The organism is Isoptericola sp. NPDC055063 (assembly GCF_053608125.1).
In genome coordinates this window covers 86,698-137,174 of record NZ_JBSGUW010000016.1, presented here as the reverse complement: position 1 = coordinate 137,174, position 50,477 = coordinate 86,698, and the positions used below count along the sequence as shown (strand labels likewise).

35 protein-coding genes are annotated in these 50,477 nt (G+C 70.3%); 18 read left to right on the top strand and 17 right to left on the bottom strand.

The features are described 5' to 3' along the window. Positions 1-1,276: M60 family metallopeptidase (locus ACWF41_RS18780; protein ID WP_380347055.1), on the bottom strand; the 1,276-nt coding region annotated here is incomplete at its 3' end. A 635-nt stretch (positions 1,277-1,911) separates the two neighbouring features. Between ACWF41_RS18780 and ACWF41_RS18775 the strand changes: the two genes are divergently transcribed. The 3 genes from ACWF41_RS18775 (at position 1,912) to ACWF41_RS18765 (ending at position 7,960) form a co-directional block, all read left to right on the top strand. Beyond that, positions 1,912-4,809, top strand: a complete 2,898-nt coding sequence (locus ACWF41_RS18775) for an MGH1-like glycoside hydrolase domain-containing protein (RefSeq protein WP_380324200.1) — start codon at positions 1,912-1,914, stop codon at positions 4,807-4,809. 343 nt (positions 4,810-5,152) lie between these two features. After that, a complete protein-coding gene (locus tag ACWF41_RS18770; RefSeq protein ID WP_380324203.1) occupies positions 5,153-6,841 on the top strand; it encodes a glycoside hydrolase family 36 protein in 1,689 nt (562 codons plus the stop codon). 51 nt (positions 6,842-6,892) lie between these two features. Beyond that, on the top strand, positions 6,893-7,960 hold the full coding sequence (locus ACWF41_RS18765; RefSeq protein WP_380347053.1) for a LacI family DNA-binding transcriptional regulator: 1,068 nt from the start codon (positions 6,893-6,895) through the stop codon (positions 7,958-7,960). A 106-nt stretch (positions 7,961-8,066) separates the two neighbouring features. On the opposite strand, the gene ACWF41_RS18760 is transcribed toward ACWF41_RS18765, so the two are convergent. The 7 genes from ACWF41_RS18760 to ACWF41_RS18730 form a co-directional block, all read right to left on the bottom strand. Then, entirely contained in the window at positions 8,067-9,533 is a 1,467-nt protein-coding gene (locus ACWF41_RS18760) for a M60 family metallopeptidase (protein ID WP_380324209.1), read from the bottom strand. 126 nt (positions 9,534-9,659) lie between these two features. Next, entirely contained in the window at positions 9,660-11,264 is a 1,605-nt protein-coding gene (locus ACWF41_RS18755) for a peptide ABC transporter substrate-binding protein (RefSeq protein ID WP_380324212.1), read from the bottom strand. Between the two features lie 70 nt (positions 11,265-11,334). Beyond that, on the bottom strand, positions 11,335-12,375 hold the full coding sequence (locus tag ACWF41_RS18750) for an ABC transporter ATP-binding protein (RefSeq protein WP_452183038.1): 1,041 nt from the start codon (positions 12,373-12,375) through the stop codon (positions 11,335-11,337). Continuing rightward, positions 12,372-13,376, bottom strand: coding sequence for an ABC transporter ATP-binding protein (locus ACWF41_RS18745; RefSeq protein ID WP_380324138.1), 1,005 nt, complete (start codon positions 13,374-13,376; stop codon positions 12,372-12,374). Before ACWF41_RS18745 ends, ACWF41_RS18750 begins: the two co-directional genes overlap by 4 nt. 5 nt (positions 13,377-13,381) lie before the next feature. Beyond that, entirely contained in the window at positions 13,382-14,281 is a 900-nt protein-coding gene (locus ACWF41_RS18740; RefSeq protein WP_380324141.1) for an ABC transporter permease, read from the bottom strand. Continuing rightward, positions 14,274-15,200 (bottom strand): ABC transporter permease, encoded by a 927-nt coding sequence (locus ACWF41_RS18735; RefSeq protein WP_380324144.1) that lies wholly within the window; start codon positions 15,198-15,200, stop codon positions 14,274-14,276. The genes ACWF41_RS18740 and ACWF41_RS18735 overlap by 8 nt, the downstream gene beginning before the upstream one ends. A gap of 8 nt (positions 15,201-15,208) precedes the next feature. Beyond that, entirely contained in the window at positions 15,209-16,639 is a 1,431-nt protein-coding gene (locus ACWF41_RS18730; protein WP_380324147.1) for a sulfatase family protein, read from the bottom strand. Between the two features lie 302 nt (positions 16,640-16,941). On the opposite strand from ACWF41_RS18730, the gene ACWF41_RS18725 reads away from it, so the two are divergent. Further along, positions 16,942-18,012: an ROK family protein gene (locus ACWF41_RS18725; protein WP_380324150.1), complete on the top strand. Its 1,071-nt coding sequence runs from the start codon at positions 16,942-16,944 to the stop codon at positions 18,010-18,012. 227 nt (positions 18,013-18,239) lie between these two features. Continuing rightward, positions 18,240-19,697 carry an arylsulfatase gene (locus ACWF41_RS18720; protein WP_380324162.1) on the top strand — a complete coding sequence of 486 codons (1,458 nt, stop codon included), beginning with the start codon at positions 18,240-18,242 and terminating at the stop codon, positions 19,695-19,697. A gap of 34 nt (positions 19,698-19,731) precedes the next feature. Here the strand turns inward: ACWF41_RS18720 and ACWF41_RS18715 are convergent, their stop codons facing one another. Beyond that, on the bottom strand, positions 19,732-20,883 hold the full coding sequence (locus ACWF41_RS18715) for an ROK family transcriptional regulator (protein ID WP_380324153.1): 1,152 nt from the start codon (positions 20,881-20,883) through the stop codon (positions 19,732-19,734). Positions 20,884-20,964: 81 nt separating this feature from the next. Between ACWF41_RS18715 and ACWF41_RS18710 the strand changes: the two genes are divergently transcribed. After that, positions 20,965-23,154: an alpha-galactosidase gene (locus ACWF41_RS18710; RefSeq protein ID WP_380324156.1), complete on the top strand. Its 2,190-nt coding sequence runs from the start codon at positions 20,965-20,967 to the stop codon at positions 23,152-23,154. 137 nt (positions 23,155-23,291) lie between these two features. On the opposite strand, the gene ACWF41_RS18705 is transcribed toward ACWF41_RS18710, so the two are convergent. From ACWF41_RS18705 to ACWF41_RS18680, 6 genes are all read right to left on the bottom strand, one after another. Continuing rightward, entirely contained in the window at positions 23,292-24,491 is a 1,200-nt protein-coding gene (locus ACWF41_RS18705; protein WP_452183034.1) for a glycine C-acetyltransferase, read from the bottom strand. Then, positions 24,491-25,573, bottom strand: a complete 1,083-nt coding sequence (gene tdh / locus ACWF41_RS18700; RefSeq protein ID WP_380319636.1) for an L-threonine 3-dehydrogenase — start codon at positions 25,571-25,573, stop codon at positions 24,491-24,493. Before tdh ends, ACWF41_RS18705 begins: the two co-directional genes overlap by 1 nt. Positions 25,574-25,746: 173 nt before the next feature. Next, a complete protein-coding gene (locus ACWF41_RS18695; protein WP_380319639.1) occupies positions 25,747-27,261 on the bottom strand; it encodes a hypothetical protein in 1,515 nt (504 codons plus the stop codon). A gap of 172 nt (positions 27,262-27,433) precedes the next feature. Next, positions 27,434-27,583: a hypothetical protein gene (locus ACWF41_RS18690; protein ID WP_380319642.1), complete on the bottom strand. Its 150-nt coding sequence runs from the start codon at positions 27,581-27,583 to the stop codon at positions 27,434-27,436. Positions 27,584-27,655: 72 nt separating this feature from the next. Beyond that, on the bottom strand, positions 27,656-28,675 hold the full coding sequence (locus ACWF41_RS18685; RefSeq protein WP_380319645.1) for a hypothetical protein: 1,020 nt from the start codon (positions 28,673-28,675) through the stop codon (positions 27,656-27,658). A 28-nt stretch (positions 28,676-28,703) separates the two neighbouring features. Further along, positions 28,704-29,564, bottom strand: coding sequence for an SUMF1/EgtB/PvdO family nonheme iron enzyme (locus ACWF41_RS18680; protein WP_380319686.1), 861 nt, complete (start codon positions 29,562-29,564; stop codon positions 28,704-28,706). A gap of 391 nt (positions 29,565-29,955) precedes the next feature. Here ACWF41_RS18680 and ACWF41_RS18675 point away from each other — a divergent pair, with 391 nt between their 5' ends. The 4 genes from ACWF41_RS18675 (at position 29,956) to ACWF41_RS18660 (ending at position 33,822) form a co-directional block, all read left to right on the top strand. Then, positions 29,956-30,507, top strand: a complete 552-nt coding sequence (locus ACWF41_RS18675) for a hypothetical protein (RefSeq protein WP_380319648.1) — start codon at positions 29,956-29,958, stop codon at positions 30,505-30,507. Next, the gene (locus tag ACWF41_RS18670) at positions 30,504-31,694 is read left to right on the top strand and encodes a PrsW family intramembrane metalloprotease (protein ID WP_380319651.1); all 1,191 of its coding nucleotides are present in this window, start codon (positions 30,504-30,506) and stop codon (positions 31,692-31,694) included. The genes ACWF41_RS18675 and ACWF41_RS18670 overlap by 4 nt, the downstream gene beginning before the upstream one ends. Positions 31,695-31,753: 59 nt before the next feature. Beyond that, the gene (locus ACWF41_RS18665; protein WP_380319654.1) at positions 31,754-32,515 is read left to right on the top strand and encodes a CPBP family intramembrane glutamic endopeptidase; all 762 of its coding nucleotides are present in this window, start codon (positions 31,754-31,756) and stop codon (positions 32,513-32,515) included. Between the two features lie 149 nt (positions 32,516-32,664). Further along, positions 32,665-33,822 carry an ROK family protein gene (locus ACWF41_RS18660; RefSeq protein ID WP_380319657.1) on the top strand — a complete coding sequence of 386 codons (1,158 nt, stop codon included), beginning with the start codon at positions 32,665-32,667 and terminating at the stop codon, positions 33,820-33,822. Between the two features lie 28 nt (positions 33,823-33,850). On the opposite strand, the gene ACWF41_RS18655 is transcribed toward ACWF41_RS18660, so the two are convergent. Together ACWF41_RS18655 and ACWF41_RS18650 are read right to left on the bottom strand one after the other, a co-directional pair. Continuing rightward, complete coding sequence (locus ACWF41_RS18655; protein WP_380319660.1) at positions 33,851-36,022, bottom strand: alpha-galactosidase; 2,172 nt, start codon at positions 36,020-36,022, stop codon at positions 33,851-33,853. 111 nt (positions 36,023-36,133) lie between these two features. After that, positions 36,134-36,877, bottom strand: a complete 744-nt coding sequence (locus ACWF41_RS18650) for a helix-turn-helix domain-containing protein (protein WP_380319688.1) — start codon at positions 36,875-36,877, stop codon at positions 36,134-36,136. 207 nt (positions 36,878-37,084) lie between these two features. On the opposite strand from ACWF41_RS18650, the gene ACWF41_RS18645 reads away from it, so the two are divergent. The 8 genes from ACWF41_RS18645 to ACWF41_RS18610 all read left to right on the top strand — a co-directional run bounded on the left by ACWF41_RS18645 (position 37,085) and on the right by ACWF41_RS18610 (position 50,282). Beyond that, positions 37,085-40,378 (top strand): DUF5107 domain-containing protein, encoded by a 3,294-nt coding sequence (locus ACWF41_RS18645; RefSeq protein ID WP_380319663.1) that lies wholly within the window; start codon positions 37,085-37,087, stop codon positions 40,376-40,378. Positions 40,379-40,383: 5 nt separating this feature from the next. Continuing rightward, the gene (locus ACWF41_RS18640) at positions 40,384-41,391 is read left to right on the top strand and encodes a hypothetical protein (protein WP_380319666.1); all 1,008 of its coding nucleotides are present in this window, start codon (positions 40,384-40,386) and stop codon (positions 41,389-41,391) included. Continuing rightward, positions 41,388-42,476, top strand: coding sequence for a mandelate racemase/muconate lactonizing enzyme family protein (locus tag ACWF41_RS18635; protein WP_380319669.1), 1,089 nt, complete (start codon positions 41,388-41,390; stop codon positions 42,474-42,476). Before ACWF41_RS18640 ends, ACWF41_RS18635 begins: the two co-directional genes overlap by 4 nt. Positions 42,477-42,564: 88 nt before the next feature. Further along, positions 42,565-42,906, top strand: coding sequence for an L-rhamnose mutarotase (locus ACWF41_RS18630; protein WP_380319672.1), 342 nt, complete (start codon positions 42,565-42,567; stop codon positions 42,904-42,906). 120 nt (positions 42,907-43,026) lie between these two features. Then, positions 43,027-44,325, top strand: coding sequence for an ABC transporter substrate-binding protein (locus tag ACWF41_RS18625; RefSeq protein WP_380319674.1), 1,299 nt, complete (start codon positions 43,027-43,029; stop codon positions 44,323-44,325). Between the two features lie 239 nt (positions 44,326-44,564). Continuing rightward, positions 44,565-45,404 carry a carbohydrate ABC transporter permease gene (locus ACWF41_RS18620; RefSeq protein WP_380319677.1) on the top strand — a complete coding sequence of 280 codons (840 nt, stop codon included), beginning with the start codon at positions 44,565-44,567 and terminating at the stop codon, positions 45,402-45,404. Beyond that, entirely contained in the window at positions 45,404-46,228 is an 825-nt protein-coding gene (locus ACWF41_RS18615; RefSeq protein WP_380319680.1) for a carbohydrate ABC transporter permease, read from the top strand. Before ACWF41_RS18620 ends, ACWF41_RS18615 begins: the two co-directional genes overlap by 1 nt. 25 nt (positions 46,229-46,253) lie before the next feature. Next, positions 46,254-50,282: a discoidin domain-containing protein gene (locus tag ACWF41_RS18610; RefSeq protein ID WP_380319683.1), complete on the top strand. Its 4,029-nt coding sequence runs from the start codon at positions 46,254-46,256 to the stop codon at positions 50,280-50,282. Positions 50,283-50,477: the final 195 nt, after the last annotated feature.

Genomic DNA, 50,477 nt, shown 5'->3' with positions numbered 1-50,477 from the left:
CGAGCAGGTCGTCCGCCTGCTGACGCACCACCTTGTGCCAGTCCGGGAAGAAATCGTCGCCGTAGGCGAGGCGCAGCTGCTCGAACGGCAGCACCCAGGTCGCCCGCGGGAGGTCGCTGTACTTGTCGACCCCCGTCTTCAGGGCCGCCATGCCGTCGTCCCAGTCCGAGGTCCCGCTGGAGTTGACCGCCCGCAGGCGCGGCACGGAGCCGTACTCGCTAAAGTCACGTTGGGCCGCCAGCGCGTACGTGTTCACGCTGGCCTCGAGCAGGTCGCTCGGAAGGACGGCCGACTGCTGGTGCTGATGGCCGATCTCGTGCCAGGGGCCGAAGCCGTAGATGCGCAGCCCGTCGACCTTGAGCAGGTTGTCCTGGATCGGCACGGGATAGACCGTGATCTCGTCCCACGCGTACGCACCCACCCCCTGGATGACCTTGGGGAAGCCGATCAGGTGGTGCACGCCGGCCGGCGGTGCGTCCGGCGCGCCGACCGGGCCGTAGCCGGCGACCTTGTTCTCGACCGTGATGATCCGGTCGAGCGCCGCCAGGAGCTGGTTGTGGTGCTCGTTGCGGTACTTCAGCAGCGCCTGCCGGGTCACCGTGATCATCGACTTCTTGCCGTATAGCTCCACGAAGGGTGCGTCCAGGCGGTCGAGCTGCCGCTGGAACGCCGCCTCCCCGGTGACGCCGCGGGTGAAGGTCGCCATCTGCTCGGCCGTGTCGCCGAACGTGAGCGTCGCGGTCGACGGCGTCGCGGTCTTGGACTGGAAGTCGATGTAGACCACACCACCGTGCACGTCCGAGACCGTGTTCTTCCCACGCGCCAGTGGCGTCAGGCGCGTGGGGATCTTCTTGTCGTTCTCGTCGATCTGGCTGTCCGGCGCGCCGATCGAGACCGACGGCACGCCGTTCGGGTCGTTCGCCTTCACGCCCGAGACCGTGATGGTCAGCTCGGTGTTCGGCGGCAGATACAGGCCCGTCGGCTGCAGGTCCGTCGTCGGGGCGTACTCCACCCCGACCCGCGCGGCCTCGGCCAGCGCCGACGGCGCACTCGCGAACTGCTGCGTCCAACCATTCTCCGTGCGGGTGGCGACCTTGGCCTGCGTCGGTTCTACGACCTCGGCCTGGAGCATGGTCCGCAGCGGGGCCTGCGCCTGGGGCGCGAACGACGGCGCGGAACTCGCCTGCGCGGCCACCGCCGGGACCAGCAGAGCGCTACAGCTGACGACACCCGCCACCAGGCCGGCGAGGGGACGACTGAGGAAACTTCGGGGCATGCGGATCTCCTTCAAGAGACGGGCATCAGTGACCGGACAAGGAGCAAGCGCTGCTCATTGAAGGCCGCGAACCATATTGATGTCAAGGGTGCGATTATTTGGGTCGTCGGAGCGGCGCGGATCGGCCCCCTGCCTCGGTCGGATGCGCTGCCCGGTCCGGGCTATGAGCTCGTACGGGGGCGGTGTGGAGTGCGCGGCGGGGCCGTGGCGCTGGCGGCGGCGTCGACGCCGTGAACCCGCCCCCCGCCTGTGGCGCGCGGTTGCGCGTCGATCCGGGCGGCAGTTCCTGCGCCACCTGGCCGCCCATGCCGGGAGCCGAAGGTTCCTTCACAGGTCTAGACAACTGTAAGTTTGTAATCCATCATTGCAGGCGCCAGGACGAACTGGCTCGGCGCGGCTCGAGGTGGAGCTGCTCGGCGGTGCCATAGGGCCGAACGGAGTCCCACGTGTCGCCGGGCCCCGGCGCCCCCACTCAGGAAGGACGACTCATGCCCATCCCACAGTCCAGGTCGGAGCGCTCTGCGGCTCGACCACGCGCCCGGCTCGGTGCCGCGGTGCTGACCGCCGGCGCGTTGGTCGTGACATGCGTGGCCCCCGCCGGAGCTGCAGCCCTCCAGGGCGTCCCGTCCACTGGCGTGTCCCAGGAGGTCGTCGCGAACGTGAAGCGTGCCGTGTCCTATCCCGACGTCATCGACCGGACCGGTACGCCGGCCAAGGCCGACATGGGCGGGGTGAACCTGCTCAGCCCGTTGTTCGACGCGGGGTCGTACCACGCCTACGGCTTGCCGGCGCCGGGTGACGTTGACACGTACGGTGGGTTCACCGGCCCGCTGGCGTACGCACAGGAGTCGCCGTGGTACCTGAGCAAGGCGCTCACGAGGCTACAGCTGCGGGACGCGAAGACGGGGGCCGAGCTCGCGCTGCCGGCTCCCACGACCCACTCCTACCCAGGCCGCATCAGCCAGACCTACGAGGTGGACGGTGTCACGCTGACCCTCGACCTGCGGTTCGTCTCGCAGCAGACGGCGCTGGTGACGGCCGAGGTCAGCTCGGCGAAGCGTCGCGCGCTGGAGGTCTCCTGGACGGGGGACCTGATGCGTCCGGAGACCGAGCCGCGTAAGTCTGCGCCTTCTCTCAGGGCGAGCAAGAACGGTGTCGAGGTGCGGTTCGAGGCGACCAAGGCTGCGCCGTACTTCTATGACGGCACCGAGGCGCTTCAGGTGCGGCACGCCGATCCGACCACCACGGTGGTGGACGGGGACAGCTACGTCACGACCCGTGACGAGCCGCTGGTCGCCACTCGCGAGGCGCAGCGCCTTGCCTGGACGGAGACGTACACGTTCACCGAGGACGAGCGGCTCGAGGCGACCGTGGCGGCCACCGAGGCGCTGCGGCGTCCGGACACGGCGATCCGCGCGACCGAGCGCCGGTGGGACGGCTACGTCAAGAACGCGGTCGAGGGTGTGGCGCCCGAGTACCGGCGAGTCGCTGTGAAGTCGGTCGAGACGCTGGTCAACAACTGGCGCGGGCCGGCCGGCCAGTTCGAGCACAGCGGCATGGTCCCCTCCACCAACCACAAGATCTACTCCGGCGGCTACTGGCCGTGGGACATGTTCAAGCAGGCCGTCGGCACCACGATCTTCTCGCCTGAGCTCGCCCGCGACATCGTGCTCGCGGAGTTCGAGAACCAGTTCACCGAAGGGCCCGACGCGGGAATGATCCCCGACGTCGTCGGGTTCCGCACCAAGGAGCAGGGCACCGCCCACTGGAACGCGCGCAACACCAAGCCGCCGCTGGCCGCATGGGCGGCCTGGGAGGTCTACGCCTCCGACCCGGACCAAGAGTTCCTGGCGGAGATCTACCCCAAGCTCAAGGCCGAGCGTGACTGGTGGTTCAGCCACCGCGACCATGACAAGAACCTCCTGCTGGAGTACGGCGCGTCGATGGACGCTGCCAACAACTCCGACGATGCCGCCCGCCTGGCCGCCGCGTGGGAGAGCGGGATGGACGACGGCCCGCGCTTCGACTTCGGCGGGGACCTCAAGGTGGTGCACAACACCGATGCTGAGGGAAACCAGATCGGGTACTCCCTGAACCAGGAGTCGGTGGATCTCAACGCGTTCATGTCGATGAACACCCGCGCCATGGCGAAGCTGGCCGACAAGCTCGGCAAGACCGAGGAGGCCGCGCAGCTGCGCGCGGACGCCGACGCCATCGACCAGGAGATCCGGGACACGATGTACGATCCGGAGTCCGGCTGGTTCTACGACAAGTGGCTCGGCGCCGACGGGCCGCGCCTGGATTACGGCAAGAGCATCGAGGGCATCATCCCGCTGATGTCGGGCACGGCGACGCGGGAGCAGGCGGACCGGGTCCGCGAGAACGCGCTCGACCCGACGCAGTTCAACACCTTCGTGCCGCTGCCTCCGATCTCCGCCGAGCAGGACACATACGACCCGGACTCCTACACGCGCGGCAGCGCCTGGCCCGACCAGGTCGGCTTCGCCGTGACCGGGTTCAACCGGTACGGGCTGTTCAACGACGCGGAGCTGCTGCGTAGCAAGCTCTTCGCGAACGCCACGGGGCTGGGTCAGGGCGACGAGCCGATCTGGGAGAAGTACGACTCGAGCAATGGTGACGGGAACAACACCCCGAACTTCAGCTGGTCCGCCGCCGGCATCCTGACGATGGTGCGCGACACGGACCAGGTCGCCCGCCGCACGACGGCCGCGCTCGGGCTGGAGGCGGACGCCGCCTACGACGGCGGGCCTGTCGCGATCGCGCCCGGCGAGCCGATCGAGGTCACCTCGACGTTCCAGGTCACCGGGAGCAGGGAAGCGTCGGACGTGTCGGTGGCACTGTCCACGCCGAAGGGCTGGTCCGCGACGCCGTCCGGCACGACCACCGCCCGCAAGATGAGCGGCGGCACCCAGCTGGTCACCCGCTGGAAGGTCACCGCCCCGGAGTCGGTCGAGACCGGGACGTACCGGGTCAAGGCGCGGGCCGAGTGGAGCGGCCGCGACCTCGAGGAGAGCACGACCAGCGCGCTGCTCCTCACCGTCGTGCCGCCGGCCCCGCAGGGCACCAACTTCGTCAGTGACCTCGAGTGGGTCTCGGCCACCAACGGCTGGGGCCCGGTCGAGCGCGACACGAGCGTCGGTGACTCGAGTCAGGGTGACGGCAACCCGATCGCCATCGGCGGCACCGAGTACGCGAAGGGGCTCGGTGCGCACGCGAACAGCGACATCGTCGTGCACACCGGCGGCCAGTGCTCCTCCCTGACGGCTGACGTCGGTATCGACGATGAGTCCGGTGACCGCGGCAGCGTCACCTTCGCCGTGCTCGCCGACGGCAAGGAGGTCGCCTCCACGGGCGTGCTGCGCGGGGGCGACCCTGCGGAGAAGGTCGACGCCGACGTCACGGGTGCCTCTTTCGTCACCCTGCGCATCGGCAACGCAGGTGACGGCAACTCCTCCGACCATGCTGACTGGGCGGCCGCGACGCTGACCTGCGACGAGGCCACGCAGCGCTGACACGTACGCGCAATCACGCCGAGAGGGCGTCTCCCCACGGGGAGTCGCCCTCTCCTCGTCTGGACGACGTGCGGCGAGACGGCGTCACCAGATCTCGACGAAGGGTGGATCTGGCCTTCGTCGCATGTAAAATTGCATGATACGGCCGCATATATGCAGCGCACCGGGGTGATGGCGTCAGGGACGAATCGGTCTGCTCGTCCGAGGGCATGACATCGACGGGTTCTCGCTGGTCGCCTGGTCCCACCCGGTACGTCCGAACGTCTCAGCTCTTCCTGCACCGCATCGCCGCAAATGTCGCAGGCACCCGCACGGGTGCGATCAAGCAACAGGAGTCCTCCACGTGCTACTCGAAGACCATCAGCTCTCGCTCGTCGACTGGTCGGAGCTCTCGCTCGGGCTCCGCCTGGGGACCGGGGGAGGGTGCCGTGTGCTCGGCGTGCACGACGAGGGGGCGGTGACCAGGATCCGGCTCAAGGTGGTCGACGGCGGTCAAGTGATCCTGCAGTCCCCCCTGGGTGATGCGTGCGGGTACTGGTACCCCGGACTCGGCGGTGACCGCGGCCTGCCCGCTGACTGGGAGGGCTCGGACCGGTTCAGCGCGATCCGGTCAGCGCCGTTGGGAGCCCTCTACGACGCCGACGGGCGGAGCCAGCTAGCGTTTGGCTGCAGCTGGACGACCGGTGAGGGCGAGCTGCAGTTCGGCGTGTCCGAGGAAGAGAAGAACTTCGTCGTACGACTGCCCGTCGACGGTCGCGTGACGGCGCGGACCGACGAGCTCGAGCTCGTGCTGCTGCGTGACTCGCGTCCGGTCGCGGTCGCCGTGCGCACGATCGTCGACGCGCTGTACGCGGGCACCCCGGTCCGCCAGCCCGCACGTGCTGCGGTCGAGCCCGTGTACTCCACCTGGTACGCCTACTCGCAGCGCATCTCCGCCGAGACCGTCGGGCGGGATCTCCCGGTCGCGGCCGACCTCGGGTTCGGGTCCGTCTTCCTGGACGACGGGTGGCAGCGCTTCGGTGATGGCCGCTGGTACACGGGATGCGGCGACTGGATGCCCGACACGGAGAAGTTCCCCGACCTGACCGCCTTCGTCGAGTCGGCGCACGGACACGGGCTCGACGTCGTGCTTTGGCTCGCGCCGCTGCTGGTGGGTGAGCAGAGCGACGCCTACGCCAGGCTCCAGCGTTTCGCCACCTCGTACTCGGCCGGGTTGCGGGCCTGGGTGCTGGACCCTAGGCACCGTGAGGTACGGGAGCACGTGGCGATCACGTGCGGGCGGCTCGTGGCCGACTACGGTCTGGACGGGCTGAAGATCGACTTCCTCAACAACGCGATGGCGTACGCCGGGACACCTAGCACGGGGGACCTGGACGACGTCGGGTTCGCGATGGTTGACCTCCTGCAGCGCGTAGCGGAAACGGTCGACGCGTCCCGGCCCGGTGCGCTCGTCGAGTTCCGGCAACCATACGTCTCGCCGGTCGTCGGGGCGTATGCGGACGTCGTACGTGCCACCGACTGCCCCGCGGACGCGGACCAGAACCGGATGTCGGTCGTGGACCTGCGGGTGCTGGGCGGGGGACAGGTCGTGCATGCGGACCCGATCATGTGGGCCCCCGAGGCGTCGGCCGAGTCCGTGAGTAGACAGCTGTTCGCAGGGTTCTTCGGGGTGCCGCAGGTGTCGATGCCGCTGGGAGAGCTCTCGGAGGAACACCGGCGCACGGTCGCGAGGGAGCTATCGCTCTGGCGCGCGCTGCGCGGCACGCTCCTCGGTGGGGACCTCGAAGTAGGGCCACCCAACCGTGGCTATCCGGTGGTGCAGGCGCGTCGCGGCGACCAACTTGTGGTGGTCGCCTACGAGGCAGCCGTTGCCGATCTGAATCTGGAAGGCGTGCGTGAACTCGTTGTCGTCAACGCGACGCCGACGCCTGGGGTGGCCTATCGGGTTGTCGCAGGCGGCGTGGACAGGCTCGCACCAGTGGGATTCCTCGAAGTGCCGCCGTGGAGCGTGGTCCGGCGCGTCGGCGCCTGACCACGGGGCTGGCGCGCCGCTAGGCGACGAGGTGTCTGCATCGGCCAGACTATGCCCATGAGCGAGCAAGGTGACGATGCGGTTGCGGCGACCGAGCGGAGCGGGCGGCGTCCGCGGTCCCCGGCTGGGACGGTCCGCCTTGCCGAGGTCGCTGCGATCGCAGGCGTGAGCGACGCGACCGTGAGTCGCGTCCTGAACCGCAAGTACGGGGTGTCCGTGTCGACGCGCAAGGCGGTCGAGAAGGCACTGAGGCAGGTCGGATATGAGCGGCCCCTCAAGGGCGAGATCGTGGTGATCCTCGTTCCCGGACTGAAGACGCCGATCTTCGCCGCCATGACCTGGGCGATCGAGCAGGAGCTGACGCCGCACGGCCTGCGTGCCTTCCTCTGTCCCATCGTCCCTGGATCGGTCATGGAGCGGGACTACATCGAGCCCATGCTCGATGCGGGCATGGTCGCTGCAGTGTTCCTCTCGGCGAGTAACACGTTGCGTAACGCCGATCCGATGGCCCGCCACCTCCTCGAGGGGAGGGGCATCCCATACATCAGCGTCAACGGTGCCTTCTCCGACGGGCAGTCTCCGGTCATCTCGACCGACGACTGGCACGCCGCCGAGCTCGCCGTCTCGCACCTGTACGACCTCGGGCACCGACGCATCGGGATGTGCGCAGGTCCCGCCGGCAACACACCGGCCGATCGGCGCATCGAGGGGTTCGTCGCTGCGATGGACGCCCGCGGGCTGAACGACGCTGCGGACTACGTGGTGCGGCATCACTTTTCGGTCGATGGGGGACGCCATGCCGCGGACGAACTACTCGCTCGCGGCGTGACTGCGATCGTGGCATCGAGCGACGACATGGCGCTCGGGGCGATCCGGGCGGCGAAGCGCAGGGGGCTCGAGGTGCCGAAGGACGTGTCGGTCGTCGGCTACGACGACTCGTACATGCTCGACTTCACAGATCCGCCCCTGACCACGGTCCGGCAGCCGGTCGAGACCCTCGCCGAGAACTGTGTTCGCACACTTGTCACGATGATCCAGAATCGCACCGTGCGGGCTACCGAGTCGTTCGTCGACCCGGAGCTGCGGCTACGAGGCTCGACCGGACCCGTGCCGCGGTAGTCCATCCTCAGTGCTGATCGCTCCGTGCTGACGGGCAACCGCGACGTGCCCATGGAGCGGGAGGTCGTCCCGCACCGTGGGCACGTCGTCGCTCTCGAGTGATGTGTCAGTCGCCCCAGATGCTGGGTTCGTCGATGTTGGTCTCGCGCAGGGTGGTCGGGTCGACGGTCGGCTGGGGGAGGTGGTCGATCTTGTTCTTCGTCTCGTCGGTCACGGTCACGCCCCAGGTGGTCCAGAAGTCGGCCAGGTCGTGGTGGGTGGCGAGGCTGGTGGCGTAGACGAGGTTCTGCCACAGCTGGAGGTCGGCCTCGGGGGAGTGGCCGTCGTCGGAGTAGAGCGTCTGGAACGTCGTGGGGTCCTGGCGCACCATGGTGTGCCAGCGGGTGATGTAGTCCTCGCCGAATGCCAGCCGCAGCTGCTCGAACGGGATCATGTCTGACCCACGGACGTCGTCGTCGTACGAGTCGATCCCGGCATCGAGGGCGGCCATGGCCTGGTCCCAGCGGCTGGTGCCGTCCTTGGTGATGGCGCGCAGGCGGGGCTGCTGGCCGTAGTCCTCGGTGAACCGACGCTGCACGGCGAGCGCGAAGACGTTGGCAACCACCTCCACCGTCCTCGCGGGGGTGGTCGAGGTGTTCTGGTGCTGGTGGCCGAGCTCGTGCGCGACGCCCCACCCTCGTTCGCGCAGGCCGTCGACGGTCAGGACGGCGTCGAGCCCGCCCTCGGAGTAGGTGGTGAACTGCAGCCATGCCTGCGCCCAGGCGCCGGGGAGATTGCCGGGGTAGCCGACCAGGTGGTGCGGTCCTTCCGGGCGTTCGCTCTCGGGTCCGGCGGAGCCGTAGCCGGCGACCTTGTCCTCGATGCGGACGATCCGGTCCAGGGTGCGCATCAGCTTCGCGTGGTTCTCGTCGCGGAAGGGGAGTACCTGGTAGCGGTAGAACGTCATCATCGAGTCGTCGCCGACGAGCTCGACGAAGGGCGCGGTGTGCTGGTCGAGCTCGCGCTGGAACTCACGCTCGGTGGTCTCGCCGAGGGTGAAGGTGGCCATCTGCTCGGCCGCCTTCCCGATGGTGACCTTCGCGGTGCTCTTGGAGTCGTTGTCGCCGTGCCAGACGAGGTAGACCGGGCCGCCGTAGGTGTCGGTGATGGTGTTCTTGCCCGGCGTCAGTGCCAGGATGCGGGTCTTGAGGCGCTTGCCGTTCTCGTCGAGCTGGGCCTCTGGCACGCCGATGGCGACCGAGGGAAGCCCGTCGTCGCCCTTGAGGTGTGCCTTGACGTTGATCGTGACCTGTTCGCCGGGCTCGAGGTAGGTGCCGGTGGGCTGCAGGTCGGTGGCGCCGGTGTAGGCCAGGCGCAGCCGGACGCCGCTGTCGTCGGCGGACTCGCGCGGGCTGACCGACACGACGGTCGGGGCGTCGGACGACCGCTCGCCCCGTGCGGCGGCGAGGGCCGGTGCCGTCGTCGTGGTGGATGCCGCGGTGGCGGCCGGCAGGGCGAGCCCCGCGCAGACGGCGGTGGTCGTGGCCAGGGCCGCGAGCCGGGTGGTGGTCAGCCTGCTTCGTCGTTGATTCATGCTGTCTTCCTCCATGCATGTCGCCGTGTAGGGACGACGAGCGGGTGACCCCAGCGGCAAGGGCCACCCGCTCGTGGTTGGTGCAGGGTGGTACGAGGAGGCCGCACGACGGCGGCCGCCGTGAGATCAGCCCACGTACTTGGCCCGGTACATCTGGATGTCGCCCTTTGCGGAGACGGTCTGCGCCTTCTCGCTCTGCAGGCCGTAGACGTTCTTCCAGTACAGCGGGGTCACGGGCAGGTCGCGCACGACCTGGTCCTCCACCAGCTGGAAATTCTTGGCGCGCTCAGCCTCGTCGGGCGCGGCGAGTGCCTTGGCCTCGAGCGCGTCGACCTCGGGGTTGCTGTAGGCGTTGGCGTCGTTCCCGTCCGCATGCGTGACGTACTGGCTGAGGAACTGGTCCTCGGAGGCGTAGGACAGGCCCCAGCCGCCGAAGTAGATCCCGTCGAAGGTGCCGCCGCTGCGCTGCTCGGCGACCTCGGGGCCCAGCCCGGGGGCGATCTCGACCTTGATGCCCAGGTTGGTTTGCAGCTGGTTGGAGATCGCCTCGACGACCTGGTCGTTGGCCGGGCTCGTCGAGTAGATGATCTTCACGCTGCCGTCGAACCCGTTCGCCTCGGCCTTCGCGAGGCTCGCCTTGGCGGCGTCGGGGTCGAAGGCGCACGCGTCGCAGACGCCCTCGCGGTAGGTCTCGAACTCGGGCGGGATGATCGCGTCGGCAGCCTGCCCGTGCCCCTTGAGCACCGAGGAGACGATCGCCTCGCGGTCGATGGCCTGGGAGATGGCCCGGCGCAGGTTGACGTCCTTGTACTTGTCGAGGTAGGCCGGGAACGCCAGGAACTGATGGTTGTGCCGGCGGTCGTCCTGGAAGAGCGCCTGCTCGCCGACGTCGGCCTTGGCGCGCTCCACCATGTTCCCGTCAGGGGCCCGGATGAGGTCGAGGTTGCCGGCGACGAAGTCGGTGTAGGCGGCCTCGATGTCGGTGTAGATCTTGAACTGGAAGGTGTCCGCGCCGCCGCCGAAGGCTGCCTCGTCGCCGGGGAAGTCGTCCCACTTCTTGAGCGTGATCTGCTCGTTGTGGTCCCAGCTCTCGAACTCGTAGGGCCCGTTGCTGATCGGGTGCTGGCCGTAGGCCTCCGGGTCCTCGTAGTACGACTCGGGCAGCGGGCAGAAGGGGTTCGAGCTGAGCAGCATCGGCAGGTCGCCGTTGGGCTCGGTGGTGGTGATCTCGATGGTCTTGTCGTCCACCGCCTTGAGGCCCGAGAGCGTCTTCGTCTTCGGCGTGCTGCCGTCGGCGGGGTTGAGGTCGGCGTAGCCCTGGATCGGCTGCATGCTGCCGTTGCCGCCGAGGGCGTTGGGTGCGTAGGCGGTGGCGTTCCACGCGTCGACGTAGGACGAAGCCGTGACGGGGGTGCCGTCCTGGAAGGTCCAGTCCTTGAGCTTGATGGTCCAGTGCTGGTTGTCGTCGGAGTCGATGCTCTCGGCGACGAGCGGCTCCAGCTCCAGGGTCTCGGCGTTCATCTCCATGAGGTTGGCGCACATCGCCATCCCGACCTGGGTGCCCGTGTCCATCTGGGGCACCAGGCTCGTCGGCTCGACGAGGAACGCGGTGAGGGTCTTGTCCCCGGTCTCGGCCGGGGACGCGCCGTCGTCCGCCGTTCCCGATCCGCAGGCCGTCAGGAGGAGCGGGACCGCGGCCAGTGCCGCGATCCGCAGGTAGGGCTTCGTCATCGGAGTTCCTTCTGTGGTGGGGAAATGCGCTGGTGAGAGAAGTTGTGATGCCGTGGTGGTCGACGACGGGTCAGCGACCGTCGTCGACCACGTCCTCACGGAAGTGGCAGCGCGAGAGCTGGTCGGTGCCTCCGACCGGCGACAGGTCGGGCGCGACCTCGGCGCACACGTCCTGTGCCATCCAGCACCGTGACCGGAACCGGCATCCCGGTTCGGTGCCGATCGGTGACGGCGGGTCGCCCTGCAGCAGGATCCGGTCCCGTCCGGGCCGATCGGCCCGGAGCTCAGGCGCTGCGGACAGGAGGGCCTTGGTGTAGGGATGGGCCGGCCGGTCATAGACGCGGGTGACCTCGCCCGTCTCGACGACCTTGCCCAGGTACATCGTGAGCAGCCGGTTCGAGACGTGGCGCACGATCTGCAGGTCGTGGGCGATGAAAAGATAGGAGAGACCGAGCTCCTCCTGCAGGTCCAGGAGCAGGTTGATCACCTGCGCGCGTACGGAGACGTCGAGCGCGGAGACCGGCTCGTCGCAGACGAGCAGCCGAGGGCTGAGCGCGATCCCGCGCGCGATACCGATCCGCTGTCGCTGACCGCCCGAGAACTCGTGCGGGTATCGGTCCACGTGGCCGGCGTTGAGGCCCACCAGCTCGAGGAGCTCCTGGACCCGGGCACGCCGCTTGTTCCGAGGTACGACGTCGTCGTGGATCTCGAAGGGTTCGCCGACGAGCTCCCCGACGGTCATGCGGGGGTCCAACGAGCTGTACGGGTCCTGGAAGACGAGCTGGACCTGACGCCGCCACTCGCGGCGGTCGACACCCCGGAGCTCGGCCACGTCATGGCCCTCGAACAGCACCTGGCCCTCGGACGGCTGCTCGAGCCCGACCACGATCCGCGCGAGCGTCGACTTCCCGCAGCCCGACTCGCCCACGACGCCGACCGACTCGCGGTGGCCGATCGTGAGGTCGACCCCGTCCACGGCCCGCACCACGGACCGGTGACCGGCGGGGAACCTCCGTCCGGTCTTGTAGTGCCGCGTCACGTCGCGCAGCTCGAGCAGGGGGGCGACCGGCTTCGCCGCGGGGTCGGCCGGTCGGACGTCAGTGACGGTCATACGTGGATCGCCTCCTCGGCGTAGTGGCAGGCAGCCTGGCGCCCCGGGTGTCCCCCCGGTACGGCAAGCAGCGACGGCCGGTCGTGTCGGCACATGTCGGTGGCGCGCGCACACCGGGGGGCGAAGGCGCACCCCGCGGGGATCGCGGCGAGGTCCGGCGGCTGTCCGGGGATCGCCGGGAGGCGGCTCCCCTTCAGCTCGGCGCTCGCCACGGAGTCGCACAGGCCGCGGCTGTACGGGTGGGCTGGGCCGGTGAGCACCTCGGCGGCCGTGCCGGACTCCACGATCCGGCCCGCGTACATGACCGCGACACGGTCCGTCACCTCGGACGCGACCGCCAGGTCGTGGGTGATGAGGACGAGTCCCATGTCGCGCTCGCGCTGCTGCTTGCCGAGCAGGTCAAGGATCTGGGCCTGCACGGTGACGTCGAGGGCGGTGGTGGGCTCGTCCGCGATCAGGACCTCGGGGTCGAGCGCGAGCGCGAGTGCGATCATGATGCGCTGGCGCATGCCGCCGGAGAACTGGTGCGGATAGTCGTCCACCCGGCGCTCTGCATCGGGGATGTTGACCAGGCGCATCATCTCGACGGCGCGGTCGCGGGCGTCGCGCCGGGACATCCCCCGGTGCACGCGGTAGAGCTCGCCGATCTGTCGTCCGACGGGATGGACCGGGTTGAGCGCGGTGAGCGCGTCCTGAAAGACCATGGAGACCGTGCTGGCCATCAGGGCGCGCCGATCCTTGGGATCCATGTCGAGCAGGTCCTCCCCGTTGAGGAGTACCTGGCCGTCCCGGACGTGCGCAGGGGGCGACTCGAGGATCCCCATGACGGCTCCGGCGGTGACCGACTTGCCGGAGCCTGACTCGCCGAGGATTCCCAGGGCTTCGCCGTGCCGGAGGCTGAAGGACACCCCGTCGACCGCGCGGACCAGGCCGCGGCGGGTGCTGAACTCGACGACGAGGTCGCGGACCTCAAGGACGGGAGGGCGTGGTTCGTGGGTCATGGGCCTCACCGGTTCTTGGGGTCGAGCGCATCCCGGACGGACTCGCCGAAGAGGACGAAGGCCAGGACCGTGACGCTGAGGAAGATGGACGGGAAGAGGAGCAGGTGGGGGTTCGTCGTGATCTCGGTCTTGGCGTCCGCAAGCTGCAGACCCCAGGAGACCGCGGGCTTCGCGAGCCCGATGCCGATGAAGGTGAGCCCCGCCTCCGCGGCGATCACACCTCCGATCCCGAGGGTCTTGAGGACGACCAGCGGCGTCAGCGAGTTGGGGATCACGTGCCGGCGCAGGATGCGGACGTTTCCCGCTCCGAGGACCTTGCTGGCCTGGACGTACTCACGGTTGCGCACCCCGAGCACGGCGGAGCGCATGAATCGCACGCCGCCGGGCCAGTAGAAGAGTGTCAGCGCGAGGCAGACGGTGGCGACGGTGCGCTGCTCGAAGAGCTGGAGCACCACGATCGCGCCGAGCATGAACGGCAGGCCGAACATGACGTCGCAGATGCGGGAGATCAGGCCGTCGACCCAGCCGCCGACGTAGCCGGCGATGCTGCCGACGACGGCGGAGATCACGAAGGACGCGATGGTGACGGCCAAGCCGATGACGATGGACGGTCGGGCGCCGTAGATCACCTTCGAGTAGTAGTCGCAGCCGAGCGTGTCGGTACCGAACCAGTGCGCGGCGCTCGGCCCGGTGATGCCGACGCCGAGATCGCAGTTCGCCGGGTCGTGGCCGTCGATGCTGGTGAACAGCCACGGGAAGGCCGCCATCACCAGGACGAGCAGGACGAGCGCGGCGGAGATGGCGAACCGGGGCTGGCGCAGCAGACGGCGCAGCGCGTGCTCGGGCTTCGGCGCGGAGCTGGTGACGGCGTCTTCGCGGGCGCCGAGCTCGGCGAGTTCAGTCATTGCGGATCCTAGGGTCGATGAGGCCGTAGCTGAGGTCGACGAGGAGGTTGAAGATCAGGTAGGCGAGGACGAGGACGGTGGCGATGCCCACCACGACCGTGCCCTCCTGCCGGGTCAGCGACTCGACCATCAGGCCGCCGATGCCGGGCAGGTTGAAGATGAACTCGATGATCACGGCGCCGCCGAGCATCCCCGCGAGACTGAGCCCGAGGTAGGTGACGACCGGGACCATCGCGTTGCGGAAGGCGTGCCCCCAGATCACGCGGCCGGGGGAGAGCCCCTTGGCGCGTGCGGTGCGCAGGTACTCGGCCCGCAGCACGTCGACCAGGCTGCTCCTGGTCAGTCGGGACAGGCCTGCCGAACCCTCGATGGCCATCACCAGCGCCGGCAGGATGAAGGCCATCGGCCAGCCCTCCTGGATGCCGACGACGGGGAACCAGCCGAGCTTCAGGCCGAACATCCACTGCGCGCCCATCGCGACGACGAAGCCGGGCAGCGCGAGGAAGAGCACGGTGAATCCGAGTGCGAAGTGGTCGGCGGCCCGGCCGCGTCGCAGGCCCGACCAGATGCCCATGACCAGCCCGATCGTCACCTTCATCACGAAGGCGGTCGCGGCGAGCTGCAGGGTCACCGGCCAACGCTGGGCCATCAGCTCGGAGACCGGACGGTTGTAGAAGTCGGTGCCGAAGTCGCCGTGGAAGATCCCGCTGACGTAGTACCAGTACTGCACGAGGAGCGGCTCGTTCAGGTGGTACTGCTCGCGGAGCGCATTGACCGTCGACGGGGGGAGCGGCCGGTCGGGGCTCATCGCCGCGATCGGGTCGCCCGGCAGGGCGAACACCAGGGCGAAGATGAGGAAGGTCGTACCGAGGAGGATCGGCACCATCTGGAGCAGGCGTCGCAGGGAGTATCCGAGCATGTCGTGACTCAGCTCCCCACGGTCGCGGGGACGTCCGGCGCTGCACCGCTCGGCTCGAGGAGCGCGGCCACGCTGGCACGGTGCAACGGGCCGGTCACCGCGCCCTCGAGCAGGGGGTCGTCGGTCTCGCGCATCCAGTCGACCAACGCTGCGAGGAGGACGGTCCGCACCTCGGCGTAGCGGGGATCGTCGGCGACGTCGTCGAGCATGAGGGGGTCCTTCCGGAGGTCATAGAGCTCGACGCTGGGGTGCGGGTCGGTCCAGTCGTGCGCGTATCCATCGACGGGACGGCAACGGCGGTTCCAGGACTGGGACGGGTCCATGAACCCGGGCGCAGCCGAGAAGTTGACGATGAGGCGGTGGGTCGCCGTGCGGACGGTGCGACGAGGGTCGTAGTAGTCGTGGAACGTCATCTCGCCGAACGCGTGCTCCGCAGCGGCGTACTCCTCTCCGTCGAGCAGCGGCAGGAACGAACGCCCGTGGGGCTGTGGGTCGTCGGCAGGGAGCCCGAGCACGTCGATGAGCGTGGGGACGAGATCGAGATTCGTGAGCAGCGCGTCCTCGCGGCGGCCGCCGGTCCATCCGCGACCCGGCCAGCGCAGCATGAACGCGACCTCGAGACCGGGGTCGTACAGGGAGCACTTGGCGCGGGGGAGCGCCAGCCCGTGGTCCGTGGTGAAGATGACAAGCGTGTTCGTCGCCAGCTCCAGAGCGTCCAGCTCGTCCAGGATGCGCCCGACGGCGCGATCCATGTGCCGGATCGCTCCCTGGAGCTCGGCAACCTCCTCGCGAGCCGACGCCGTGTCCTCGAGGTAGCCCGGGACCGCCACCCCCCTTTCCCGGTCGGGGTGGACGTGGTCACCGAGGAACCCCATCGTGCCGGGCTCGTCGCCCGGTCCAGGGCGCCGGTGCGGCTCGAAGAACCCGACCTGGAGGAAGAACGGCCCGTCCTCGCGAGCCTTTCGGCGCAGTGCGTCGACGGTCCGCTCGGCCACGCTCTCTGCGGTCCCCCCGACGCTGGCCCGGTCGAAACCGAGCCTGGCAGCGATCTGCTCGTTCGAGGTGAACCGTGCCTCGTGCTGCACGCCGATGAGCTCGGTCGTGTAGCCGGCATCGTGGAGGCGCGTCGCCAGGTGCCGCTCGTCCTCGTTCAGGTCCCAGGCGAACGTCGCGTGCGTCAGTCCCATGACGCCGTTCGTATGCGGCCAGCGGCCGGTGAAGAGGCTGGCTCGCGACGGGCTGCACTGGGGTGCGGTCGCGAACATGCTGCTCAGCACCACGCCTTCGTCCGCGAGCCGGTCGAGACGGGGGGAGACGACGGTCTGGGCGCCGAGACAGTGCAGGTGCCGACCGAGGTCGTGACAGTGCAGCAGCAGGATGTGCGGCCGCTGCGGGCCCCCGGTCGCCGATCTCGCAGCGTCGTGGGTGGGTCGGTCCAACGGGGTCCTCCTTGCCGTCGGGGCACGCAGCAGCGCGAGCCCCGCAGGGTGTGTCGTGGCGCACAGTCTTGGCCCGGGACGCAATTACTGTCAACCCTTGGATCAACTGACTTTGACTATTTGTGGGAGACAACCTCCACCGATACGGTCGGGGGGTGACCCTCGAGAGATGGCCGGCGGCGGAGCTGATCAGCGGAACGTCGACGCCGGCGGATGCCCGCGACAGGAGCGCGTCCGCCCTGTTGGCGGCGCTGCGATCCGGTGGTCCGATGGCGCGCAAGGCATTGACCCGGGCGACTGGCGTGAGCTTCACGACGGTCACCCGCCTCACGTCGGCGATGGTCGCGGGCGGCCTGCTCGTGGAGCTGGACCCTCGGAGGACGGCGGGGCGCGTCGGCGCCGGCCGCCCGGAGACGCCCCTGGACTTCGCTCCGGGGGGTCGGTTGCTCGTTGGTGTCCACATCCGGAGGGACGCGACGACGGCGTCCGTCTTCGACCTCGGCGGTGCGCGGCTGAGCAGCACGAGGGTCGCTCATGAGCCGGGTTCCACCGCCGCCGAGGTCGTGCGGCGCGCCGTCCGGGCCGTCGCTGAGCTGATCGAGGGGGCGGGCGCGGGTCGCGTGCTGGGAGTCGGTGTGAGCACCGGGGGACGGGTGGACCATGACCGCAGGACCGTGGTCGAGTCACCGCTCCTCGGATGGGACAACGTCGACCTCGGGGCCCCGTTCGACGCCCTCGGTCTGCCGGTGCATGTCGACACCTCGGTGCGCTGCCTGGCGCTGATGGACCTCTGGGGCCGGGGCGGAGGGTCGGGCGACACGTCGCTCACCATCCTGGTCGCGGGTGTGGTGGGCGCCGCACTGATCGTGGACCGGCGACTCTTGCGGGGGCCCGGGGCGACCGGGGGAGAGGTCGAGCACTTCCCGGTCGCCGGCGGCCCTGGTGAGCGCTGTCGCTGCGGCCGGATCGACTGCCTCGGCCAGGTGGTGAGCAACCGTGGCCTGCACGCTCGCGCCGCTGCGGCGGGAGTCGCGCCGCCGGACGTCGCCTGGAACGATCTCGTGGCGGCCGATTCGCCGGCCGTCGCGGCCATGCGGCAGGACAGGGCGCGGTGGCTCGGTGAGTCGACCGGCGCCCTGATCGAGCTCCTCAACCCCGCGACCACGACGATCACGGGCTTCCTCGGCGATCGGGCCGACGTCGACGAGACGCTGCGCGTCGCGCGGGAACGGTGCCGCGACCTCCTTGGCGGCCCCGAGAGATCGATCGTGTACCGCCCCATCGATCAGGACGTCTGGGACAGGGCGTCGGCGAGCCTGGTGCTGGACGACTTCCTCCGGCGTCCGACGGGCTACGAGCCTGCGTTGCGATGAGGCTGCGGTACCGCCGAGCCCTGTGCCCGACGCCTGGCGGGTCGCCCGCCTGTCCTTGATCCGAAAGGGGCCACACGGTGGTGATCCAGCCTGAGTTCGACCAGCCTGCGTTGCGGACTGGCGGTACATCTGGTCGAGCGGGCCGCACGGCGGGACTCTCGCCCGGCCGGCCGCTCGAGACGTCTCGGGCGGCCGGTCCGCGGCGGCGTCCGGCCGCGCGACCGAACATCATGGTCGTCTGCGTGGACCAGTGGCGCGGCGACGCGCTCTCCGCGGCGGGGCACCCGGTCGTGAAGACGCCGCACCTCGACGAGCTCGCGGGGATGGGCACTCGATTCTCTCGGGCGTACTCGGCGACGCCGACGTGCGTCCCGGCACGGGTCGCCATGTTCACGGGACAGTCGCCGGAGCGGCACGGTCGCACGGGCTACCGGGACGGGATCCCCTTCTCCGAGGCGCACCCCATCACCATGCAGGGCGTCCTGCGGGACGCCGGATATCAGACGCAGGCCATCGGCAAGATGCACGTCTACCCCGAGAGGTCGCGCTGCGGCTTCGACGACGTGCGGCTCCATGACGGGTTCCTGCACTTCGGCCGCCGTTACGGTGGGCGGCACCTGTCGGCCAACGACGACTACCTGACCTGGCTGCGCAGGCAGCCGGGCGAGGACGCGCGGGCGGACTACTTCGACGACGGAGTCGGCTGCAACTCGATGGTGGCGGTGCCGTGGAGCCGGCCGGAGCGCCTGCATCCGACCAACTGGGTGGTTCACGAGACGCTGGACTTCCTCGAGCGGAGGGACCCGACGGTCCCGTTCTTCAGCTGGGTCTCGTTCCACCGGCCGCACGCACCGTTCAACCCGCCGCAGTGGGCGTTCGACCAGTACTACCTCGGCACGCGCGTCTCGCCGCCCGTCGGGGACTGGGTCGGCGAGTTCGAGGAGTTCCGGCGCGACAACCACCATCAGACGGTCATGGGGCGCCTCGATCCGGAGGCGCACCACCGCGCGATGAGTGGGTACTACGGCAACATCAGCCACATCGACCTGCAGATCAACAGGCTGCTCGAGGGCCTCGCGGAGCTGGAGCTCCTCGCCGAGACGTCGATCGTGTTCGTCTCCGACCACGGCGAGATGATGGGCGACCACGACATGTACCGCAAGAGCGTGGGCTACGAGGGCAGCGCGCGCGTCCCGTTCCTCGTCCGGCCGGCGCCGGCGTTCTTCCCCGACGCGCGCCGCGGCCATGTCGTCGATGCCGTGTGCGAGCTGCGGGACCTCATGCCCACCGTCCTCGAGATGGCCGGCGTCACGTGCCCGGAGACGGTGGACGGGAGCTCCCTCCTGCCGTGGGCCCTGGGCGAGGAGCCCGAGTGGCGGGACGTGATCCACGGTGAGCATGTGCACTTCGACCAGTCGCTGCAGTGGGTGACCGACGGCCGACGCAAGTTCCTGTGGGCGTCCGAACGCGGGGTCGAGCAGTTCTTCGACCTCGAGGAGGACCCGCACGAGCTGCGGAACCTCGCCGGTGAGCCGGACCGCGCGGGGGAGGTCGCCGCCTGGCGGGCCGTCCTGGTGCGGTACCTCACCGGGCGGGAGGAGGGGTTCGTGCGCGACGGCGTGCTCGTGCGTGGGAGGCCCGTCCAGTCAGAGACGGCACGAGTGCGCGAGCTCGCCGTCATGTGAGGAGGGCGTGTGCCCGCCCCGCCCCCTCGCGACGTCACCGCTCCTCAGGGCCGAATCGTTGGACGGGAGCAGGGACGCCGTCGAGGCCGTAGATCTGGCTGCCGAACCGCGCGAACGCCTGGTCGAACGCGCCGACCAGAACGCCGCGGTCGACGAGCCGGGCGCCCGTGACCACCGGGTCGACGGCGGGACCGGCGACGACGAACGCCTGGACCGCGGCCCGCAGCGGCGAGGCGAGCAGGTCCGCGTAGTGGCCCAGGCGTCCGCCGAGGACGATCGCGTCGGGGGCGAGGGCAAGGGCCAGTGCGGTGACGGCCGGTGTCATGCCCTCGATCAGGTTCTCGAGGACTGTCAGCCCTTCGGCGTCGTCGGGAGCTGCCCGCAGACGCTGGAGCGCATCGTCGAACCGGGCGAGCTCCTGCCCGAAGGGCTGGCTCGAGGCGTGCACGGCCGTGTTGAAGGCCCGCACCGCGCCGATCTCGCCTGCCATCCGCTGGCGGCCGCGCGCGAGAGAGCCGTCGAGCACGACCCGGGCCGAGACGCGTGGCCAGGTCTGGACGTACACGCCTGTGGGGACCCCCCGCAGCGCGCCGTGCCTTGCCTCCGCCACGGCCGCGAGCGAGAGGTCGTTGTCGATGGTCACGGGCGCGCCCAGCAGGGCCTCGACCTCCGGCCCGAGGGCGCGTCCCTCCCATGCGGGCACGAGGGGCGACGTCGTCATGGTCCCGTCCGCCTGGGCGACACCGGAGACCCCGATCCCGACAGCCCGGAGGTCCTCGCGCGCCACGCCGGCCGCGGAGAGCGCCGACCGGAGCGCGGTCTCGAGGGGCTCGATGCCTGGTCGGGCGATGTCGGGCGCCGGGGCGTCCGTGGTGCGAAAGGTGAGCCAGCGTCCGCTGAGATCGGCCACAGCCACCTTGATCGAGGTGCCGACCAGGTCGAGGGCGGCGACCGCGCCGGCGTCGGCCCGGAACCGGGACCGACGAGCGGGGCGTCCTCCGTACTCGTGCGGCTGCACGACGTCGACCCGGTGCTCGACGAGTCCGCGTTCCGCGAGCCAGCCCAGGGCCGAGTCGAGCGTCGGGCGCGACATGCCGGCGCGTGCCGCGAGCTCGCTCACGGTCGCGTCGCCGAGGGCCCGGACGGCGTCGAGAGCGGCGATGCGCGAAGGGGTGGCGGTGACCATCCCCGCATCCTGCCGCACTACTTTCCAAAATGTCTTATGGAACCTCTTACATAACCGGCTGGATCCGCGTAGCGTTCCGCTGTGACCTCACAGACAGAACCCCCGACCACTCTGCCCGGCTCTCTGCACCTCCACGCAGCCGGGTGCTCCGTCCTCCTCGAGATTCCCGCCACCGGCCTGCCCGTGGTGCGGCACTGGGGTGCCGCGCTGGGCGACCTCGACGGCGAGCTGGCGCGCACGATCATCGACACGGCGACGCCCGGGAACAGGTCCTCGGACATCGGTGCCGACCGACCGAGCCTCGTGCCGGAACCGTGGACGGGCTGGATGGGCCGCCCCGGCCTCGTCGGCTCGCGCGCCGGCCGTTCGTGGTCGACGAAGTTCCGGCTCGACGAGATCCGCGTCGACGGCGACCGTCTCGAACAGGGTGCCCACGTCGATCTCGGGGCGGGCGTCGTCGAGCTCGACGCATTGGATCCCGAGGCCCGTCTGGCTCTGCTCATCACCATCGAGATGCTGCCGTCGGGCCTCGTGCGCACCCGCGCCCGGCTCCGCAACGACGGTGCCGCCTATGACCTGCAACGGCTCTCCGTCGTCCTGCCGGTGCCTGGGCAGGCCACCGAGCTGCTCGACTTCGGTGGCCGGTGGGGCATGGAACGCATGCCGCAGCGTCAGGATTTCGGTGTAGGCGCGCACGTGCGGGAGAACCGTCAGGGGCTTCCGGGGTGCGACGCGGCCTATGTGCTCCACGCGATGGAGAAGGGGACGGACTTCGAGCGCGGTGAGTGCTGGGGTGTGCACGTGGCGTGGAGCGGCAACACCGACCACGTCGCCGAGCACACCGGGACCGGCGTTCGCCAGCTGGGCGGTGGTGAGCTCCTGCTGCCCGGCGAGGTGCGTCTCGCCGAAGGCGAGTCCTACGAGACACCGTGGCTCTACGCGTCGTACGCCGTCGGCCTCGACCGCGTGGCCCACCGCTTCCACGACCACCTGAGGGCCCGTGCCTCGCACGTGGACTCGCGCCGGCCGGTGACGCTCAACGTGTGGGAGGCGGTGTACTTCGACCATCAACCGGAGCGGCTGATCGGCCTCGCGGAGCTCGCGGCCGAGGTCGGCGTCGAGCGCTTCGTGCTCGACGACGGCTGGTTCGGCGGGCGCCGGAACTCGAGGGCGGGGCTGGGCGACTGGCATGTGTCGTCGGACGTGTTCCCCGACGGACTGCACCCGCTGGTGGACGCCGTCACGAGCCGCGGGATGCAGTTCGGCCTGTGGTTCGAGCCGGAGATGGTGAACCTCGACTCGGATCTGGCGCGTGCCCACCCCGAGTGGATCATGGCGGCCCGCAGCGAGCTTCCGGTGGAGCAGCGCACGCAGCACGTGCTCAACCTGTCCATCCCGGAGTGCTATGACGCCGTGCTGGCCCAGGTGCTCGCCGTGCTCGACGAGTACGACATCTCCTACGTGAAGTGGGACCACAACCGTTCGCACGTGGAGGGCGGCGTCCAGCCCGCCGGCGGTGTGCCCGCAGAGCACGCGCAGACCCTGGCGCTCTACCGGATGCTTGCGGAGATCAAGGCGGCCCACCCCGACCTGGAGATCGAGTCGTGCGCGGGCGGGGGCGGGCGTATCGACCTGGGGATCCTGGAGCACACCGACCGGGTCTGGGTGTCGGACTGCAACGACCCGCTGGAGCGGCAGCGGCTGCACCGTTGGACCGGCCAGCTGCTCCCTCCGGAGCTCATGGGTGCGCACGTCGCCTCGCCGCGGTCGCACACGACGGGGCGCACCCATGACCTGTCGTTCCGAGCGGGGACGATGCTGTTCGGCCACTTCGGCATCGAGTGGGACGTCTCGTCGGCCACACCGGAGGAGCGATCCGAGCTGTCACGGTGGGTCGCGCTGTACAAGGAGGTTCGCGACGTGGTCTGCACCGGCCGGGTGTGGCGCGGGCCGGACCCGGACGAGAGCATGTGGAGCCACGGCGTGGTGTCGCTCGACGGCTCCCGGGGACTGTTCGAGGTGGCCGCACTGAGCTGGTGCGCGCCGGACGCACCGCCGCTGGCGCGACTGCGGGGGTTGGGCGCTGACCGGTTCTACCGGGTCCGTGCGCTGTCGGTGGGGGAGAAGCCCGGCTACCAGCCCGAGCCCGACTGGTGCAGCGGCGACGGCGTGGTGCTCTCGGGCGTCGCTCTGATGTCGGTGGGGCTTCAGTTGCCTGTGCTCTGGCCTGAGCACTCCACCCTTGTCGAGGTGCGCGCGATCGACGGCTGATATGTAGGCCGGTCCTGTCCAGTGACAGGGTGAAGCACCCGCCTCGGACCGTCGTCCGGGGCGGGTGCTTCTCTTGTCGCCGGGACCGATGCCGTCCGTCGCGTGCCCTGCGCGGCTGCGGGGGACCGGTCGGATCGTCAGGCCGTGGTCGTTTCCCGGACGGCGTCTCGCGACGCGACGAAGGCGTCGACGCACGCCTGGACCTGCTCGGGCGTGTGCGCGGCGGACAGCTGCACGCGGATGCGCGCCTCGCCGCGAGGGACCACGGGGAAGCTGAACGCGGTGACGTACACGCCACGCTCCCCCATCGCCTCGGCGACCTTGGCGGCGAGCACGGCGTCGCCGAACATCACGGGGACGATCGGGTGCTCGCCGGGCAGCAGGTCGAAGCCCGCCTCGGTCATGAGGCGGCGGAACAGCTCGGCGTTGCGGGTGAGGTTCTCGCGCAGGTCGCCGGCGGTCTCCACGAGGTCGAGGGCCGTGAGGGTGCCCGCCACGATCATCGGCGCCAGCGTGTTGGAGAACAGGTACGGGCGGGCGCGCTGGCGCAGCAGGTCGACGATCTCCTGGTGCGCGGCGACGTAGCCGCCGGACGCCCCGCCGAGGGCCTTGCCGAACGTGCCGGTGAGGATGTCGACGCGGTCGGCCACCCCGCACAGCTCCGGCGTCCCCCGGCCGTGCTCGCCCATGAACCCGACGGCGTGCGAGTCGTCGACCAGCACCAGCGCGGAGTAGCGGTCGGCGAGGTCGCAGATCTCCCGCAGCGGGGCGAGGTAGCCGTCCATGGAGAAGACGCCGTCGGTGACGATCACGACGTGCCGGGCGCCGCCGTCGCGCGCCGCGCGCAGCTGGTCCTCGAGGTCGGCCATGTCGCGGTTGCGGTACCGGAAGCGGGCCGCCTTCGACAGCCGGATGCCGTCGATGAGGGACGCGTGGTTGAGCGCGTCCGACACGATCGCGTCCTCCGCGCCGAACAGCGTCTCGAAGACGCCGCCGTTCGCGTCGAAGCACGACGAGAACAGGATGCTGTCGTCCGTCTCCAGGAAGCCCGCCAGCCGCTGCTCGAGCGTCCGGTGCTGGTCCTGCGTGCCGCAGATGAAGCGCACGCTGGCGAGGCCGTAGCCCCAGGTGTCCAGTGCGTCACGCGCCGACGCGAGGATGCGCGGGTCGTCCGCGAGGCCCAGGTAGTTGTTGGCGCAGAAGTTGAGCAGCTCCGCGCCGTCGGCGCTGATGCGGGCGCCCTGCGGGCCCGCGATGCCGCGCTCGCGCTTCGTCAGGCCCGCGGCCTCGATCTCGGCGAGCTCACCCGCCACGTGCTCCCGGAACGTCCCGTACATCAGTAGTCCTCCACCCCGGCGTGGCCTTGCGCCCCGTCCGCCCAGTCCGTCCAGTCCAGTACCACCTTGCCGCCGTGCGCCGAGGCCGCGGCCTCGAAGCCCTCGTGCCACCGGCTCGCGGGGAGCCGGTCCGTGACGACCGACGCGATCGCCGTGCGCAGCGTCTCGCTCGTGCGCAGCATCGCGTCCATCGCCTGCCACGTCTCGAACATCTCGCGGCCGTAGATGCCCTTGAGCGTGAGCATGTGCGTCACCACCGTGCCCCAGTCGACGGCGATCGGCCCGGCAGGGAGGCCGAGCATCGCGATCCGGCCGCCGTGGTTCATGTTCGCGATCATCTCGGGCAGCGCACTGGGCGCGCCGCTCATCTCGAAGCCGACGTCGAATCCCTCGCGCAGCCCCAGCTCGCGCTGGGCGTCGGCGACGCGCGCCGTGCGCACGTCGAGGGCCGCGTCCGCGCCCATCGCCCGCGCCATCTCCAGGCGCGCCGGGCTCACGTCGGTGCCCACCACCAGGTGCGCGCCGGCGTGCCGGGCGACGGCGATCGCCATGAGGCCGATCGGCCCGCAGCCCGAGACGAGCACGTCCTCGCCGATCACGGGGAACGCGAGCGCGGTGTGCACCGCGTTGCCCAGCGGGTCGAAGATCGCCGCGACATCGAGGTCGACGCCCGCGTGGTGCACCCACACGTTGGTCGCGGGCAGCACCACGTACTCGGCGAACGCACCGTCGCGGTGCAGGCCCAGGCCCTGGGTGCGGATGCACATCTGGCGGCGCCCGGCGCGGCAGTTGCGGCAGGTGCCGCACACGATGTGCCCCTCGCCCGAGACGATGTCGCCCACGGCGACGTCGTGCACCAGCTCGCCGACCTCCACGACCTCGCCGACGAACTCGTGCCCGGGCACGAGCGGCGCCTGGATCGTGGACGCGGCCCAGTCGTCCCACCGCTCGATGTGCAGGTCGGTGCCACAGATGCCGGTGCGCAGCACGCGGATCTTCACGTCCCCGATGCCGGCCTCCGGCTCGGGCCGGTCCACCAGCTCCAGGCCCGGGCCCGGGCCCGGCTTGAACAGCGCCTTCACTCAGCTCTCCTCGACACCCGTCGTACCGTCCCCTGACCCTTCACAGACCTCATCCGGCAACCGCCGTCGCTCGCGCCGTCACGGACTCGCCGTCCGAGGCTTCACTGCGCCGCCTGCGCACCGGGGCCGCCCGGGGGCGGCGACCCTCACGTCTCGGTGAGGGCGCGTGCCGCTCACCGCATGCTCGGGACGGCGTCGGTCAGGTCCGAGCGCTGTGCGATCGCGACCTGGTACGTGTCCGCGTCCCGCGAGGTGGGCCATGTGAGGTCGGTCCATGTCGTCGACGGCTCCGCACTGGCAGCCGGCCTCGTGAGATGGATGTCCCGAGGAGGGGTACGGACGGTGTCTGCGAGGACCGTGAGGTCCGACGCGACCACGGCCAGCGCAGAGACGCTCTGACCCGGCCGGAGCCGCAGCGTCACCCCAGTGACGGCGTGCCCGTCGTCGCGGCGATGGTGCACCTGGTGGAGGTGGCCGTCGACGCTCACCGCAGCCCATGAGCCGGCGAACTCGATGGTCGTCACGAGCGAGTTCGCCCCGGAGCGGTGCGTGACCCTGGTCGAGGCTCGCCCGTCGTGGCGCACGGTCATCACGTGGTCCCCGACCGTGACGTGATCGAGCTCGAGCCACGCGAGGCAGGCTGGCAGGTGCGAGCGCACCGTGACCGCGTCGTGGGCCGCGTCGGGCTCGATGCCGGCCACGCCGCTGACGATGCTCGTCAGGAGAGCGTGGCTCGTCGCCGGGTCTTCGCCGTTCGTGCGATTAGGCAGGACGGGGTCCGGCTCGTCCAGCTCGGAGATGACGTACTGGAGCCATGCCCAGGCGCCCTCGTCCTGGCCGTGCCGGTAGAGGGTGTCCACGAGGGCGGTGGCGGCCGCGGTACCCGGGGGGACGTCGTCGGCGTCAAGGCACGCAAGAACTTCCCTGGTGCGTGGGTCGTCCGGAGGGAGTAGCCCGGCGGACGCCAGACTGGCACCGGGTGTGCAGCCGTCTCCGGGGCGGGCAGGGAGGCTGGACCGGCGGTCGACGAGGAACGGCCAGACATCACGGGTCGCGGACCACTCTCGTGCGACGTGGCCCTGCAGGTGTCGTGCCCTCGCCGTGAGTTGCTCCGCCAGCGGCACGTCCCCCCGGGCGGACGCCAGCTCGGCGAGCGCGAGGAACGCGCGGAACGTCGAGGCGATCTCATCGGCGTGCTCGACGAGAGGCGCTCGTTGGTGGTCGGACCGCTCCATGAGGCGCTGGAGCGGGGCGGCGAGCCGGTCCCAGAGCTCCGGGTCGCCGGCGGGAGCGGGGTCGCCGGTCCAGCGGTAGAGGTGAGCCGCTCGGTCGAGGAGCGCGAGCATCGTTCCGCGGTAGCGGGCGTCCTCACCGTCGTGCGGCTCGCCGACCTCGCGGGGAGAGCGCGCGAGCGAGCGCTCGGCCTCTGCGCCCGGAGCCGGGAGAACGCCCGCGTGCAGTCGCGCCACGTCGGCGCCCTCGGGCAGGAGCGCATCGTCGGGACGGCTTCCCGCCGGAGCGCTGGAGAGTCGCCTGACCTGCCATATCGCCCAGCGGAAGGCGTCGACGAGCTCGGCCGAAGGGCTGTCGATCGTCAGGGCGCGGTGCTCGATGCCGGCGGCGGTCCATGGAGCCGAGTCCTCGGTGGGACCGGGACCTTCGCCGTCCGCGTGGGGATGACTCGTCATCGGTCTCCTCCTTGAGTCGGACCGGTCTAGGCGCAAGATTGCACCTATCGATCGTAAGATTGCAAGTGGCCACGGTGTCGTACGGAGCCCGCCCGGACCGGCGCCCTTGCGAGGTTGGCGGCGCACCCGACGCGCCCAGAGGTGGTGGTCTGCCCCGTCCCGGAGGACGTGCTCAGTTCGTGCTCGCGACCGGGACGCAGCCCGCCCGGCCCGCCGGGTCAGGCGCGGCGCCCGCGGCCTGCGGTAGCGCAGTCAGCGCGAGCGACGCGATCAGGGCGCCGCGCGTCGCGCGGGCGCGCCGGGGTCGGGTGGTGAACCTCATGGGTCGAGCGTCCCCCAGCGGCTGCTGTCCGGGGACCGGATCGTGCCACTGGCACGATCCGGTCACGTGCGGTCAGAGCCACCCGCGGCGCTGGGCCTGCAGGGCGAGCTGGAACCGGGTGGTGGCGCCCACGCGGGCGCTGAGCACCTCCAGACGGCGATAGAGCGTGCGTCGGCTCACGCCGAGGTCTGCGGCGACCTCGTCGTCGGTCAGGCCACCGGCGAGCAACGACAGCAGCCGGCGGTCCTGGTGCAGGAGCCGAGGGGAGCCGGCGGACCGGTCGTGGAAGGGCAGCGCAGTGGCCCACACGGCCTCGAACAGCGCGGTACAGGCGGTCAGCAACACCCCGGCGTGCACGACGAGCATGGTGTTGTAGACGTCGGCCTCGCCGGCGGCGGGTGAGACCAGAGCGACCCGGTCGTCCACGACGATCAGCTTGACCGGGGCCGCCGTCACCACGCGGGCCTGCTCGCCCGCCGCGATGCAGCGCTCGATGTCGTCGGCGAGCTTTCCTGGGAACGTCAATGACTCGCGGGCGTACACCATGCGGTGGCGCACCCCGCGTGCGAGCGTCTCGAGCGCCGTGTCGACGCCGTCCTCGAGGGCGAAGTACGGCGGGGAGTCGAGCTGTCGCACGCTGGTGCGCGCGCTGGACCACTCCTGCACGAGCCGGTGGCCGATGGCGGGGCCGGTGACGATCTCGACGGCCTCACCGGCAGGAGCGGAGTACCGCTCGCGTCGGAACGTCTCGAACGCCGCCGCGATCGTGACGCGCGACTCTTCGATCTCCGCCGTGCGCCGGCGGCTCATCGCTTCGACGGCCGCTTCCGGGGGCATGGGGGCGACGAGCGTGTCCGCGGTGGCGGCGACGGCAAGTCCGGACTCCACGAGACGGTCGTAGGCGCGCCCGAACGCCTGTGGGCCCAGTCCGCTCGAGGCCTCGACCTGGGACAGCGGCACCGGTGCCCGGTCGAGCAGCGTCTCGAAGACGCAGACCGCCTCGTCGTCGAGGCCCAGCCGTCGCAGGGCGGTCCCGACCTTCGTGCTCGACCTGCCCTGCGATCCTGCGGCCTTGCTCGCAGTCACGTCCATGGGCACCCCTCTGACGCTCCCACCGCTCTCAAGCTCCGACCGCGCAGCGGAAGCCGAGGTGGGAGGTGGCGGAGTCGTCGGTCTGCGCGGATCGCGCGGCCGGTCGGTAGCGTCGGCAGTACTCGGGCGCGCACAAGTGCGACCCACCCTTGGTGACGCGGCTGACGCGGGGTGACGTGGTGGGTGGGGTCACCCCCGCGAGGAGGTCGGCGCGGGAGCCGCGCTCCGGAGCGGCGCGTCCCGGGACGATGTGTCGGGGCGTGAAGACATCGGCGGTCCGCTCCCAGACGTTGCCGATCATGTCGACGAGGCCGTAGCCGTTGGCCGGGAACGCGCCGACTGGTGAAGTGCTGCCCCAGCCGTCGTTGCGGTAGGGGAAGGCGCCCTGCCAGGTGTTGGCCATGACACGCCCGCCGGGCGTGAAGTCGTCGCCCCACGTGAACTCCGCTCCGTCGAGGCCGCCGCGTGCGGCGAGCTCCCATTCCGCCTCCGTGGGCAGCCGGCGTCCCGCCCACGCGGCGTAGGCCGCTGCGTCCGCGTGCGCGACGTGGACGACGGGATGGTCGGGGCGGTCGAGCGCTGTGGAGCCCGGACCGGTGGGGTGTCGCCACGACGCGCCCGGCTGCCACCGCCACCACTGTCGCCAGTCGCTGAGGTCGACCGGCCCGGTCGTCGGGGTGAAGACCAGCGAGCCCGGGACCATGACGGCAGGATCGGCACCGGGGTATTCCGCCGGGTCGATCTCACGCTCGGCGACCGTCACGTAGTCGGTGTCGGCGACGAACGTCGCGAACTGACCGACGGTCACCGGGTGTCGCTCGATCGCGAACTCCCGGACCGTACGGTGATGTTCGGGCGCCTCCTCCTGGTAGTGGCGGTCCGAGCCCATCCTGAACGAGGCGGCCGGTACGGCGACGAGCTCGGTGAGGTCCACGCCGGTCAGCATACGGAGCCGCGTCGAGGCCGGGGCCCTCAGGATCGCGTGGGGCTCTCTTCGTCGAGCGGCTCGACCCGGATGCCGCGCATCGATGGCGCGGATGCTCAGGGCACGAACATGGACGAGCTCGGCATTGCGCGAGCACCCCCGGACCTGCCGGACCGCACCCGTCGGCCTTCGGCGCGCGTGAAGAAGGGCGCGCGGTTACCGTCGCAGCGTCGACCAGAGGAGGGTGCCCGTGCACGTCAGTGAGTCGCCCACCCCCGCCCGGCCGAAAGGATGGGTTCCCGTTGAACGGCGCCTCTGGGGTCTCGACCGGACGACCGTCGCCCCGGCTCTCACGGTGCTGGTGCTGGTGCTCGTGGCGGTGTGGGCGCTGCCGGCGCTGGACGGCGCGGTCTCGCGAGAAGATCTCGCCGAACCTGGGGACGTGATCCAGCTCGACGACGTGATCACCTTCGCCCCCGAGCCCGGCTGGAACGTCGTCTCGGGAGAACGCCAAGGCAGTCCTGGCTCGGGCGGTCGGTACGCGCCGGCGGCCGCGGTATCGAAGGACGGAGTGGTTCTGCAGATCCAGACGGATACCTACGACGGCACCGCCGATGGCCTCCTGGAGCAGCTGCGCACCACGAGCGGCGGTCTGCGGGGGGAGGCGGGTTACCGCGTGATCGGCGATCCGATCGACATCGCGACGGCCGCCGGTGACCGGGGTGTCGCGGCTCGGTTCAGTGGTTCGTCGGGCAACGGGCTGATCGGGGCGTTCGTCTTCGGTGACCACGGGGTCAGGCTCGTCGCGGTCGGTCCAGCCACCACACCGCCTGCGGTGACGGAGGAGGTGGGCGCGATGATCCGGTCTGTCGCGCCGGTCGGGACGACGTCGGAGGCTACCTCGTGAGCGCGACGGCAACTCCTGCGGAGACCGGTCCGGCCGTCGCGGCGCGGCTCGACGCGTTGCATGCGAACGGGTGGGGCAACCCGGTCGTCTGGTGGCAGCCGCGGAATGCTTGCCTGTGGATGTTCGTCGGGCTTCTGGTCTACGGGCTGTTCGAGCTGTGGCAGATCGTGGACGCGACGGTGCGGGCCTTCGGCGGGGTCATCGGCGTCGCGGGAATCCTGTTCGCGGCGTACGCGGTGGTGTTCTGGTGGTTCACCACCGTCATCGACCGGTACTCGCCCCAGCCGGTGTCGTTGCGGGTCGCGGCATTCGGCTGGGGTGGGGTCGCGGCGACGTGGGTCATCGCAGTGAGCGCGAACGACGCGCTCCACGGGCTCTACGCGAAGCTGCTCGGCCAGCAGACGGCTGACGCGTGGTGGGCCGCGATGTCTGCTCCGGTGACCGAGGAGCTCGGCAAGGGGGCGGGCGTCCTGCTCCTGCTGTTCGTCGCGCGCAACGTCGTGCGCACCGCGTACGACGGGTTCGTGCTGGGGGCGTTCGCCGGCCTGGGTTTCCAGATCTTCGAGGACGTCCTGTACGCGCTGAACTCCGCGCAGGCCGAGTTCGGGTCCGACCCGCTGGGCAACGGTCTGAACACGGTGGGACTGCGCGTGCTCACCGGGTTCACGTCCCACATCCTGTACTCCGCGATCTTCGGTGCCGGCGTGATCTACCTGGTCGGGACGGTCGCCCAACGCCGACGGGTGGGCCTCGGCCTGGGGCTGTGCGTCACGGCGGTGGGCCTGCACTTCCTGTGGGACGCCGTCGGCGCCTTCAGCGGCGGGAACGGACAGCTCTCGCTGATCCTCATCCTCGTGATCGCGTTGCTGGCGGTGGTCGCGGTGGTAGGCGTCTTCCACCTCACGGTGCAGGCTGAACGGGACACGATGCGCGCCGTCATGGCGCCGGAGGTCGACACCGGCGACCTCACCCCCGAGGAGCTCGACACCCTCGCCGGGAGCTGGCGCCAGCGGCGCTCGTACCGGCGGCACGCCGACGGCCGCGAAGACCGTCGACGACGCAGGCACCGCCTCTCCGCGGCGCGCGATCTCGCGAACGAGATCGCCGCCGCGCAGGGCACAGAGACACCCCGCGTGGACTTCGCGCGGGCCGAGCTTCGACGGCTCGACAAACGGGCGCCGCGATGAGCGGCATCGACCGGAAGGGTGGTGGCAGGGTGCGCGTACGGCCTCGTGCATGGATCGGGGTGGCGGTGCTCGTGGGGTACCTGGTGATCGTGGTGGTGGTGGCCGCGATCTCCGGGGTGCCGTTCGACGAGGTGGGGGCGAGCGCGGAGTCGATCTATCGCGTCACGGTGCCGTCGTTCGTGGTCGGTGCGGTCTACCTCGTCGCCGTCACGACCGCCCTCGGCTGGTGGCGGCCCGCGCTGCACGACCGGCATCCCAGCGCGCGCCGGTGGCCCGTCGTCGTGCCCGTCCTCATGGCGATGCTCGCGCTGGTGAGCTTCGCGCAGACCGAGTGGTCCGCGTTCGACGCCTCCTTCCTGATCGCGCTGCTGCTGCTCGGCGTCGGCGTGGGGTTCTGCGAGGAGCTGGCCGCCCGCGGCGTCCTGCTGGTCGCCCTGCGCTCGCGCTACCGGGAGGTCGGGGTGTGGCTGCTGAGCACCCTGCTGTTCGGCGCGATGCACCTGGCCAACATCGTCTCCGGCCTGGCGCCCGAGAAGGCGCTGCTCCAGGGCCTGATCGCGGCCGGGTCCGGCACGGTGTTCTACATCCTGCGGCGCGTCACCGGTTCGCTGGTGTGGTCGATGGTGCTGCACGGGCTGTGGGACGTGTCGGTGTTCACGGTGAACTTCGTCGACGACGAGACGGTGCCGGTCGCGGGCCTCGCCACCCCGCTGATCGGGTTGCTCGGGCTCGCCGTGGTCGCGTGGGTGATCCGCGGCGCCGACGAGCGCACGGCGTCCGACGCGACCCGGGCCCTCGAGGCCAAGGGCCCGCTGACATGACGGCACATGACTGCCACGCCACCACCTGCCGCGTCAGTATCCTGAGACGACCGTTGGGGATGCGGCGGTGCACCGAGGCCCACTCGCATGAAGCGGGATAGTTTGAACCCTTTCCTCGTGGTGCCGCGAGATGCTTCGTTCGGAGGATCATGACCAACCACGCCGCCCTGTCGAGCGGGGACCCCTCCGTTCTGCGACGGCTGAATCTGCAGTCCGTGCTCCGCGTCCTTCACGCGGGCGGCGTCTACACGATCACCGAGCTCTCCCGGCGGTCTCAGCTGTCGCGGCCGACGACCAAACAGGCTGTCGACGACCTCGTCGGAGCAGGCTGGGCGGCGCCGGTGAGCCCGGCCCGGTCGGGAACGGTCATCGGGCGGCCTGCGCAGGGCTTCGAGTTCCGGCCGGAGGTCGGCCACGTGCTGGCCGCGGATGTCGGGAGCTACAAGGTCGTCGTGCTGGTGGGCGACCTCGAAGGCACCGTCGTGGCTCGTGCGCGGGTCGAGCTCGAGCCGAGCTGGCCTGCAGAGCGGCGCCTCGAAGCCTTGGGGGACGCCATCGACGCAGCGTTGGCGGGCTTTCCGCCCGGTGCCGACGCGATCACGGAGGCCGTCGTCGCGACTCCGGGCACCGTCGACCGGCACGGAGTCGTGGTCTACAACACGGTGATCCCGGGGTGGCAGGGACAGAGCCCGGCGTCCTGGGTCGGTGAGCGCTACCCGTTCCGCGTCGTGGGGACGAGCGACATGCCGATGGCAGGGTTGGCCGAGCACTGGCGCGGCGCGGCGCAGGACGCGTCGGACATCGTCTACCTGCACATCGGCAGACGGATCGGGGCTGCTGCGCTGATCGGGGGACGGCCACACAACGGACACCACGGTGCGGCCAGCCAGATCGGATTGTGGCGTGCCATTCCCTGGCGCGCCGACTACGGCCCGCTTCTCCACCTCGCCGAACGACCAGGGGAGTTCGACACCCGTGCCGTCTTCTCTGCAGCCGCAGCCGGCGATCCCGACGCGCAGACTCGCGTCGACACCTTCGTCGACGAGATCGTCGCCGGACTCGTGCCGACGATCATCGCGATCGACCCGGAGCTGCTCGTGATCGGGGGTGGCGTCTCCGCAGCGGGTGATGCGATCGCCGCGCCGGTCCGCGCGCGTATCGAGGCGGAGACGCCGTTCCCGCCCGCCGTGGTGTGCTCCTCCCTCGGGGACGAGGCTGTCGCCGCAGGGGCGATGCGGCTCGCGCTCGACCGGGCCGAGGAGCGGCTCTTCGCGGAGCTCGCTCCTCGCACCCTGCTGGTCGATTAGGCCACGACACTGCGGGAGCGTGTCGCCGTCACCGGGTGCCGGAAGGGATACCCGGTACGGAGTCGAGCGTGATGATGATGACTTGCTCCGGATCCAGGACGGGAGCCTCCAACCCGACCGCGGCGAGCGTCCGTCCGGTGAGTCGGATGCCGTCGACGACCCATGGCGCGGGGGTGTACGCCCGCGAGCGAACGGCGTGAGCGGGCGTGTCGACACGCACGTCGTACCTGGTGTCGGGGTCGAGCCCGGGAAAACGGATGCGGCCGCCCGAGGGGGCGAGGCTCGAGGTGAGCTGAGCAAGCGTGAACAGCGCGCGCGACCGGTCGGGCGCCACGACTCCGCGAATCAGCACCGACGGGTCGTGGTGATCGAGCGAGACGGCCTTGCCGGAGTGAAGGAGCCCCCGATGCCGCTTGTAGGCCGCGACCCAGGCGGCGAGATCGGCGCGCTCTTGCTCGGTGGTCCGGGTGAGGTCCCACTGGATGCCCAGGTGTCCGAGGATCGCGACACCGCCGCGCAGGTCGATCCACGAGGTGCGGCCCGTCGTGTGGGACGTCGCCGCGCTGATGTCGTTGCCCGTCATCTCGAGTGGCATGAGCAGGCCGGTGTACTGCTGGACGATGGCGCGCTCCATGGGGTCGGCGCAGTCGCTCACCCAAGTCCGCTCGGTGCGTGACAGGATCTCGAGGTCGATCCGCGCGCCGCCGGAGGCGCAGTTCTCGAACTCGACGTCCGGGTGGCGGCGACGCAGCTCGTCCATGAGCCGGTAGACGGCGAGGGTGTGCTCGTGCAGGGTGGCGAACCCGGTCAGCTCGGCGCCCGGCTCCAGCACGTCGCGGTTGTGGTCCCACTTGAGGTACTGGACGTCGTGCTCACGCAACAGCCAGTCCAGTCGCTCGAAGATGTAGGCGTAGGCCTCGGGGTTCGAGAGGTCGAGCACCTGCTGCCACTTCGCGGCTGGTGGGGTCCGGCCACCCGGGCCCAGCAACCACTCGGGGTGCTTGCGGGCAAGGACGGAGTCGACGCTCACCATCTCGGGCTCGACCCAGATACCGAACGCCATGCCCAGCTCATGCACCCGGTCGATGATGGGTGCCAGTCCTTCGGGCCACACGTCCGGATCGACGTACCAGTCTCCGAGGGCGCATCTGTCGTTCCGGCGCCCCAGGAACCAGCCGTCGTCGAGCATGAAGAGCTCGGCGCCGATGGAGGCGCCGAGCTCTGCGAGCTCGCTGAGCTTGGGCAGCTCGTGGTCGAAGTACACGGCCTCCCAGACATTCATGACGACAGGTCGGGGCGCGTGCGGGTGACTCTCGCGTGCGCGGAGGAACTCGTGGAACCGGCTCGCGAGCTCGTCGAGGCCGTTCCCGTGCGACGCGTAGACCCACGGGGACGCATACTCGTGTCCCGCGGTCACGACGATCTCGCCGGGCAGCGGCAGCTCGGCCCCCGTGAGCACCGTGCCCGCGAGGATCGTGCGCTCGGCGGCGAGCTCGTGGTTGCCGCTCCAGGCGACGTGCACGGCGTAGACGGGCCCTCGCTCGAACCCGAAGCCTGGTTCGCCGGCGACGAGCAGCAGGGAGGCGTCGGCGCCCGGGCGTCCCTTCCGACTCTCACGCGCGAACCGGCCGACCCTGAGCGGATGCCTTTGCGGGATGCGTTCACGCATCCAACGTCCGGTCAGGTCGAGCAGCTCGGTCGCGGCGTCCGGGACCGGGAAGACCGCGCGGAGGGCCTGGACCGTGTAGGCGCCGTCGTCCACGTTGCGGAGCACGAGCCTCTGCCGGACGAGTCCCGATGGCAGCACGTCGAGAGTGATGTCCAGATCCAGGCCGGCGTCCGGGTCCGAGCACCGCAGCACCGCACGCATCGCTCCCGCATCCGTCGAGATGCTGTGCGAGATGCAGCGAAAGGACGGGGCGAAGGCGGCGCGGCGCCGGTGTCCCTCGAGGCCGGGAGACCCCGTCCATCCTTCGGCCTGGACGGGGACGAGGCTGACCGGTGACGGGTGGTCGATGTCTCCGACGCGCTGTTGGGGACGAATCGCGCGAACGACGGCGTCAAGCTCCGTGGCGTCGAGATCGCCGAGACTCGGGCCCCAGTAGGCGAGCGCGGGTGCGGTGCGCTCGGGGAGGTCGATGACGACGGAGGTCCCGCCGGCGTGCACGTGCAGATGCCTGTCGATGCCGGGAGCTGTCATGCCAGACCTCGCTGTGGGGTTGCAGAAGAAGCTTACGAAACAACCTTACCTTAGTAGGTCGAGGCCCGGTCAGGAGGTAGAGCCCAGAGGAACGCGGCCTTCCCCGGCGGGCTACCCCTTGGACTGGGCCCGGTAGGCGCGCGGCGTCGTGCCGTGGACGGCCCTGAAACGCCGGGAGAAGTAGTACGGGTCGTCGTAGCCGACGGCGCTGGCGATCCGGGCGACCGGTTCTCGCGTGGTGTCGAGCAGATGTCGGGCGCGTGCCATCCGTTGTTCGGTCTGGTAGCGCAGGACCGAGGTGCCGAAACGTCGTCGAAAGAGGCTGGAGAAGTAGGACGCCGAGAGGCTGGCCACGGTTGCAAGCCCGTCGACCGTGACGTGTGCTGCGGGGTTCTCGCGCAGCGCGGCCCCGGCGTCCTCGATCGCACGGTCGACGGATCCCGTCGCTGGGCGCTCCGTCGCCAGCAACGAGAACAGGTGCCATGCCGCTCCTGCCGCACCGACGAGGCTCTCCCGGGTCGTGTCTCGCTCGAGCGCGGTCACGACCTCCTCAATCAGACCCTGCACGCGGAACCGGTCGCCGGGCGTTCGAACCAGCCCGCGCGAACCCGCTGCGACGAGGTCGTCGACGTCGGTCCCGGCGGCGTGCAACCACCAGACGGTCCACGGGTCGTCGGCGTCGGCGCCGTACCGGTGCGGGCGGTCACGAGGCAGGACCACGACGTCCCCAGGGGCGACGGCGTGCCGCTCGCCCTCAGTCTCGACCCACCCGAGACCTGCCGCGCAGGCGAGAACCACTGCCTGCGGAATCCCCGCGGGGCGCTCGCGGAGGTGGAAGCCCGCGACGGGGAACATGCCGCAGTCGGTGACGGTGAGCCTCGAGGTGATGGGGTCGGCGAGTGCTCGTGCCACCCGTGGGCGGGGCAGCACGACGAGACGCTGTCCCGCGAACCCTTCGGCGATCTGCACGGTCCGATCGTGGCCCGGCGAAAGTCGTTTCGTCCATCTCCCTCGCAGGATCCTGTATTCCGGGCGCTCGTCGGGCGACCCTACGTTGACTGCATGTCGTCCCTCAGCGCGAGCACCGCGCGCATCGTCCTGCCCCCCGTCCCTGCGGCGCTGCAGGACCGCGAGGTAGCGGTCTGGAGCGAGCCGGTCGAGATCGCGACCTATCTCCCGGAGCCGCCCGACTCGTTCCCGGCCTTCCTGGATCGACGTGTGTACCAGGGGTCGAGCGGTCGGGTGTTCCCGTTGTCCTTCCACGAGCGGATCTCTCCGGAGCGCCGTCCTCGCCTGTGGCAGGCGATCCACCTCGAGAACGAGTGGCTGCGCCTGATGATCCTGCCCGAGCTGGGTGGCCGTATCCACGTCGCCTACGACAAGCGGGCGGGCTACGACATCTTCTACCGCAACAACGTCATCAAGCCGGCACTCGTCGGTCTCGCAGGGCCGTGGATCTCCGGGGGAGTGGAGTTCAACTGGCCGCAGCACCATCGTCCGGCGACGTTCTTGCCGGTCGACGTCGAGATCGAGGAGACCGACGAGACCGCGACGGTGTGGTGCTCCGACCATGATCCCTTCGCTCGGATGAAGGGCATGCACGGGGTCCGGTTGTCCGCCGACTCGTCCCGGATCGACCTCCTCGTACGCCTCTACAACCGCTCCGAGGTCCGACAGACGTTCCTCTGGTGGGCCAACGTCGCAGCTCGCGTCGACGGCGACTACCAGGCATTCTTTCCGCGCGATGTCCGCCACGTCGCCGACCATGCGCGGCGGGCCGTCACCTCCTTTCCCGCCGCCGACCGTCCGTACTACGGCGTGGACTATCCGGCGCGGGGTGCGGCCGTCGAGGGGAGCGACCGGCTCGACTGGTACCACCACATCCCCGTTCCGACCTCGTACATGGTCACGGAGTCCAGCGAGGAGTTCTTCGGCGGGTACGACCACGGTCGTGACGCGGGATTCGTGCACTGGGCGCCGCGAGAGGTGTCGCCGGGCAAGAAGATGTGGACGTGGGGGAACGCGCCCTTCGGCCAGGCCTGGGACCGCAACCTCACCGACGACGACGGCCCGTACATCGAGCTCATGGCCGGTGTCTACACCGACAACCAGCCCGACTTCGCCTGGATCGCGCCCGGTGAGGCGAAGGAGTTCGCCCAGTGCTGGTACCCGATCCGAGGGATCGGCCCGGCCACGAGCGCCAGCAGGTCGGCGTCGGCGAGTGTCCACCGCGACGGCGACCTGGTGCGGATCGGCCTCGTCGCGTCCACGCGGCTCTCCCCGGCGGTCGTTCGTGTCCTCGCGGACGGCGCACAGGTCCTCCGGGAGGACGTGGACCTCCAGCCCGACGAGCCGTGGTGGTGCACCGTGGTCTCGGCCGTCCCCGTCGAGGTCCTGCTCGACAAGGACGGCACGGTCGTCCTGACGGCGCCCGAGCTCGAGCCCGACCCCTCGCCGCCGCCGCGGGCGGCCGTCGCACCGCCGCGGCCCGCGGACGTGGCGACGATCGACGAGCTGCACCAGATCGCCGTGTACCTGCGCCAGTACCGGCACGCCACTCGCCGCCCAGAGCCGTACTGGGAGGAGATGCTCCGCCGTGACCCCGGCGAGACCAGGGCCGCGACCGCGCTCGGTGCAGCCGCGCACGCCGAGGGCCGGTACGGCGAAGCGGAGTCGCTGCTGCGGGGCGCCGTCGACCGGCTCACCGCCTGGGCACAGACACCCGCGAGCGGCGAGGCGCACTACCTCCTCGGCCTCGTGCTCCTGCGGCTCGGCCGAGACACGGAGGCGCGCACCCTTCTCGCGCGGGCCGCCTGGGACGCTGCGTGGGAGCTGCCGGCCGGCTTCGCGCTGGCCAGGTCGCTCACGTCGGTGGACCGGTCGCGCGCGATCGAGCATCTCGTCGCACTCACGCGTCGTCATCCTGACCATGCCCAGGCTTCCTGCCTGCTCGCCGCGCTTCTCGCTGATGCGGGACGTGCTCAGGAGGCACGGTCCGTCGCTTCCGGCGTGCTCGAACGAGATCCGCTCGACCAGTGGGCCCGCGACCTCCTCGGGCTTCCTCCGTCGAACGACCCCACGATCGTGCTCGACGTCGCGCTCGAGTACGCCGCCGCACGGCTCGACGGCGAGGTGCTGCGCGTGCTCGACGTCGTCGTCGCCTCGCCGGCCACCGCGCTCGGCCAGGTGAACGTGGTCCCTCTCGCGCACTACCACCGCGCGGTCGTCCTCGAGAGGCTCGGGCGCGCCGACGACGGGGCTGCCGCGCGCGCGGCAGCCCGCGCGAGCGACCCGCGCTGGTGTGCCGCGTCGCGTCTCGACGACGTGGCCGCGCTCGAGGCCGCCCGCGGCGCCGACCCCCGCGACGCCCTTGCTGCTCTGCTCCACGGGAACTGGCTGTACGACCGCGGACGACACGCCGAGGCTGTGAACGCCTGGACGGCGGTCGTGCGCGCCGGGTCGGATGCCTGGACCGCGGCGGTCGCCCACCGGAACCTGGGGATCGCGGCGTACAACGTGCAGTCGGACCGGAGCGCCGCGGAGCGGAGCTTCACCGAGGCACGCAGCCTCGCGCCGGACAGCGCGAAGCTGCTCTACGAGTGGGATCAGCTCCGGATCCGTCTCGGCCACACGCCTGACGCACGGCTCGTCGAGCTCGACGCCGAGCCGGCGCTCGTGAGCCAGCGCGACGACCTGACGGTGGCCCGCGCCGAGGCGCTGCTCGCGGTCGGACGCGTCACCGAGGCGCGGGAGTCGCTCGCAGGCCGTGAGTTCCAGCCGTGGGAGGGCGGCGAGGGCAAGGTGCTGGCGGCGTGGGACGGCGTCGCGCTCGCGACGGCTCGCGCCGCCCTGGCGCACGGTCGTCCTGCGGATGCGGTCGCGGCGATGCGATCTGCGCTGCAGCCGCCGACGACGCTCGGCGAGGCGAGGCACCCTCTGGCCAACGACTCCGAGCTGCGGGTCGTCCTCGGCGACGCGCTGGCCGCGAGCGGACGTCCGGCGGAAGCCGCGACGGAGTGGGAGCACGCTGCCGCCTTCACCGGCGACTTCGCGCGGATGAGCCCGCAGCCCTACAGCGCGAGCACGATCTGGTCGATCCTCGCGCTGCGCCGCCTGGGCAGGGTCGAGGACGCGGCACAGGTCGAGAACGCGCTGCGACGGTGGGTGGAGGAGCAGGCAGGCGTCCCCGCGACCATCGACTACTTCGCGACGTCGCTGCCCACGATGCTCCTGTTCGTCGACGACCCGCAGGTCGAACGTGATCAGGAGGTCGCCGCCATCCGATCGAAGCTGACGCTGCTCGAGGGGTCTCCGGTGCCGGGGCGTCGGGGCCCGGCCGCGGCCGGCGAAGCATGACACGGGTGGGAGCGGCCGAGCACGGGCCGGACGCCGACCCGTCGCTCGCCGTGCACCGGGTCAGGAACGACCGGTTGGACCTCGCCTTCCTCCCGGCGGTCGGCGGGCGACTGCTCTCGCTCCGGGTCGACGGCCACGAGCTTCTCTGGCAGAACCCCGACCTCTTCGACCCGTCGGCCCGCCCCCGTCTCCGGCGGGCGCAGTGGCCGGTCCCCGACGGCACGGCCGGTTCCTGGTCCAATGCCGGAGGCTCGAAGACCTGGGTCGCACCCCAGCGACGTCGCGACGCGCCCGGGTGGACGGGCCCGCCCGATCCGGTCTTCGACGACGGACGGTGGTCGTGGGCGAGCCGGCCGACGCAGGTCGGAATCGAGCTGAGCATGTCGAGCGAGTCGGACGCCGTGACCGGTCTGCGGATGCACCGCACGTTCACCGTCCCCCGGCGAGGCACGTCGTTCCTGCTCCGCATCGAGCAGGAGAACGTCTCGACCGTTCCTGTCCGCTGGTCCCCGTGGGAGGTGTGCCAGGTTCCGTGGGCGGTCGACGGGCGGGGGTGCCGTCCGCGCATCGAGCTGGCGAACAGGGGTGAGGCGCCCGTCGATCTCGGCGACTGGGTCGGGAGCGCGCGCTGGCGGCAGGACGGCTCGTGGCTCGTGCTGCCGTGGCAGCACGTGGTGGCGAAGCGCGGCGTGGCCGACGCGACCGGGTGCGTCCGCTGGGTGGGCCCGAGGGGCGAGACGCTGGAGCTCGGCTTCGACCCCGACGACGATGCCGAGTACCCCGACGGTGGTTCGCGTGCCGAGGTGTGGATGCAGTGCCCGACCACGGCACCGCTGTCGGGCACCGACGGGATGTGGCCGAGGCACGCCTACGCCGAGCTGGAGGTGCTCGGCCCCCTCGTGTCCTTGGCGCCCGGAGACGCCCGGGCCATCGAGATCCGCTGGACGGCGAGCGCGCCGTCCGACATGACGAGACCGACCGACGACCATCCAGATCGGAGCAATGACGCATGACCGTGATCACCGCCGTTCGCGCGAGCCTCGTCGACCTCGAGGTCGAGACCGTCCGGACGGACGCCGTCCAGAGCTTCGTCAAGCAGGAGACGATCCTGGTCGAGATCGAGACGGCCGACGGACTCACCGGCGTGGGCTACTCCTACACCATCGGCACGGGGGGACGTGCGGTGCTCAGCCTGCTCCGCGACCATCTGGTCGAGCGCCTCCTCGGCAAGGACAGTCGCACCGTGGAAGCGATCTGGGCGGACCTGATGTGGTCCACCCACGCGACCGTGGTCGGCGCGATCACCTCGTTGGCGCTCGCAGCGGTCGACACCGCCCTGTGGGACGTCCGCGCCCAGCGAGCGTCCCAGCCCCTGTGGCAGATCGCCGGGGGCCATCGCCGCCGGGTGCCCCTCTACGACACGGAGGGCGGGTGGCTCCACCTGTCCACCGAGGAGCTCGTGGCCGGGGCGCTCGACTCGAAGGCGAAGGGCCTCCGGGGGGTCAAGCTCAAGGTCGGCAGGCCGAGCCTCGTCGACGACCGGGAGCGGCTCCTCGCCGTGCGCGAAGCCGTCGGGGACGAGATGCACCTCATGGTCGACGCGAACCAGTCGATGACGGCCGCGGAAGCGGTCCGCCGCGCTGCGGCGTTCGAGGACGCGAACCTGTTCTGGCTGGAGGAGCCGCTCCCCGCCGACGACGTCAGCGGGCACGCCCGGCTCGCGGCCGCGACGAGCATCCCGATCGCGGTCGGGGAGTCGTTGTACTCGGTCGGCCAGTTCCGGGACTACCTGCACCGCGGCGCCGCCGGCGTCGTCCAGGTCGACGTCGCCCGGATCGGCGGGATCACGCCGTGGCTGAAGGTGGCGCACCTCGCCGAGGCGTACAACACGATCGTCTGTCCGCACTTCCTCATGGAGCTCCACGTCAGCCTTGCCGCCGCGGTCCCGAACGGTGCGTACGTCGAGCACATCCCGCAGCTGCGGGCGATCACCCGCACGGGCCTGGAGATCGAGGACGGCTGCGCCGTCGCCCCGGAGGCTCCCGGGCTCGGGATCGACTGGGACGCCGACGCCATCGACGACCGGCGGGTCGCATGAGCGCGGGCGGAGCCGGATCGGGGCGTGCCCGCGGGCGTTCCGGCGGTCGTGCGCATCGACCTCAGGCGCGAGGGTCGGAGGCGTCCCCATGAGGATCGCGCTGCACTCGACCATCCGGCCCGGGGCGGTCGGCGAGTATCGCCAGCACCACGCCAGGATCCCGGACGAGCTCCGGGACGTGTTCGAGCGGGTGGGCATCCACGACTGGGTCATCTGGCGATCCGGGGACCGGCTGTTCCATGTCGTGGACGTCGACGACTTCGACGCGGCGTTCGCCGCGCTCGGCGACGACCCGGCGAACGCGCGCTGGCAGGCGGACATCGGGCGGTTCGTGGACCGGTTCTTCGGAGCCGAGGGGAGCCCTGGACTGGAGCCGCTCGAGGCCGTCTGGAGCCTTCGGCGTCAGCAGCAGGACGAGGCGTCACCGTGAGCCCGCGCCGCGGGCCCGCCCCTTGACAACCCGCGGGCGTGCGCCCACACTCGAGATACATAAGAAACAAGCTTTAGTAATGCCAGCTCACCGTCGAGCCCAGAGAGCCGAGGAACCACCGTGTCCAAGAAGACTTTCGTATCGTTCAGCGCCGCTGCGGCGGCGGTGGCGCTGCTCGCCGCAGGATGCACGGTCGGGGGCGGGTCCGACACCGGGGACGGCGGCACCGACGACGTCACCCTGACGCTCCTGACATTCGAGACCCCCAATCTCGACGCGGAGTACTGGGACGCGAGCATCGAGCGGGCCAACAAGCTGGTTCCCGGGGTCACCATCGAGAAGCTCGTCGCCCCCACGACCGACCGAGACGCCTACGCCCGTCAGCTGGACTCCACCGGCGAGCTCCCGGACATCATGGTCGCCGTCAACCCGACGGGCCTCGCCGAGGCGGGCAAGCTCGCCGAGTTCTCTCAGGACGAGCTCTCGCACTGGATCGACCCCACGGCGAACAGCTTCGACGGCAAGATCTACCAGCTCCCGACGAACACCCAGACGATCCCGAACGTCTACTACAGCAAGGCGGCGTTCGAGAAGGCCGGCATCGACGAGGTCCCGACGACGTGGGACGCGCTCCTCGACGCAGCCGAGAAGCTCAAGTCCGCCGGCATCACCCCGTTTATCGTCAACGGGGGCGGCTCGGACACGTGGGCGAACATCTACCCGCTCACCGCTCTCGTCGGCACCGACGTCTATGCGGAGGATCCCGACTTCCTGGGCAAGCTCGCCGCGGGAGAGGCCGACTTCTCGGACCCGAAGTTCGCCGGCGCCGTGAGCAAGCTGAAGGAGCTGGTCGACAAGGGTTACATCGACCCCTCGACGCTCGCGAAGACCTACGCCGAGGGACAGGAGGCGTTCCTCGGCGGCGACGGCGGCATGTATCCGATGGGCTCGTGGTTCACCGTCGCTCCCACTGCCGAGCAGCAGGAGGATCTCGGGGTGTTCCCGTGGCCGTCCGACGACGGCTCGCTGGTCATGCCGACGTACACCGGCGGCGGGCTCTCGGTGAGCGCGAGCGCACCCGACGTGGACAAGGCCAAGGAGTGGGCGATCGCCTGGTCCCAGGTCCCCGAGAACCTCGAGGGCGGGGTGCTCGCCGACGGCTTGTTCGTGGCGCTGAAGGACTTCGACCTCCCCGACGGCACGACGAAGCTCTACGACGAGACCCTGTCCCTCTACCAGGAGGCGGAGTCGAGCGGCACCGTGACCGCGGCCTTCGGCAACGAGGGCGGCATCCCGGCGCTGCCCGCGGGCTTCACGGCAGAGGTCAACTCCGCGATCGGCGATCTCGTCAGTGGGCGCACCGACGTGGACGGGTTCGTCGAGCACCTGAACTCCACGTACGCCGAGCTCACGCAGTGAGCACCCGGTCCGCGGTCGTCCGCCGTCGTTCGCGGTCGGCTGCGGACCGGATCCCGCCCGACGGTGCGCGAGGCCGACATGGTCGAGCACCGCTGAACAGTAAGGAACGGTCGAGGATGACCATGGTCACCACGGACCAGAGAGTGCGTTCCGAGGACGGAGCACGCAGGCACGACACCAGCAGGTCGACGAGAGCCTGGATCCAGCGGTGGCAATCCGCGGGCAACTTTGCAGTCTTCGTGCTGCCGGCCCTCACGATCTTCACGGCCGTGGTCTTCGTCCCCATCCTCTGGACGCTCGTCACCGGGTTCACCGACGAACGCGCCACGCGCCCCGTGACGTCATTCGTGGGACTCGACAACTATGCCTTCCTCGTCTCTGACGCGTCGTTCCTGCGGACCCTCGGCAACACCGTGCTGATCACCGCGCTCGTCGTCGTCGTCACGAACGTCCTCGGTATCGCGATCGCACTGCTGCTGCGCAAGAACGGTCGGCTCTACCACCTGCTGCGTAGCGTCTACTTCACGCCGGTCATCCTCTCGTCGGTGGTCGTCTCGGTGATCTGGCGGTCGCTCCTCGTCGACGACGGCCTCGTCAACGCCATGCTGCGGACGATCGGGATCGCCGACCCACCGGGTTGGCTCTCGGACCCGGCCGTCGCGATCTACACCGTCTCCTGGATCCTGGTCTGGCAGCTGCTCGGCTTCGCCGTGGTGGTCTACCTCGCAGGCCTCGCCGGGATCCCCACCGAGCTCGAGGAGGCCGCGAGCCTGGACGGGGCGAGCCCCGTCCAGCGCTTTCGCCACCTGACCTGGCCGCTCATCGCGCCTTCCCTCACGATCACCACGGTCATGCTCATGATCAGCACCTTCAAGGTGTACGACCAGATCGCCGTGCTGACGAACGGCGGACCAGGGAGCGGTGCGACGGCGACCATCGCGTTCGACGTGGTGCAGACCGCCTTCGTCGAGCAGCGGGCGGGGATGGCCTCCGCCATGGCGGGCATCATGCTCGTGATCGTGGCCACCGCGAGTGTCGTCACGCTGCGCGTCCTCCAGCGCCGCGAGGTGACCTACTGATGCCCCGTCTCGCCTGGATGCGGCCCGTCGTGGCGCTCGCCGCCGCCGCATTCTTCGTCCTGCCGCTCTATATCGCGCTGGTGAACGTCTTCAAGCCGAGCGCCGAGGTCATCGCCTCGCCGCTCGCGCTGCCGCTGCAGCCCACGCTCGACAACCTCACGGGCGTGCTGACCCGGCCCGACGGCCTGTTCTGGGCCGGGCTGCTGAACTCGGTCCAGCTCACCGGCATCTCGATCATCATCACGACCCTGCTCGCCGCGATGTGCGCCCACTACCTGGTGCGCGCCGAGCGCGCCTGGGGGCGCGTCCTCCTCGGGGTCATGCTCATCGGCCTCATGATCCCGCCCGCCGTCATCATGGTGCCGATCACCCGCATCCTGCGTGAGATCGGATTGATGACGACCCTCCCGGGTGCAGTGCTCGTGAACGTCGGCTACTACCTGCCGTTCGCCGTCTTCGTCTTCATGGGATTCGTCAGGTCGGTACCCCGCGAGCTCGAGGAAGCCGCGGCCGTCGACGGCGCAGGCAAGTTCCGGACGTTCTGGCAGATCGTCTTCCCTCTCCTGCGGCCCGCGTCGGCAAGCGTGCTCATCTTCCTCGGAGTGTGGATCTGGAACGACTTCCTCACCCCGCTGCTCGTCCTGGGACCGGGCGCAGGCAACACGATCACGGTCGGCATCTACCGATCGATCGGCACCTACCTGCGCGACTACGGGGCGGTGTTCGCCTTCATGTTCCTCGCCACCATCCCGATCCTCGTCTTCTACCTCCTGTTCCAGAAGCACTTCGTCCGCGGACTGACGGGCGGAGCCACCAAGGGTTGACACCCTGACGGAAGGGACCGAACACATGACCCGCACAGCACGCCCGCCGACGATGGCGCGCCGCTCGCGACAAAGGCCCGGACTGCTCGGACTCGCCCTGGTCGTCGCCCTGCTCAGCACCCCCGCGGTGGCGGGGGTCAGCAGCGCCGCCGAGCCGCAGGCCGGGGTCCGTGCCGAGCTGCCCTCGCCCGGCCAGGCCGGGACGGGGGAGACCGAGGCCGGGAACCCGCCGCCGGCCCGGGACTGGGTGGTCCATCCGGTGACGACGCCGTCGACCATCACGGTCCGCGGCAAGTCCATCACCATGTCCAACGGGATCGTGCAGCGGGCGTTCGTCCGCGCGCCGAACCTCTCGACGACGTCGCTGAAGAACCTGGGCACCGGGCAGGAGATGCTCGCGCGCGCGGGAGAGCCCGAGGCCCGGATCAGCCTCGACGGCACCGCGTACGACGTGGGCGGCACCAAGGCGTCCGGGGGATTCGTCTACGCGTCCCACCGGGTCGAGGACAGCACGCAGAAGCCCTACGAGTGGACGCCGTACGAGAAGGACGGCAAGACCCTCAAGCCGTACGCCGAGAAGAAGCCCTGGCCGGCGAAGGGCAAGGCCCTCGTGGTCACCTTCCGCCCGCACGACAGCCTCCCGGACGCCCTCGACGGCGTGACCGTCACCGTGCGGTACGAGATCTACGACGGCATCGCCACCGTGATGAAGAAGGTCTCGGTGGACAACACGAGCGCGGCGCCGGTGATGATCGACGACCTGACCACGGACGTCCTGCACGTGAAGTCCGAGGTCGCCGGGCGTTTCTACCTGGACACCGATTATCACGGCGGTCCGGGTGACAACGCCTCCCGCAACAACGACAAGGACCGCACGTACACCGTCGAGGACGACGGGGACGCCGAGACGTACACCGTGCTCTACAAGGAGGGGCCGGCGTATCGCATCGGGACCGAGGAGCCGCACTGGGGCGGTCACTTCGACGGGTTCCGGAGCTTCATCCTGCTGCACGGCACCGACCACTACGAGGCGCAGCAGATGGAGATCAAGGCGATGTACCGCACCCTCGCGCCGCAGATCACCGAGGACCCGCTGTTCTACCATCTCCTCTCCGACGACCCGACCGCGATCCGTGAATCGGCCGCATCCACGTCGGACATGGGCTTCGAGATGATGATCCAGTCCTTCGGTAGCGGCTTCAACATGCTCAGCACCGATCCTGCGTACCTTGAACGCAAGAAAGAGGACTTCGAAGCGGTCCGCGCGATGGGCATGGATGTCGGCGGCTATACGCTGCTGACGACCGGCACCGTGTTCAACCCGGCCGAGAGCACCTGCGCTTCCGGTTGGGGCAATGTGATGGGTCTCGCGACGACGGGATTCGAGGAGTATCAGCGTCGCGTGCAGTCCATGATGGACACCGCGGGGCTCGACATCGTCGAGCTCGACGGGCCGTGGCCGATGTTCCGCTGCGAGGAGACGAACCACGCGTACGCCGATGGCGGAGACGACTCCGTCTACAAGCAGTGGACCTTCAGCAACGACTTCTACCGCATGATGCGCGAGCGCGGCGCCTATATCAACGCCCCCGACCTGCACTACCTCAACGGCGCGAACAAGAACGTCATCGGCTACGAGGAGTACGGCTGGCGCCAGCCGCGCCAGCAGCAGCTCATGCACGGCCGGCAGTACATCTACAACGGCACCTACGAGAAGTCCCCGTCGGCGACGTGGACGTTCATGCCCATCGACCCGTACCACGGCGGCAACGCCGACGCGATCTTCAAGCCGCTGAAGCAGAACCTGTTCGACTACAGCTGGGGCATCGGGCAGAGCTTCCTGGCCGGCGTCAATCCAGCGTTCCGCGGCACCACGATGGATGACGGCGACGCCGACGTGCATGCGGTCGTGAAGTACTGGGCCGACGTGTACAAGACGTACCGCGAGGTCATCTCCTCCGACATCATCCACATCGTCCCGCCGCGCCAAGCCGAGGGCGACCTCGCCCGGGGCACCGGCATCGACGCGTTCATGCACGCGCGCTCCGACGGTGACGAACGCGCCTTGGTGGCGGTCTTCAACCAGACCGACGAGGCGCAAACGCAGAGCCTGACGGTGCCGCTGTACTACACGGGAATGACCGACCTGACCGAGCCGCCGCAGCCCGTCCCCGGGTCGTATCTCGACACGAAGGACATCCCGGTGTTCGGCCCATACCCGGTGTTCGAGTACTTCCCGAAGCCGGAATGGGCGGGCAGCTATCCGTCAGCGACGCCGACCGCCGAGAAGGTCGATGTTTACCGCGAGGGCGCCGGCACCCCGGCCGATCTCACCATCGACTCCAACGGCAACGCCCAGCTCGACGTGACCCTGCCGCCGATGAGCTTCACGTGGTACGTGGTCACGCCCGACGGCGTCGAACCCGTCGCCGCGCCTGCGAAGCCGGCCGCGCTGCCCGATTTCACCGTGCAGGTGACGGGTGAGCCCTTCGGGTCTCCCGACGCGGACACCGAGCCGGGCGACACCAGCGCGGCTGCGGCGTTCGACGGGAACGTCGACACCTTCTACGACGGGGTCGACACCGGCAGCTTCGCGGGCGTCGACCTCGGGACGGCGGAACCCGTCACCCGCGTGCGGCTGCATCCCCGTGCCGGCCAGGGGGCACTGATGGAGGGAGCGATGATCCAGGGCTCGAACTCCCGCGACGCCGGCTACGTCAACCTGGCGAAGGTCAACTTCGCCCCTGGGGACGGATGGCACGACGTCACGCTCGCGTCGGCAGGCGCCTACCGGTACTACCGGTACGTCGGCGGCACGACGAGGACGAGCGTGGCCGAGATCGAGCTCTTCACCGACCAGAGGCCGCCCACGACCCCGGTCCCGGACCGGCTGACGGGCGAACCGATCGGCTCGGAGGGCGCCGCGGCGGCGTTCGACGGCGACCCGGCCAGCGCGTTCAGCGGGGGAGCGGAGAGCTCCGCGGGACTCGACCTCGGTGCGGGCCAGGCGCGGTCGTTGACCCGATTCCGGTACCACCCTGCGGCGGACGACCCCGGCGCCGCGGCCGGCGCCAGGATCCAGGGGTCGAACAGTCCCGACTCCGGGTTCGTGGACCTGTACACCATTCCCGGCACGCCGGCGGCCGGCTGGCACGAGGCCGTGCTGGAGCCCGGCCCGGCCTACCGCTACTACCGGTACGTGGGCGGCACCGGGGGCACCGCGATCGGCGAGCTGGAGCTGTTCGACAGCCCCGACGGGCTCGTCAAGGCGACCGGGACGCCGTTCGGTACCGCGGACTGGAACAGCGCCCCCGGGGACACGTCGTTCCGTGCGGCGTTCGACGGCAAGGCGAACACCTTCTTCGACGGCATGCCGGTGCCCGGCTACGCGGGGCTCGACCTCGGCGCCGGCAAGGAGAAGGTGCTGAAGGGGCTTCGCTACCACCCGCGATCGAGCTTTCCGGAGCGGATGGCGGGCGCGAAGATCCAGGGATCGAACACGTCGCCCGACGCCGGCTGGGAGGACGTGTACACGTTCGACGGCGAACCCCGGGTGGGTTGGCACACGGCGACGGTCGACAGCACGAAGCCCTACCGCTGGTACCGCATGGTCCGGGCGGACGGGCTGCTCAACGTCGCCGAGCTCGAGCTCTACGTCGCCCCGGAGAACCTCGCCCGGGGCGCCACCGCCACGGGGTCGACGGCGAGCGACGCGGGCCCCGCCGGAGCAGCCGTCGACGGCAAGCTGGGGACGGCGTGGCACTCGGGGACCGGCGACGACCAGTGGCTGACGGTCGACCTGGGGAGCGCGCGGACGTTCAGCACGGTGCGCGCGGTCTGGGGGGAGCACTGGGCCCGGAGCTATCAGGTCCAGACCTCGAACGACGGCCAGGACTGGACCACCCAGCGACTCGTGTTCGAGACGGGTCAGGGGGAGTCGGAGGCGACGGGGCTGTCGACCCCGGTGACGGCTCGCTACGTGCGGATCCTGACGAACACCCCAGGCATCCCGGGGGCAGGCTACGAGCTCCGCGAGCTGCGGGTGCTGTCCTGAGGGGCGACGCCGTGTCCTGACCGCTCCACGAACACCGGTCGGCCGGTGTCGGTCACCGTGGGCCGGGGGGGGTGGGGGGGGAGGGGGGGAGGAAGGGGGGGGGGGGGGGGAGGAGGTGGGGGGGGGAGCGTGGTGTGTCGTTGTTCGACGTGTTGCCCGGTTTCCCCTTTTCTTCCCCCCCCCCCCCCCCCAAGC

Excerpts from the sequence above, each read along its gene's own strand:
- ACWF41_RS18765 (WP_380347053.1), top strand. The coding sequence starts at position 6,893 with ATGCCCATGAGCGAGCAAGGTGACGATGCGGTTGCGGCGACCGAGCGG.
- ACWF41_RS18760 (WP_380324209.1), bottom strand. The coding sequence starts at position 9,533 with ATGAATCAACGACGAAGCAGGCTGACCACCACCCGGCTCGCGGCCCTG.
- ACWF41_RS18755 (WP_380324212.1), bottom strand. The coding sequence starts at position 11,264 with ATGACGAAGCCCTACCTGCGGATCGCGGCACTGGCCGCGGTCCCGCTC.
- ACWF41_RS18750 (WP_452183038.1), bottom strand. The coding sequence starts at position 12,375 with ATGACCGTCACTGACGTCCGACCGGCCGACCCCGCGGCGAAGCCGGTC.
- ACWF41_RS18745 (WP_380324138.1), bottom strand. The coding sequence starts at position 13,376 with ATGACCCACGAACCACGCCCTCCCGTCCTTGAGGTCCGCGACCTCGTC.
- ACWF41_RS18740 (WP_380324141.1), bottom strand. The coding sequence starts at position 14,281 with ATGACTGAACTCGCCGAGCTCGGCGCCCGCGAAGACGCCGTCACCAGC.
- ACWF41_RS18735 (WP_380324144.1), bottom strand. The coding sequence starts at position 15,200 with ATGCTCGGATACTCCCTGCGACGCCTGCTCCAGATGGTGCCGATCCTC.
- ACWF41_RS18715 (WP_380324153.1), bottom strand. The coding sequence starts at position 20,883 with ATGGTCACCGCCACCCCTTCGCGCATCGCCGCTCTCGACGCCGTCCGG.
- ACWF41_RS18705 (WP_452183034.1), bottom strand. The coding sequence starts at position 24,491 with ATGTACGGGACGTTCCGGGAGCACGTGGCGGGTGAGCTCGCCGAGATC.
- ACWF41_RS18695 (WP_380319639.1), bottom strand. The coding sequence starts at position 27,261 with ATGACGAGTCATCCCCACGCGGACGGCGAAGGTCCCGGTCCCACCGAG.
- ACWF41_RS18690 (WP_380319642.1), bottom strand. The coding sequence starts at position 27,583 with ATGAGGTTCACCACCCGACCCCGGCGCGCCCGCGCGACGCGCGGCGCC.
- ACWF41_RS18685 (WP_380319645.1), bottom strand. The coding sequence starts at position 28,675 with ATGGACGTGACTGCGAGCAAGGCCGCAGGATCGCAGGGCAGGTCGAGC.
- ACWF41_RS18680 (WP_380319686.1), bottom strand. The coding sequence starts at position 29,564 with ATGGGCTCGGACCGCCACTACCAGGAGGAGGCGCCCGAACATCACCGT.
- ACWF41_RS18660 (WP_380319657.1), top strand. The coding sequence starts at position 32,665 with ATGACCAACCACGCCGCCCTGTCGAGCGGGGACCCCTCCGTTCTGCGA.
- ACWF41_RS18655 (WP_380319660.1), bottom strand. The coding sequence starts at position 36,022 with ATGACAGCTCCCGGCATCGACAGGCATCTGCACGTGCACGCCGGCGGG.
- ACWF41_RS18650 (WP_380319688.1), bottom strand. The coding sequence starts at position 36,877 with ATGTTCCCCGTCGCGGGCTTCCACCTCCGCGAGCGCCCCGCGGGGATT.
- ACWF41_RS18645 (WP_380319663.1), top strand. The coding sequence starts at position 37,085 with ATGTCGTCCCTCAGCGCGAGCACCGCGCGCATCGTCCTGCCCCCCGTC.
- ACWF41_RS18635 (WP_380319669.1), top strand. The coding sequence starts at position 41,388 with ATGACCGTGATCACCGCCGTTCGCGCGAGCCTCGTCGACCTCGAGGTC.
- ACWF41_RS18630 (WP_380319672.1), top strand. The coding sequence starts at position 42,565 with ATGAGGATCGCGCTGCACTCGACCATCCGGCCCGGGGCGGTCGGCGAG.
- ACWF41_RS18615 (WP_380319680.1), top strand. The coding sequence starts at position 45,404 with ATGCCCCGTCTCGCCTGGATGCGGCCCGTCGTGGCGCTCGCCGCCGCC.
- ACWF41_RS18610 (WP_380319683.1), top strand. The coding sequence starts at position 46,254 with ATGACCCGCACAGCACGCCCGCCGACGATGGCGCGCCGCTCGCGACAA.